General features: G+C 67.0%; 56 protein-coding genes. 24 read left to right on the top strand and 32 right to left on the bottom strand.

The features are described from left to right. The first annotated feature begins 240 nt into the window (after positions 1-240). The gene (locus tag Pmi06nite_RS39770; protein WP_203958424.1) at positions 241-522 is read left to right on the top strand and encodes a DUF8825 domain-containing protein; all 282 of its coding nucleotides are present in this window, start codon (positions 241-243) and stop codon (positions 520-522) included. On the opposite strand, the gene Pmi06nite_RS39765 is transcribed toward Pmi06nite_RS39770, so the two are convergent. The 5 genes from Pmi06nite_RS39765 to Pmi06nite_RS39745 form a co-directional block, all read right to left on the bottom strand. Further along, positions 512-688, bottom strand: coding sequence for a transposase (locus Pmi06nite_RS39765; protein ID WP_203958423.1), 177 nt, complete (start codon positions 686-688; stop codon positions 512-514). The genes Pmi06nite_RS39770 and Pmi06nite_RS39765 overlap by 11 nt on opposite strands. A gap of 55 nt (positions 689-743) precedes the next feature. Next, on the bottom strand, positions 744-938 hold the full coding sequence (locus Pmi06nite_RS39760) for a helix-turn-helix domain-containing protein (RefSeq protein WP_373317365.1): 195 nt from the start codon (positions 936-938) through the stop codon (positions 744-746). A gap of 186 nt (positions 939-1,124) precedes the next feature. Then, on the bottom strand, positions 1,125-1,775 hold the full coding sequence (locus tag Pmi06nite_RS39755; RefSeq protein WP_203958421.1) for a hypothetical protein: 651 nt from the start codon (positions 1,773-1,775) through the stop codon (positions 1,125-1,127). Continuing rightward, on the bottom strand, positions 1,744-2,805 hold the full coding sequence (locus Pmi06nite_RS39750; protein WP_203958420.1) for a toprim domain-containing protein: 1,062 nt from the start codon (positions 2,803-2,805) through the stop codon (positions 1,744-1,746). Before Pmi06nite_RS39750 ends, Pmi06nite_RS39755 begins: the two co-directional genes overlap by 32 nt. Before the next feature lie 12 nt (positions 2,806-2,817). After that, positions 2,818-3,663 (bottom strand): DUF2637 domain-containing protein, encoded by an 846-nt coding sequence (locus Pmi06nite_RS39745; protein ID WP_203958419.1) that lies wholly within the window; start codon positions 3,661-3,663, stop codon positions 2,818-2,820. A gap of 415 nt (positions 3,664-4,078) precedes the next feature. On the opposite strand from Pmi06nite_RS39745, the gene Pmi06nite_RS39740 reads away from it, so the two are divergent. The 3 genes from Pmi06nite_RS39740 to Pmi06nite_RS39730 all read left to right on the top strand — a co-directional run bounded on the left by Pmi06nite_RS39740 (position 4,079) and on the right by Pmi06nite_RS39730 (position 12,819). Next, positions 4,079-4,519, top strand: coding sequence for a hypothetical protein (locus tag Pmi06nite_RS39740; protein ID WP_203958418.1), 441 nt, complete (start codon positions 4,079-4,081; stop codon positions 4,517-4,519). A gap of 537 nt (positions 4,520-5,056) precedes the next feature. Continuing rightward, positions 5,057-12,250: a DNRLRE domain-containing protein gene (locus tag Pmi06nite_RS42830; protein WP_203958417.1), complete on the top strand. Its 7,194-nt coding sequence runs from the start codon at positions 5,057-5,059 to the stop codon at positions 12,248-12,250. Continuing rightward, a complete protein-coding gene (locus Pmi06nite_RS39730) occupies positions 12,250-12,819 on the top strand; it encodes a hypothetical protein (RefSeq protein WP_203958416.1) in 570 nt (189 codons plus the stop codon). Before Pmi06nite_RS42830 ends, Pmi06nite_RS39730 begins: the two co-directional genes overlap by 1 nt. Positions 12,820-13,918: 1,099 nt before the next feature. Here the strand turns inward: Pmi06nite_RS39730 and Pmi06nite_RS39725 are convergent. From Pmi06nite_RS39725 to Pmi06nite_RS39680, 10 genes are all read right to left on the bottom strand, one after another. Further along, positions 13,919-14,920: an NAD-dependent epimerase/dehydratase family protein gene (locus Pmi06nite_RS39725; RefSeq protein WP_203958415.1), complete on the bottom strand. Its 1,002-nt coding sequence runs from the start codon at positions 14,918-14,920 to the stop codon at positions 13,919-13,921. 299 nt (positions 14,921-15,219) lie between these two features. Further along, positions 15,220-15,672 carry a hypothetical protein gene (locus Pmi06nite_RS39720; RefSeq protein ID WP_203958414.1) on the bottom strand — a complete coding sequence of 151 codons (453 nt, stop codon included), beginning with the start codon at positions 15,670-15,672 and terminating at the stop codon, positions 15,220-15,222. Continuing rightward, a complete protein-coding gene (locus Pmi06nite_RS39715) occupies positions 15,672-16,319 on the bottom strand; it encodes a histidine phosphatase family protein (protein WP_203958413.1) in 648 nt (215 codons plus the stop codon). Before Pmi06nite_RS39715 ends, Pmi06nite_RS39720 begins: the two co-directional genes overlap by 1 nt. Then, on the bottom strand, positions 16,316-17,101 hold the full coding sequence (locus Pmi06nite_RS39710) for a phosphotransferase (protein ID WP_203958412.1): 786 nt from the start codon (positions 17,099-17,101) through the stop codon (positions 16,316-16,318). The genes Pmi06nite_RS39715 and Pmi06nite_RS39710 overlap by 4 nt, the downstream gene beginning before the upstream one ends. Then, positions 17,098-17,943, bottom strand: coding sequence for a class I SAM-dependent methyltransferase (locus Pmi06nite_RS39705; RefSeq protein ID WP_203958411.1), 846 nt, complete (start codon positions 17,941-17,943; stop codon positions 17,098-17,100). The genes Pmi06nite_RS39710 and Pmi06nite_RS39705 overlap by 4 nt, the downstream gene beginning before the upstream one ends. Positions 17,944-17,977: 34 nt before the next feature. Next, entirely contained in the window at positions 17,978-18,496 is a 519-nt protein-coding gene (locus tag Pmi06nite_RS39700; RefSeq protein ID WP_203958410.1) for a P-loop NTPase family protein, read from the bottom strand. 63 nt (positions 18,497-18,559) lie between these two features. After that, positions 18,560-19,627, bottom strand: coding sequence for a hypothetical protein (locus Pmi06nite_RS39695; protein ID WP_239114527.1), 1,068 nt, complete (start codon positions 19,625-19,627; stop codon positions 18,560-18,562). Next, positions 19,612-21,351: a carbamoyltransferase family protein gene (locus Pmi06nite_RS39690; RefSeq protein WP_203958409.1), complete on the bottom strand. Its 1,740-nt coding sequence runs from the start codon at positions 21,349-21,351 to the stop codon at positions 19,612-19,614. Before Pmi06nite_RS39690 ends, Pmi06nite_RS39695 begins: the two co-directional genes overlap by 16 nt. Continuing rightward, positions 21,348-22,289, bottom strand: a complete 942-nt coding sequence (locus Pmi06nite_RS39685; protein ID WP_203958408.1) for a thymidylate synthase — start codon at positions 22,287-22,289, stop codon at positions 21,348-21,350. The genes Pmi06nite_RS39690 and Pmi06nite_RS39685 overlap by 4 nt, the downstream gene beginning before the upstream one ends. A gap of 597 nt (positions 22,290-22,886) precedes the next feature. After that, the gene (locus Pmi06nite_RS39680) at positions 22,887-23,225 is read right to left on the bottom strand and encodes a hypothetical protein (RefSeq protein ID WP_203958407.1); all 339 of its coding nucleotides are present in this window, start codon (positions 23,223-23,225) and stop codon (positions 22,887-22,889) included. Between the two features lie 282 nt (positions 23,226-23,507). Between Pmi06nite_RS39680 and Pmi06nite_RS39675 the strand changes: the two genes are divergently transcribed. Together Pmi06nite_RS39675 and Pmi06nite_RS39670 are read left to right on the top strand one after the other, a co-directional pair. After that, complete coding sequence (locus Pmi06nite_RS39675) at positions 23,508-24,944, top strand: helix-turn-helix domain-containing protein (protein WP_203958406.1); 1,437 nt, start codon at positions 23,508-23,510, stop codon at positions 24,942-24,944. 17 nt (positions 24,945-24,961) lie between these two features. Next, positions 24,962-25,522: a GNAT family N-acetyltransferase gene (locus Pmi06nite_RS39670; protein ID WP_203958405.1), complete on the top strand. Its 561-nt coding sequence runs from the start codon at positions 24,962-24,964 to the stop codon at positions 25,520-25,522. Between the two features lie 258 nt (positions 25,523-25,780). On the opposite strand, the gene Pmi06nite_RS39665 is transcribed toward Pmi06nite_RS39670, so the two are convergent. The 10 genes from Pmi06nite_RS39665 to Pmi06nite_RS39625 all read right to left on the bottom strand — a co-directional run bounded on the left by Pmi06nite_RS39665 (position 25,781) and on the right by Pmi06nite_RS39625 (position 34,476). Next, positions 25,781-27,280 carry a hypothetical protein gene (locus Pmi06nite_RS39665; protein WP_203958404.1) on the bottom strand — a complete coding sequence of 500 codons (1,500 nt, stop codon included), beginning with the start codon at positions 27,278-27,280 and terminating at the stop codon, positions 25,781-25,783. Further along, on the bottom strand, positions 27,277-27,666 hold the full coding sequence (locus Pmi06nite_RS39660; RefSeq protein ID WP_203958403.1) for a hypothetical protein: 390 nt from the start codon (positions 27,664-27,666) through the stop codon (positions 27,277-27,279). The genes Pmi06nite_RS39665 and Pmi06nite_RS39660 overlap by 4 nt, the downstream gene beginning before the upstream one ends. Further along, positions 27,663-28,070 carry a DUF4913 domain-containing protein gene (locus tag Pmi06nite_RS39655; RefSeq protein ID WP_203958402.1) on the bottom strand — a complete coding sequence of 136 codons (408 nt, stop codon included), beginning with the start codon at positions 28,068-28,070 and terminating at the stop codon, positions 27,663-27,665. Before Pmi06nite_RS39655 ends, Pmi06nite_RS39660 begins: the two co-directional genes overlap by 4 nt. Beyond that, a complete protein-coding gene (locus Pmi06nite_RS39650) occupies positions 28,067-29,806 on the bottom strand; it encodes a type IV secretory system conjugative DNA transfer family protein (protein ID WP_203958401.1) in 1,740 nt (579 codons plus the stop codon). The genes Pmi06nite_RS39655 and Pmi06nite_RS39650 overlap by 4 nt, the downstream gene beginning before the upstream one ends. Continuing rightward, positions 29,803-31,191 carry a putative type IV secretion/conjugal transfer ATPase gene (locus tag Pmi06nite_RS39645; RefSeq protein ID WP_239114526.1) on the bottom strand — a complete coding sequence of 463 codons (1,389 nt, stop codon included), beginning with the start codon at positions 31,189-31,191 and terminating at the stop codon, positions 29,803-29,805. The genes Pmi06nite_RS39650 and Pmi06nite_RS39645 overlap by 4 nt, the downstream gene beginning before the upstream one ends. Then, positions 31,188-31,772, bottom strand: coding sequence for an SCO6880 family protein (locus Pmi06nite_RS42395; RefSeq protein WP_373317364.1), 585 nt, complete (start codon positions 31,770-31,772; stop codon positions 31,188-31,190). The genes Pmi06nite_RS39645 and Pmi06nite_RS42395 overlap by 4 nt, the downstream gene beginning before the upstream one ends. After that, entirely contained in the window at positions 31,672-32,400 is a 729-nt protein-coding gene (locus Pmi06nite_RS42390; protein ID WP_239114524.1) for an SCO6880 family protein, read from the bottom strand. Before Pmi06nite_RS42390 ends, Pmi06nite_RS42395 begins: the two co-directional genes overlap by 101 nt. Beyond that, the gene (locus Pmi06nite_RS39635) at positions 32,397-33,518 is read right to left on the bottom strand and encodes a TrbL/VirB6 family protein (RefSeq protein ID WP_505882957.1); all 1,122 of its coding nucleotides are present in this window, start codon (positions 33,516-33,518) and stop codon (positions 32,397-32,399) included. The genes Pmi06nite_RS42390 and Pmi06nite_RS39635 overlap by 4 nt, the downstream gene beginning before the upstream one ends. A gap of 65 nt (positions 33,519-33,583) precedes the next feature. After that, positions 33,584-34,189: a DUF8175 domain-containg protein gene (locus Pmi06nite_RS39630; protein WP_203958399.1), complete on the bottom strand. Its 606-nt coding sequence runs from the start codon at positions 34,187-34,189 to the stop codon at positions 33,584-33,586. Then, a complete protein-coding gene (locus tag Pmi06nite_RS39625) occupies positions 34,186-34,476 on the bottom strand; it encodes a hypothetical protein (protein ID WP_203958398.1) in 291 nt (96 codons plus the stop codon). Before Pmi06nite_RS39625 ends, Pmi06nite_RS39630 begins: the two co-directional genes overlap by 4 nt. Positions 34,477-34,669: 193 nt before the next feature. Here Pmi06nite_RS39625 and Pmi06nite_RS39620 point away from each other — a divergent pair, with 193 nt between their 5' ends. The 6 genes from Pmi06nite_RS39620 (at position 34,670) to Pmi06nite_RS39595 (ending at position 39,371) form a co-directional block, all read left to right on the top strand. Next, a complete protein-coding gene (locus Pmi06nite_RS39620) occupies positions 34,670-34,945 on the top strand; it encodes a helix-turn-helix domain-containing protein (protein WP_203958397.1) in 276 nt (91 codons plus the stop codon). Between the two features lie 15 nt (positions 34,946-34,960). Further along, complete coding sequence (locus tag Pmi06nite_RS39615) at positions 34,961-35,878, top strand: C40 family peptidase (protein WP_203958396.1); 918 nt, start codon at positions 34,961-34,963, stop codon at positions 35,876-35,878. After that, the gene (locus Pmi06nite_RS39610; protein WP_203958395.1) at positions 35,875-36,096 is read left to right on the top strand and encodes a helix-turn-helix domain-containing protein; all 222 of its coding nucleotides are present in this window, start codon (positions 35,875-35,877) and stop codon (positions 36,094-36,096) included. Before Pmi06nite_RS39615 ends, Pmi06nite_RS39610 begins: the two co-directional genes overlap by 4 nt. 556 nt (positions 36,097-36,652) lie before the next feature. Further along, positions 36,653-37,864, top strand: a complete 1,212-nt coding sequence (locus tag Pmi06nite_RS39605) for a restriction endonuclease (protein WP_203958394.1) — start codon at positions 36,653-36,655, stop codon at positions 37,862-37,864. A gap of 418 nt (positions 37,865-38,282) precedes the next feature. Beyond that, on the top strand, positions 38,283-38,543 hold the full coding sequence (locus Pmi06nite_RS39600; protein ID WP_203958393.1) for a hypothetical protein: 261 nt from the start codon (positions 38,283-38,285) through the stop codon (positions 38,541-38,543). 183 nt (positions 38,544-38,726) lie between these two features. After that, positions 38,727-39,371 (top strand): recombinase family protein, encoded by a 645-nt coding sequence (locus tag Pmi06nite_RS39595; RefSeq protein ID WP_203958426.1) that lies wholly within the window; start codon positions 38,727-38,729, stop codon positions 39,369-39,371. An 867-nt stretch (positions 39,372-40,238) separates the two neighbouring features. Here the strand turns inward: Pmi06nite_RS39595 and Pmi06nite_RS39590 are convergent. After that, the gene (locus Pmi06nite_RS39590) at positions 40,239-42,029 is read right to left on the bottom strand and encodes a DUF305 domain-containing protein (protein WP_275409655.1); all 1,791 of its coding nucleotides are present in this window, start codon (positions 42,027-42,029) and stop codon (positions 40,239-40,241) included. Between the two features lie 249 nt (positions 42,030-42,278). On the opposite strand from Pmi06nite_RS39590, the gene Pmi06nite_RS39585 reads away from it, so the two are divergent. After that, entirely contained in the window at positions 42,279-42,590 is a 312-nt protein-coding gene (locus Pmi06nite_RS39585) for a tetratricopeptide repeat protein (protein ID WP_275409656.1), read from the top strand. 501 nt (positions 42,591-43,091) lie between these two features. Continuing rightward, the gene (locus Pmi06nite_RS39580) at positions 43,092-43,232 is read left to right on the top strand and encodes a hypothetical protein (RefSeq protein WP_203958390.1); all 141 of its coding nucleotides are present in this window, start codon (positions 43,092-43,094) and stop codon (positions 43,230-43,232) included. A gap of 164 nt (positions 43,233-43,396) precedes the next feature. Here the strand turns inward: Pmi06nite_RS39580 and Pmi06nite_RS39575 are convergent, their stop codons facing one another. After that, complete coding sequence (locus Pmi06nite_RS39575) at positions 43,397-43,666, bottom strand: hypothetical protein (protein ID WP_203958428.1); 270 nt, start codon at positions 43,664-43,666, stop codon at positions 43,397-43,399. Between the two features lie 80 nt (positions 43,667-43,746). On the opposite strand from Pmi06nite_RS39575, the gene Pmi06nite_RS39570 reads away from it, so the two are divergent. The 3 genes from Pmi06nite_RS39570 (at position 43,747) to Pmi06nite_RS39560 (ending at position 48,261) form a co-directional block, all read left to right on the top strand. Beyond that, positions 43,747-44,577 (top strand): helix-turn-helix transcriptional regulator, encoded by an 831-nt coding sequence (locus Pmi06nite_RS39570; RefSeq protein ID WP_239114521.1) that lies wholly within the window; start codon positions 43,747-43,749, stop codon positions 44,575-44,577. Positions 44,578-45,338: 761 nt separating this feature from the next. Then, the gene (locus Pmi06nite_RS39565) at positions 45,339-46,211 is read left to right on the top strand and encodes a helix-turn-helix domain-containing protein (RefSeq protein WP_239114520.1); all 873 of its coding nucleotides are present in this window, start codon (positions 45,339-45,341) and stop codon (positions 46,209-46,211) included. A 109-nt stretch (positions 46,212-46,320) separates the two neighbouring features. Further along, positions 46,321-48,261: a maleylacetate reductase and hydroxyquinol 1,2-dioxygenase domain-containing protein gene (locus Pmi06nite_RS39560; RefSeq protein ID WP_203958388.1), complete on the top strand. Its 1,941-nt coding sequence runs from the start codon at positions 46,321-46,323 to the stop codon at positions 48,259-48,261. A gap of 315 nt (positions 48,262-48,576) precedes the next feature. Here the strand turns inward: Pmi06nite_RS39560 and Pmi06nite_RS39555 are convergent, their stop codons facing one another. Continuing rightward, the gene (locus Pmi06nite_RS39555) at positions 48,577-49,239 is read right to left on the bottom strand and encodes a TetR/AcrR family transcriptional regulator (protein WP_203958387.1); all 663 of its coding nucleotides are present in this window, start codon (positions 49,237-49,239) and stop codon (positions 48,577-48,579) included. A 108-nt stretch (positions 49,240-49,347) separates the two neighbouring features. On the opposite strand from Pmi06nite_RS39555, the gene Pmi06nite_RS39550 reads away from it, so the two are divergent. The 3 genes from Pmi06nite_RS39550 (at position 49,348) to Pmi06nite_RS39540 (ending at position 51,840) form a co-directional block, all read left to right on the top strand. Then, complete coding sequence (locus Pmi06nite_RS39550; RefSeq protein ID WP_203958386.1) at positions 49,348-50,331, top strand: quinone oxidoreductase family protein; 984 nt, start codon at positions 49,348-49,350, stop codon at positions 50,329-50,331. Positions 50,332-50,419: 88 nt separating this feature from the next. Next, positions 50,420-51,028 (top strand): nuclear transport factor 2 family protein, encoded by a 609-nt coding sequence (locus Pmi06nite_RS43170; protein ID WP_203958385.1) that lies wholly within the window; start codon positions 50,420-50,422, stop codon positions 51,026-51,028. 209 nt (positions 51,029-51,237) lie between these two features. Continuing rightward, the gene (locus Pmi06nite_RS39540; RefSeq protein WP_239114528.1) at positions 51,238-51,840 is read left to right on the top strand and encodes a class I SAM-dependent methyltransferase; all 603 of its coding nucleotides are present in this window, start codon (positions 51,238-51,240) and stop codon (positions 51,838-51,840) included. A 430-nt stretch (positions 51,841-52,270) separates the two neighbouring features. Here the strand turns inward: Pmi06nite_RS39540 and Pmi06nite_RS39535 are convergent, their stop codons facing one another. The 3 genes from Pmi06nite_RS39535 to Pmi06nite_RS39525 all read right to left on the bottom strand — a co-directional run bounded on the left by Pmi06nite_RS39535 (position 52,271) and on the right by Pmi06nite_RS39525 (position 53,407). Further along, positions 52,271-52,714 carry a helix-turn-helix domain-containing protein gene (locus tag Pmi06nite_RS39535; protein WP_203958383.1) on the bottom strand — a complete coding sequence of 148 codons (444 nt, stop codon included), beginning with the start codon at positions 52,712-52,714 and terminating at the stop codon, positions 52,271-52,273. 184 nt (positions 52,715-52,898) lie between these two features. Further along, on the bottom strand, positions 52,899-53,192 hold the full coding sequence (locus Pmi06nite_RS39530) for a hypothetical protein (protein ID WP_203958382.1): 294 nt from the start codon (positions 53,190-53,192) through the stop codon (positions 52,899-52,901). Next, positions 53,189-53,407 carry a hypothetical protein gene (locus tag Pmi06nite_RS39525; protein WP_203958381.1) on the bottom strand — a complete coding sequence of 73 codons (219 nt, stop codon included), beginning with the start codon at positions 53,405-53,407 and terminating at the stop codon, positions 53,189-53,191. Before Pmi06nite_RS39525 ends, Pmi06nite_RS39530 begins: the two co-directional genes overlap by 4 nt. Before the next feature lie 96 nt (positions 53,408-53,503). Here Pmi06nite_RS39525 and Pmi06nite_RS39520 point away from each other — a divergent pair, with 96 nt between their 5' ends. Next, entirely contained in the window at positions 53,504-53,746 is a 243-nt protein-coding gene (locus Pmi06nite_RS39520; RefSeq protein WP_203958380.1) for a GntR family transcriptional regulator, read from the top strand. Between the two features lie 17 nt (positions 53,747-53,763). Continuing rightward, complete coding sequence (locus Pmi06nite_RS39515; RefSeq protein WP_203958379.1) at positions 53,764-54,210, top strand: SUKH-3 domain-containing protein; 447 nt, start codon at positions 53,764-53,766, stop codon at positions 54,208-54,210. 589 nt (positions 54,211-54,799) lie between these two features. Here Pmi06nite_RS39515 and Pmi06nite_RS39510 read toward each other — a convergent pair. Beyond that, positions 54,800-55,336: an Hsp20/alpha crystallin family protein gene (locus Pmi06nite_RS39510; RefSeq protein WP_203958378.1), complete on the bottom strand. Its 537-nt coding sequence runs from the start codon at positions 55,334-55,336 to the stop codon at positions 54,800-54,802. Positions 55,337-55,816: 480 nt separating this feature from the next. Between Pmi06nite_RS39510 and Pmi06nite_RS39505 the strand changes: the two genes are divergently transcribed. Continuing rightward, on the top strand, positions 55,817-56,287 hold the full coding sequence (locus tag Pmi06nite_RS39505) for a YflT domain-containing protein (protein WP_203958377.1): 471 nt from the start codon (positions 55,817-55,819) through the stop codon (positions 56,285-56,287). A 118-nt stretch (positions 56,288-56,405) separates the two neighbouring features. Continuing rightward, positions 56,406-56,693 (top strand): Hsp70 family protein (locus Pmi06nite_RS39500; protein ID WP_203958376.1); only part of this gene is annotated, 288 nt, incomplete at its 3' end.

Here is a 56,693-nt window from a genome sequence, read left to right as displayed (position 1 = left end):
GAATGTCCAACCTGTGGAGGCCCAGCAGGTCGGGCTCGTCGTTGAAGGCCATTTCCAAGTCGAGCTGCCACAGTTCGGGCTGCCAGTAGGGATCATCTCTGTCGCCGATGTCAGCCACGGAAAGTTGCCGAGTGAACGACAGGGTAAGGCGGCCGTCGCTCCAGGAGCGGCGACCCCACTGGACGATGAAGCCGTCAGCGTCGGAATCTGGAGTCGGGTCGATGCCTTCGCCGCCGCTACGTGGCTGACTACGACATCCCGGCCGATCTGCTCGACGCCCGCCGGGCCTTCGACGAGGCGCAGGCCGGCGTCGAGGCCGCCCTGGTAGGTCTGCCGTCGCCGGTGGATATCGCCAATCAAGAGGCGGAGATCAGCGACGAGCAGCAGGCCGAGATCGATGAGGCGCGGGCCGCACACCTGGAGCTGACCATGTTGTTGCGCGGGCACCCGTGGTGGAAGACCGTGGACAACGCCCACGAGGCGCAGATGGCCCTGCAGAAAGCCGCGAAGACTACGGACTGAGCTCGACTACCTCGACGAGGTCGGCCAGGTCCACATGCCGGGCGACCTCGGCCACGCTCATGCAGTAGGCAACCAGGTACCCGTACAGGCGGACGCGCAGGCGCTGCCGGCCGTTGAGGACGATCGCCTCGATCTCGTAGCCGTGCACGCCGACCCACTTGGTCATGCATGGATGCTAGGAAACCCCAGGTCAAGACCGCAAAGAGGCGGGAGCCCTACCGTCACGCACCAGTCGGGCGCCGCCCTGTCACCGCGAGCGACTTGCAGCCGGTGGACGTCTGCGCCTCGATGTAGGCCTGCAGGGCGTCGGCCCGGACTCGCGCTTTCGGCTTCAGCGATCCGCGGGGCGCGACATCAACCGCGCGGAGTTCACCGCCGCCGATCAGCCGGTACACGGTCCTGGGGGAAAGCTTCAGGCCTCACCGACTTCCGCGATAGTCAGCAGAGACACGGGCGTCATCTCGCCTCCTCGGCGTCTGACGGGAGCGAGGACTAGTCGGTGTTCTCCGGGCGGGCCACGAACGACCCCATGCCCTTCTCCGTGCGGGTGAGCCCCTCGTCGCGGAGCGCCGGCGTAGCTGCTGGCCAGTGCTTCCACGGCGTCAATCCTCCCGTAGTCGATGGTCACGCTTTGGGTTTAGTGCAGCTCGATGCGTCGGCCGTGCCGACTGAACGGCTGGAGTTGCGACGGGTTTCGCGCCCAGGACGGCGGCCATCGGCATCGGGAAGTCTTGCTGGGCCAGTTCCACGGGGGAGAGCTCGCGCCGTCTTGGCGCAGCGTGGCCGGTGCGCGGATTGGGTTCCCGAGAGAAGAAGGGTGCGGCTTTGCGCATGGCCTGCTCCGGCGCAGAGCCCTCGCTCATGAGCCGGTCGTATTGGTGCATGCCGTAGGGGTGGAGTTGGCGGAGCCGTTCCTCGCATTTGAGACGGGTACGCTCGGCGGCCTTGTCTTCAGCGATGTACGGAATCGTTGCGGCCCATGCCTGGGCAACGTGGTTGAGGTTCGCGCGTTTCAGCCAGGCCGGGTCGTTGGCGGGTAGCCATTGCAGGCGTGCCGCATGCCGTGCCGCTCGGTGTGCGGTTCGGAGCTGGCGGGCGAGTTGCTGTTGCTGTTCGGCCTGTTCCCGTGCGCGTTCTGCCTTCATCTGCACGCGGAACTGTGCTGCGGCGCCGGCGACGGAGGTCAGTTGGACAGCCCGCTCAAGGCCTTGTGCTGCTGCTTCACGGAGTGGGTCCTCGTGGTGGTCGTTCATTCGGCTTCCTTCCCGAGTGGCGTGCAGTGGTGTTGCCGGCGGTGGGTGGCAGGGGGAAGTCGCCGATGGCCAGGTGGGCGCTCACGGCGTCGACGGTGGTTTCGGTGACCATGGCGTGGTCGAAGTTGAGTCGGGCGGCCACGCGGGCGACTTGCCGGGGAACGTCGTGAGGTGCCATCGCGGCGATTGCTTTTCCGGCTGAGCGGAGGGCGCCAAGGCGTCCTTCGGCGTACTGGAGCGAGTGTTGCCAGGGGGCGATGGCGGCGTCGGTCACCAGATCGGCCAGTGGGAGGACTTTCTCGCGTAGGAGTAGGGAGAGGGTCGCGGGTCCGGCGTCGCGGAGGACCGTCGCCGGGTCGCAGCCGCGGGGGAGTGCGATGGCGTCAGTGGTACACCTGTCTTTGAAGAGGGCGTAGGAGCGAACCGCGGCTTCCTGTCCGGCGCGGTCGTTGTCGAGGGCGATCAGGACGCCGCTGTTGCTGAGGTCTGTGGCCGCAGCGAGGGCTTTGACCTGGTCGGGTGTCAATGCGGTGCCGCACAGAGCGAGTCCGGTCATACGGCCTTGGCCGGCGAGTGTCACCGCCATCGCGTCGAGGGGGCCTTCGGTGATGACGGGTGTGGAGTGTGTGGTGATCGCGTGGAGGCCGAGCAGGGTCTGGCCTTTGGCATAGATGGGTGTGTGCGGGCTGTTCAGGTATTTGGGGTCGCTGTGGCGGCTTCGTCCGATGAAGGCGATCGTCGTGCCGTCGGGGTCCTTGATGGGGAACACCGCGCGGTCGCGGAAGAAGTCGACGAGTGTCTTCCGCGTTGTTCTGCGTGCGAGGCCGGAGGCTTCGATCGCGGTGTCGCCGAAGCCGAGGTTGCGTAGGTGGTGGGTGAGTGCGCGCCATTCGTTGGGGGCGTAGCCGGCTCCCCACTGTCGCTGTGTGACGGTGTCGAAGCCCCGCTCAACCAGGTAATCGGGCACCCAACTGCCGCGGTGATGGGCCTGGAAGAAGCGTTCAGCGTGCTGGTGAATGGCGATAAGCATGGGCGTATTTCCTTAGACGGATTCGCGGCGGAGCCCGATGGTTGTGGCCAGCCAGCGCAGCCGTTCGTTGGCGATGCGGTGGCCCTGGGCGCGGAGTTGAGCGGCGAGATCCATTTGGCTGAGCCGGACGCCCTGTTGCTCGGCCTGGGAGACGATGGTTTGGGCGGCCTGGATGAGTTGGTCGTCGCCGTCTTGCTGGCAGAGCGGACTGGTGGGGAGTGCCGCGCCGGCGAGTTGCAGCCGGATGGCGATCCGCTCGGACAGGGGGGCGCGCCATCGCCACATCCAACGGCCGTGCTCTTGGTGGAGCGGCGAGATCGCGTGCAGGTGCAGGTACTCGAGTTGGAGGCCGCGGGGGTAGCTGGTGATGTTCCACAGGACCATGCGGCGCCAGAGTAGGAAGCTTGAGACGGGGGACAGGAGCCAGCGGGTCAGGGGGACGCGTTCGCGGCGTGATCCGGTGGCGAGGCCGACCCAGCGGCGGATGAGGTGGCGGATGCCTTCGATGACGGTGATGAACAGGACGGGCATCGCCGCGTGCATGACTCCGACGACAGGGTCGCCGTGGGCGGCGGCGACGTTGAGGACGACGGTTGCCGCGATGAATGCCCAGGCGACCCAGCGCAGGATCGGCCAGGACAGGTCGGCGAACTCCATGAGGAGATCCCAGGCCAGGAGTGCGAGGACGCCGACGTCGACACCGAGCGGCACGATCCATGCGTGAGTGCCGAACCACGGCTCTGCGAGGTCGCGGATCGTGGCGAAGGATCCGATGCCACCGAGTACGGCCAGAGCCAGCACGAGCGGTGCCACGATGCAGGCCGCCAGGGTGATGGCGACGGTGAGGCGGCGCGTCACTTCATGCCACGTTCTGTCAGGCGAGACGCCGCTGCGGCGATTCCGTTCTGGTCGGCGGGGGACAGGAGGAGGCCTTGCCGAGTGACGTAGGCGTACACGCCGTCGGCTCCGGCGCAGTACACGGTGTGGCGACCTACCTTGAGGGCCCATCTGGTACGGCGCCGGCGGACCAGTCGGCTGTGGAAGTGGCGGAGGCTGAGCTCATGGTGGAGTTGCAGGAGGCGTGCGCGACGTGCCCTGGTCTCGTCAGGTGCTCGCGTGAGCGTTGCTGGCATCGGTAACCTTCGAGCGTGGAGAGGCTGAGCCCATCAACTAAAGTTGATGGACGACAGCAGGATAGACACGGAGCGTTACCAACTGTCAATCAAAGTGAATGAAGTGACGGACTTGTTGCTTAAAGTTGATGTGATGGGCCGTGCCTGACGACGCGAGCGTCACGAGTTCGCTCGCGGCCAAGATTGAGTGGTTGATCCAGAACCGCTGGCCGGCGGGTAGCCGGTTGCCGAAGAACAACGTCGAGGCCGCTGCGGCGATCTCGGAGGCGACGGGGGAGGACCTGTCGTCCACGACGATCTGGAAGCTGAGGACGGGGAGATCCGACAACCCGCAGCTCAAGACCCTTAAAGGTCTGTCGACGTTCTTCGGCGTGCCGATCGGCTATTTCGGCGATGACGACGAGGCGGAAGAGACCGCCGATCGAGTAGCCGCTTCGTCCTTAGTCGGCGAATCTGGCCTCAACAGGGAGGCATTGCGAGCGCTGGTCGAGCTGTCTGATGGCGGCCGCCAACTCGTAGCCGACTTCATCATCAGCGCCGCACGCCTCGAACAAGGTCGGGAAAAGGCGGGCGAGGCCTAACAGGCGGTAGTCGACCTGGTGGCGAAACGCCATCGCGACTGCGCAGTCGTCGGCTCCCGTCGGCTGCCAGTCGGGAGAGCTGCGCTCATCTGCTGGAGATCATCCCATGGGCCAAAAGCACCCCGACGGCCTTCTGTGGTCATTGCCGCGCGCTATCTGACCCCGTCCTCCTGACGTTTGAGCCGCAGACGGGAGAGTGGTGAGGTTTGCTCCTACACCCGCCCGTGGTTTCTGCATCGCTCACCTGCGCCCTTCTGCTACCCGGCCGTCCTCGACTCCGAGTAGATCTGCAGGCGCTCCGCGGCATTGACTTGCTGGCTGGAAGGGCATGCAGATCCCCAATATGAGCCGGACGACCGCATTCAGCGTGATTCATGTCTCAGTGGACGCGTACGTTGACCGGACGCCTGCGGTGTTGATCGCCTAGAGGGCCCCGCGTGAAAGTGCTCCTGACGTGGTGGTTAACCGCCCGTTTGCCTACGTATTGGTGTGCCTATCGCCTGGATGTGCTCAAGCGTTACACCTGTGCCGACGAGGTTGCCGAGCGTCACATTTACGTGGTTGATCACAGTTCTTACGATCAGTGCGTTTGTCTTACTCGAAATTCTTGCGAGGTTTGACGTGCGCCTGTCCCGGCTGCAGTCACGATCCACTGAAGTGCGTTCTCACCCCCAGCGTCGCCGGGCGCGACGCATGCTGCCGACTTCGATGCCACGCCGGTTATCTGCGGCGGTGGTGGCATGCGCAGTGGCCTTCTGCCAGGCAGTGGTCGTGATGACACCGGCCGCGTCGAGGGTTTTGACGGCGGCGGAGGCAGCATCGACACCGTTGGTGACTGAGCGTCCGGACCAGGTATCGGCGATGATGGCGGCTCAGATGCAGCACAGCCGGGTGGAGGTGCTGTCGGAGCGAACAGATGATTCCACGACGTATGCGAATCCCGACGGGTCGCTAACCACGGAGACATACGCCGGACAGGTACGGGTCAAACAGGACGACGGCACCTGGAAGAACATCGACACCGACCTTTCCGACACGGGACCTTCGCTGCAACCGAAGGTGACGCCGGCAGACATCAAGGTCTCCGACGGCGGTGACACCAGCCTGGTGTCGGTCACTGCGGGCAAGAAAACTTTTGGTCTGGGGTGGGAGGACAAACTCCCGACCCCGACCATCAGGGGCGACGTCGCTTCTTATGACCTCGGCGACGGCGCGACCCTCACGGTGCAGGCCCTGCCGCAGGGCTTCACCCAGAACGTGGTCCTAGACGCCGCCCCAACGGCGCCGGTGTCCTATCGGATCCCGGTCAATCTCACGGGCCTGTCGATGTCCAAGGACCCGACTGGGCACCTGTTGATGAAGGACTCTGCGGGCAAGCTGGTGGCGGTCGCTCCGGCTCCGCGGATGTGGGACTCCTCGCTGGGCGCCGACTCGGGTGAGCCGCTTCACCAGGCCGAGGTCGCCACCTCGATCGAGAAGGACGCGGACGGCACCACGACGCTGGTCCTGACCCCGGACCCGGGATGGCTGGCCGACCCGGCGTTGACCTATCCGGTGACGGTGGACCCGACCTCAACGCTGGCCCAGACGACCGACACCTGGCTGGAGACGGACTACGCCGGCTCCCAGCGTGGTTCGGACGAACTGCGGACAGGCACCTACGATTCCGGGACGACCAAGGCGCGCTCGTACCTGAAGTTCGACGTCTCGAAGGTCACCGGCAAGCACGTCATTAGCGCGAATTTTCAGCTGTACTCCTGGTGGTCCTTCTCCTGCTCGATCACCGGCTCGGGTGTCACAGTCCGACAGATCACCACGAGCTGGGACCCCGTTGCGGTTACCTGGGACGCCCGCCCTTCCTCCACGGCGACGAACCAAGTCACGTCCAAAGAGGCCCACGGCTACTCCACATCCTGCCCGGATGCCTGGCAGACCTGGTCAATCGGTGGGATCGTCCAGGCCTGGGCCAACGGCGCGGCCAACTACGGTCTGATGCTGTACGGCACGGACGAGACCGACAACAACACATGGCGCAAGTACCGCTCGGCGAACTACTCCGACACCACCAAGGCGCCCAAGCTGACGGTGAACTACAACACCAAGCCTGGCGCCGCCGCCCTTCTCGCCCCCGCCTCGGGGACCGCCACCGCCGATACCACCCCAACGCTGCAGGCCAAGGCCACCGACGCGGACGGCAACGCCGTCAAGCTGACCTTCGAGGTGTGGAACTCTACCGGCACCACCAAGGTGGCCTCGGGCACCACCGCCACCGTCTCCTCCGGCGCCACCGCCTCTTGGACTGCCCCGGCACTCGCTCAGGCCACCTACAAGTGGCGCGCCCAGGCCTCCGATGGGACCGACACCGGTGCCTGGTCCGCCTGGAACACCCTCACTGTCGACATCACCGCTCCCGCGGCACCGACGGTGACCAGCAGCAGTCACCCCAGCTCCAGCAGCTGGTACAGCGCCAAGGACTTCACCGCCGCCCTGTCGGCCACGGATGCCAGCGGCATTGCCGGCTACGCGGTCAAGATCGACCAGTCCGCTGGCACGGATCCGGGCACCACCGTGACCCAGACCGGTACCGCCCTGTCGAGGACCGGCCTCGCTGACGGCACCTGGTACGTCCATGCTGCCGCGAAGAACGGTGCGGGCCTGTGGTCGTCGGCCAAGCACTTCGCTTTCAACGTCGACGCTTTAACCCCCGGCGTCCCCACCTCCCTGGCCTCCTCCACCCACCCGCTGCCCACTAGCGCCTACAACTCCAAGACCGCCTCCTTCACCTGGAAGGCCCCCGCCGACTTGTCCGGCGTGGCCGGCTACGCGGTCAAGGCAGATCAGAGCGCCACCACCCTGCCGACCATCACTGACACATACACCACTGACACCAGCTACAGCACTACCGTGGCCAGAGACGGCACCTGGTACCTCCACGTCCGCGCCAAAGACAAGGCCGGCAACTGGTCAACCAGCGCCGCGCACTTCAAGTTCACCATCGACACCACCCTGCCCCCCACCTCCACCATCACCTCCACCAGCCATCCAGACCAGAACAGTGCCTACAGTTCCGGCGCCTTCCACGCCACCTGGACCCCGCCCACCGGCGCCGCCGCCGGCTACAGCCTGACGGTCGACGATCAGCCCAACACCGTCCCCGACACCACCGTCGACACCACCGACAGCAGTTACAGCGCCACCAAGGGTGACGGTACCTGGTACCTACACCTGCGCGCCGTGGACGCGGCGGGCAACTGGGGCGCCACTGCCCACTATCGATTCACCGTCGACACGACCGCCCCCGCGGCCCCCGGCATCGACTCCGATGACTACCCCTCCGATGCGTGGGCCGGCGCCATTGGCACCCCCGGCGTGTTCACCCTCACCCCACCTGACTCCGACGCCGCCCAGATCCGGTACAGCGTCGACGGTGCGGCAGCCACCACCGTGGACACTGACGGCACATCGGTCGAGATCCAGTACACGCCCACCGCCGACGGCGGCCACACCCTTACCGCCTGGACGGTCGACCTGGCCGGGAACCTCTCAGCGTCACAAGTCTTGACCTTTCACGTCGGCATAGGGCGGATCACCTCCCCGGGGACCGGTGACCGCCCCGCCCGCAACGTCGAACTCCAGGCATCCGGGCCGGCTGACGTCTCTGCGGTCACTTTCGCATACCGCCGCGGTGAGACCGACACCTGGACCCCTGTCCCCGCGGGTGATGTGACCGCGGCCTCCGACGGCTCCTCGGTCACCTGGCCGCTTGCCATGAGTAACGGAACTTCCCTCACGCTCATCTGGCATGTGACCGACACCCTCACCGAGGACGGTTCGATCCAGATCATCGCTCTGTTCGATGGCCACAACTCGCCTCCCGCCTCGGAACCGATCGACGTCACTGTCGACCGCAACGCCGGGGATGCCCCCTCCGCACAGGTGGGCCCGGGCGAGGTGAACCTGCTGACCGGCGACTACACCCAGTCGGTCACCGACGCTTCGGTCTTCGGCTTGTCGGTGACACGCACCGCCTCCTCCCGTCGCCCCGCACAGGGCAGCGCCCAGGACGGGCAGTCGGCGATCTTCGGAGCGCAATGGACAGCCGGCACCGTTGCGGAGATCGCCGACTCCACCTGGTCCTACTTAGAGAAGACCTCGAGCACCTCGGTCTCCCTAGTGGACCTCAACGGCGATTCAATCGGCTTCACCGCCACCAGCACAGGCGGTTGGAAGCCCGAACTGGGCGCCGAGAGCTTGACGCTGACCAGCGCGGACAGCGACGGCAAGGCGACCAACGACGTGGCTGCGGTCCACACCTTCACCGTGACCGACACTGACGGCGCCACTGCCACGTTCACGCAGACCGCCTCCGCGACTACCACCTGGCAGGTGACCACCACGTCCACGTCCACCGCCAACTCCACCACCACCGTGGTTCCTGAGCACGTCACTGTCGCCGGCAGGACCCTGGCCCGCCCGCACTATGTCGTCGCTCCCACCAGTGCGGTCACCACCGGCGAGTGCACCACGGCACCTTCCACCAAGGGCTGCCGCGTGCTCGAATACGTCTACGCGGACGCCACCACCGCCACCGCTGGCATCCTGGGCGACTACGTCGGGCAGGTCACGCAGGTCCGCCTGTGGGCCACCACCCCGGGTGACAGCAGCTCCACCGCCACCCCCGTCGCCGACTACGCCTACGACGGCCAGGGCCGCCTGCGCGAGACCTGGGACCCGCGCATCTCCCCAGCCGTGAAGACCGCCTACGCTTACGACAGCGTTGGCCGCGTGATCACCTTCATCCCGCCCGGCCAGCTGCCGTGGACATTCACCTACGGCAAGGCAGGCAGCGCCGCCACTGCGGGCGACGGCATGCTGCTGTCCGCCTCCCGGCCTACCCTCCGGTCCGGCAGCGAGAACGAGACCGACGGCGGCACCGCGAAGACCAGCGTCGTCTACGATGTTCCGCTGACCGGAGCAGGCGCTCCCGAAGCCATGGGGGCCGGTGACGTCGCAGCATGGGGGCAGGCGGCTGCGCCCACAGATGCCACCGCGGTCTTCCCGCCGGATGTGGCCGATCATGTACCGGCGTCCCACGGCGGCACTGACCTACGGGCTGCCGACTACAACCGCGCCACGATCACCTACATTGACGGCTCCGGGCGCGAAGTCAACACAGCCAACCCCGGCCACCGCATCACCAGCACCGAGTACAACAGCCTTGGAAACGTGAGCCGCCAGCTCACTGCCGGCAATCGGGAACTGGCGGTGGGGGGCAGCTCTCACGCGGACGAACTCGACGCGCTGGGGATCGCTCAGGACAGCTCCGCCCAGCGAGCACAGCTACTGTCCATCACAACGCTGTACAACGGCCCATTCAAGACCGAGGAACTCGGCCCCCTGCACCTCATCACCCTCGACGGCACCCTTAACGCAGCCTCCGGCGGCACCGATGTCCCCGCGGGATCCCAAGTAGCGGCGCGCCAGCACACGGTCTTCCACTATGACGAAGGCCGTCCCACTGACGGCTCCGCCAAGGTCCAGTACCAGGTGACCAGCACCGTGGTCGGCGCCGCGGTAGACGGATACCCCTCCGACGCGGACCCGCGCACCACCCGCACCACCTACGACTGGACCCTGGGCCTGCCCACCCACACGATCGGCGACCCGGACGGACTCGCCATCACCACTACCACCGCCTACGACGGCCAGGGCCGTGTGACCAGAGGATCGCGGCCCAAGTCCGACGGCAAGGACGCTGGCACCACGGTGACGACCTACTGGTCCGCGAACGGCACCGGCCCCTGCGCCGACCGTCCCGAATGGGCCGACCTGATTTGCAGCACCGGCCCGGCAGCCGCCATCACCGGCGGCCCCGGCCCGAGCGAGTTGCCCGGTAAGACCGTCGAATACGACCGCTGGGGCAACCCCTCCACGACCACCGAGACCGCCAACGGCGTCACCCGCACCTCGACGACCACCTACGACGACGCTGGCCGTGTCCACAAGGTCTCCGTGTCCGGAGGATCCGGCACCGCAGTTCCCGACACCACCACAACGTACGAGCCGGCGACCGGCCAGGTGGCGACGGTGAACAACGGCACGACCACGGTCACCCAGACCTACGATGCGCTGGGCCGCCGGATCGCCTACAACGACGGGACGGGCAACACCACCCAGACCAGGTACGACAGCCTCGACCGGCCCGTCCAGATCACCGACTCGGCGCCGTCCACCACCACCTACACCTACGACAGCACCCAGAATCCAACCGGGGCCGCCACCTCGATCAGCGACTCCGTCGCCGGTGTCGTCAACGGCGAGTACGACACGGACAACCGGCTGCGGGTCGAGCACCTGCCGGGCGGGGTCGACCTAACCATCGACGTCGATCCCAGCGGAGCAGAAGCCTCCCGGACCTACCGGCTCCGAGCCGACGGCACGCTGCTGCTGAATGACACTGTCGACAGCAACATCCACGGTCAGGTGGTCACCCGGACCGACAGTGGCGGCGCGCAGCAACTGAACACCTACGATGCCGTGGGCCGGCTGACCCATGTCGACGACACGCAGGTCGGAACCGTCACTCACCGCAGCTACACCTTCGATGGCAACGCCAATCGCACCGCTCTCGCCACCGTCATCGACAACCCCGATGGCAGCGCCGGTACGCCGACCACGGTGAACTACACCTACGACACCGGCGACCGCCTTGTGGCACCAGGCACCGGCTACGACGCCTTCGGCCGCACCGCCCAGACCCCGCAGGCCGCGTACGACTACTACGTCAACGACATGATCCGCCGGCAGACCGCCAACGACCGACGCCAGACCTGGACCCTTGGCCCGGGCAGCCGCCTCGCGGCATGGACCGTCGAGAGTCGCGGCGCGGACGGCAGTTGGATCCCCTCCTCGGAAGGCACCAACCACTACGGCACGGAGGAGGACAGCCCCGACTGGATCCTCGAGAACGGCGCGGCCCGCACCATCTCCCGCAACGTGCGTGACCTCACGGGTGATCTGATGGCGACCACCAGTGACACTGGCGACACCGTGCTTCAGCTGACGAATGTCCACGGAGACGTCGCGGTCCAGTACCCGCTCGATCCGGCCAAGGCCCCGATCGTCCAGTCCTTCGACGAGAACGGCAACCCCTTGGGGGGCACCCTCCCCAACCGGTACGGCTGGCTCGGAGCCAAGCAGCGCTCCAGCGAGACCCTCACCGGAGACGTCCTCATGGGGGCACGGCTCTACCAGCCGGGTACCGCTCGCTTCCTGTCCGTGGACCCGGAGTTCGACGGCACCGCCGCAAGCTACGGCTACTGCAACGCCGACAGTGTGAACTGCACGGACCTGAGCGGCCGCTACGGCGCCAACCCGTGGGGCTGCGGAGCCTTCGTCCCCTATGTGCACAGATCGCACACGAACCCGCATGTGGTCAACGTCCACGCAGACCTCAAGTGCAAAGCCAAGGTGCCGCTGTACTCCATCCGGGTACGTCTTTACCGCTCGCGGTGGTGGGGATGGGAACATATCGGCAGTACGGGCTACGTGAGCGGTACCTACAAGTACAAAGCGCGGGCGGTCGCCAATTGGGCACCCCACGGTACCTGCTACTACTACCTGGCCATGGCGGACTTCATGATCGCTGGCGGAAACCTGAAAATCCAAAACTCCGTCCACAACTGGGACCTTAACTACGTCGAGGGTCGACCGGAAATGTGTGTGCGCTGATGACGACGCCAAACCTCTGCGTCCTGCGCTGGGACCGGCCGGGTCAGATGACTGTCCTCGCTCTGCCGGGCGACCGGATCGCCGAGGGGGAGCGTGTGGCAATCGCCGCGCTCGGTGAGGATCTCCCGGATCCCAGGTGGAACGGTCTGGCCACGGCGGAGCGCCGGACCGTGGTCCGAGCCTGCCGAAGCGTTCCCACGCTGGGGCTGTATGTCCTCTTCGACGAGCGCGACGCAGCGGACGAGGCCGACTCCCTGCACCGGTGCCTTGCCCAAGCCGTGGAGGAGTTCCTGCAGCCCATGCTGAGCGGTGCCCCCTGGGAGGCTTTGCCCAGTGGCGCCGCACGGGAGCTCCGCGACGCGGCCCGGTCAATGCCGTGGCCGGGCTCGGCTCCCGCGCGATGGCGCCCGGAATCGTCCTTGCCGGGTCTGCGTGGACTGGTCACGCTGACCGCCCTGGCCTGCCGGGAGACTCTCACTGAGGTCAACATTCCGCAGGACGAGGACCTGCTCGACATATATGACACCTACTCCGTAGGAGCACTCGACCCAGGCCAATGGCCAATGTAGAAGGCTCGTGAAGCCCTCAGGCTCTGCCCCGCCGGCCACGAGCCGGTGTCGGGTCTGACCCGGCGGTGGTGGCGGGGATACGACTGGTAGGGCGAGCTGCCGGGCTGGTTGCCATGTGGCTGTGCGGGGTCGTGGGGGAAGGGCTGCTGGCTCTCAGTCATATGGACCGCCTGGCTTGGGGGGAACCTCAGCGTGAACTCAAGACGTCTGAGCGTGCGTGCGGGTTGGCAAATGTCCTCCCCACAAGGGCCTGGGATTGTCACCGACAAGGCATATTCCGCAAGCTACTCACTGGGCCTGCGGCACCGTCGGAGACAAGCCGATCCCAAGTACGGGCACCCTTTGTTTAGATTCCTTTAACCAACAAGGAGAACAGGGACTCGTCATGAAACTAACCAGGGGCTTAGTGCGGCCGGCAATCGCAATAGCGCTGGCCGGAGGCCTGCTCGTAGGGACGGTGCCGTCGGCCTAGGCTTCCGCAGAGGTATGGGATACCAGAGCTATCGGGCCCAACGCGATTGGCCGGGGGTACTGGTACTGCAAATCTACTGGCACGCTGGACACGGCCAGTTGGACTGCCGGGCCTAACGTCTTCGCCGGACGCTACAACTTCGAACCCGCCACTGGTGGCCGTGGCGAGGGCTTCGGCATCGACGTCATCAACAACAGCAAGACGGAACCCAGCTGGGTCCAAGTGAGATACGGGTGCGACTACCCCGACACCACCGTGTCGCAGACCGTCGAGATTCCCGGAAGGACAGCTTACGGTCCACCCGGGGCCACAGGGCTACAAGCCGGAGTCTCACCACGTCAACTTCACGAACACCAGCCGCATCGCGTCCCAGTTCAGAGTGAGCGCCACGTGTCGCTCGTAGCGGACACGTCCTGAGAGCCCATCGCTTCCATCAGGCCTGTGCCTCCCCGGGCTTGATCGGCCATGTGGTTGGGCGGCCATCTACCTGGCTCGCTCCCGCCGGCGAGCCAGGTGCCCAAAATTCCACACACCAATAAGCTGATCATGAAGGCGGGCGGGCGGCACCGCTTCCACCCGGTGACCGCCCGCAACACCATCACAAAGACACGCCCGGCGACACGGCTCTCACAATGTGGCGTTGTGGTGCGCCGCGGTCAGTGTTGCCAGTTGTGCCGCCATCCCGGTGACCAGATCCACGGAGGGAACCCAGCCGAGTAGACGCCGTGCGGCGGCCGAATCGGCGCAGGTAGCTGGGACGTCACCGTGGCGCCTGGGGGAGTGCTCGGTCACCACGGGTCGCCCGGTGAGATAGCGCGCGTGCTTTATGACGTCCAGCAAGGAGAAGGTGGTGCCAGCGCCGACATTGATCACGGCACTGCCGATAGGCGCTGTCGCGGCAGAGATCGTCGCGGCGACCGCGTCCTGGACGTAGGTGAAGTCCCGTCGTTGGCTGCCGTCCCCGTAGATGGGAAAGGGCCGGCCTTCGACAGCGGCGGCCAGGATGCGGTGGACGACCATGTCCTCGCGCTGGCGCGGTCCGAAGACAGTGAAGTACCGCAGGGCCACGACGGTGGTCGCGCAGTCCGGCCGGGTGGCATGGGCCAGGCACAGCTGTTCTTCGGCGAGCTTGGTGACCGCGTAGGGCGATGCAGGTCGGACGGGGTCACTCTCGGTGCTGGGCCTGCCGTCGGTGTGCCCGTAGACGCTGGAGGAAGAGGCGACCACCAGTCGGGGGACCCGTAGCAGGGTGGCGGCGTCCATGATCCGCTGGGCAGCGAGAATGTTGCAGGCGACGTAGTCGTGGAACCGTGGCCCCCAGGAGGGTCGGACGCCGGGGATGCCGGCCAGGTGGAAGACGACGTCGGCGTCGAGGAGGAGCGGTTCGATAGCGCAGGTGCTCAGATCCGCCGTGATCGGGATGAAGCCGGGATGCTGGTGCAAGGCCGCCAGGTTGGCAGCTGCACTAGGGTCAGTCTCCGCGCTGCGGCGGTCGACGCCGATCACGGTGACTCCGTGTCCCAACAGTGCCTGGGCCAGGTGGGAGCCGATGAAACCGGCGGCGCCGGTCACCACCGCCCGGCGGGGCAATGGGAAGCAGGGCTCGGCGAGGGACGATGCCTCGTTCATGCGATCTCCAGGAGTTACAGGATGCGGGTGAGCAAGGCGCGGCCGTGGGTGGTGAGCTGGGCGTCACCGCGCTCGTGGCCTCGGACCAGAGCAGTGAGGGCTTCGATGGCGGCGAACCGGTCCAGCAGTTAGGCGGGCGTCGAGCCTCATGTGTTCGAAGTCGAGGATTCGCGCCCTGCCGTCGTCGCCGAGGAGCCAGTTGCGGGGCTGGTAGTCCAGGTGGCAGATGGCGGTCTCCATGGCGGTGGCATCCAGCGCGGCAGCGCACATCTCCAGCTCGTTTCGCTGCCGCGAGCTGATCAGGTTTGCGGTGTGGGCGCGGTCGGCCCACGCGCGCAGCCGCCGTCCCAGGTAGACGGCGCCGGCTGTGCCGTTGTCCGTCGTCGGGATCTGATGGAGCACAGGCGCAACGTCAGGCCGGCGGCGCGGTGGGCGTGCTGTTCCGCGGCTGAGCCGGGCGGCAGGATAGCGGCGCTGCGTCCGGGCAGCAGAGTCAGTAGCAGCAAGCTGGCGGCCGGATCGATGACGATCAGCTGCGGGGCGCGGTCGCCCAGCTGCGGGATCCAGGCGGTGTAGGCGTGGGCCTCCTGTGCGAACCGGTCGGGATCGCGGTGTTGTTTGACCACGTAGCCGGTGCCGCTGGTGTCGGTGAGCAGCAGCAGGTGCGGCGGCAGACTCGGATAACGCTGGATGGTGACGGGGCCGAGGTGCCGGACGGCGAGTTCCAGACGTGGGTCCTGTTGCGCGGCCATCACGACCCCGCTGCCGGGGTGAGGTGGGCGGTGTCATTGTGGCGCTCCAGCAGCCAGCGGTGCCGGCCGAAGCGGTTACGGTGCCGTTGCCAGCGGCTCAAGGACCCGTGGTCCACGGTGAACCCGGCATCCGTCCCCGGGCCGAGGCTGAGCAGCAAGGCGTGGGCGGACAGGACGGTCTCGCCATGCGCGGCGAACAGGACCCGCTCGCCGTCATGCCGGTCGATCAGGGCAGCTAAGAACGCCCCTGCCCGCTGTAGGTAGCCGTTCCAGGTATCGGATCCCGCCGCCCAGGGCCGGTCGGGGTGGACGTGCACGCCGCCGCCGAAGGCGGTCTTGACCTCCGTCCACGGTCGGCCGTCGGCCTGGCCGTGGACGGGGCCGTCCAGCCCCGGTTCGGTGCGCAGTGGCAAACCCACCGCGGCTGCCAGGAGCTGCCCGGTCTGCTGCAGGCGCAGCCGGGGCCCGGCATACACCGCGGCGAACGGGGAGTCGGCGTGCTCAGCGGCCAGGTGGCGGGCCGACCGGTGGACCTGCTGGCGGCCGAGGTCGGTCAGGCCGGTGCAGGTGCGTGGGCCGCCCACGACACCGGCGGCGTTGCAGACAGCCTGGCCGTGTCGGACGAACACCAGCTCCGTGACGATCACGAGGAGACCTCCGGGGTTGGGAGGGGGAGATCGGGACGGACCTGCGGCCAGGGATAGCGGTAGCCGCCGCGACCGAGGTAAGGGACGGTGAACACGTGGTGCAGGTCGGCGTAGGCCAGCAGCTGGACCAGCGGGACGCCGGCCAGTTGGTGGCTGTGGGAGCGAAGGGTGTCGTTGTAGGCGGCCAGTGCCGAGGTGACCGCGCTGGTCGGAAGCAGCCCGTACGTCATGGCGAGGGTGACGATGAGCTTGGCCAGGTCGTAGCCGAAGGGGGCCAGCGTGACGTCGTCGACGTCGACCACGACCGGCCGCCCGCTCGCAGTGATGAGGATGTTGCGCGGGTTGGTGTCCTTGTAGAAGGCGGCAGAGCCGGTGGCCGCCGACCGCAGGAGGCGTTCAGCGGCTGTGGCGGTGGCTTGGGGGAGGTGCCCGGTGCGGCGGCGGCCCTGAAGGGCGGCCAGGCGGGGGCTGAGGAAGTCCGCCAGGGCGTGCGGGCCGCTGCCGTCCAGCGGGTGCGGGGTGTCCAGGCGGGCGCGGTGCAGGTCGCTCACCCAGGCGGCGGCATGCGACTGAGCGAGCATGGCAGCCAGCACAGGCAGGTCCTCCGCGGTGGCGTGGCGGCCTTCGATGAAGTCGAAGTCGATCAGGTGCTGCCGGACGGCCCTGATGGCGGGCTGGCGCAGCGGACCCGCGTGACGAGTCAGCCAGGCGTGGTGGGCGGCGGCACGGGCAGACGCCAGCGCGGAGGGGTAGGTCTTGGTGAACGCCCGTGGGCCAGTCACTGTGCTCCTTCCCGGCGGGCGGCGACCAGATAAGTGACGGTCGAAGTGGTGTGCACGGGCTCGTCGGGCAGTTGGGTCCGCAACGCCGCAGCGATCGCCGCCGCATCCCCTCGCACTCCGGTCGGCAGGCGGTACTTCGGGTTGGTGGCCGCGTATTCGGCGACATGGTCCAGGCCGCTGAAGGAAAAGCGGTGCTCCTCGTGCTCCAGGTGGACGGGCCGCAGCACCGGCGCGGTCAGCTCGGCCAGGTTGCCGCTGTGCGCGGCCGTGTACAGGCTGGATCGCTCGGGCGCCTGCGGGTCGAGCCCGGCGGCGGCCACCAGAAGATCGAGGGCTCGGTAGCTGTCGATGGACTTGGTGACCAGCACGGCAACGCCACCCGGCACCAGGGTGCGGGCGATCTCCTTCAGGACGATCCGGGGGTTCTGCGCGTGGTACAGGCAGAACGCGGCTACGACCGCTGTGCACGATCCGTCCGGCAGCGGCAGTTGGTGGAAGTCGGCCTGGACGAACACCACCCGGGTGCTCGTCTCGAGGCGGGAACGCGCGGCGGTGAGCATCGCCGCGGAGGCGTCGATGGCGATGAGCCGCTGTGGTCGCACCCGCTCGGCCAGCACGCGGCTGCTGGTGCCGCGTCCGCAGCCGAGGTCGACCACCAGGGCCTGGCGCGGTGAGGGCAGGAATGTGATCGCCAGGTCGGCGATTACGTCGGCGACCGGCCGACCATGGGTCTTGGCCTTATGCAGCGCTGAGGTCCGGGCTGCCAGGCGGGCCCCATCGCCGTACAGGTGCGCCTGCGCGGCCGGGTCGAGAAACGGGTTGCTGGCGGTCACCGATCCCACCGCCGGATGCTCGCCGACGGGACGGCCGGGCGGGTCAGCCGTGCTCGGCGGTGACCTGCTGCAGCCAGCGGCGGGTACGGCGGCGACTGGTCAAGCGCACCACGGTCAAGTGCCCACCGTACTGGTGGATCTTGGCGAGGACCTGCGGGCGCATTCGGCGCCGATAGGTTGCCACGTACCGCAGCACACCCCAGTTGATGCGGTTGTAGACCCCGGCGGAGTGCTGGCCCGCGCCATGCCGGATCTGCCGGGAGACGATGCCCCAGACGGCCGCCCAGGTGGGCACGTCCATGAAGACCACGGTGTCGCAGGCGTCGAGCCGGACATGGAGGGTGGAGTTGTAGTTGCCGTCGATCACCCAGCACGGCGCGGCCACAAGGTCGCGTTGCGCCGCCTCGAACTTCTCCGGCGGCAGCGAGTTCCACTCGTCGTCGAAGAAGACGCTGTCCAGATGGCTGACGGGGGCACCGAGCAGCCGACCGAGTTCGCGGGCAACGTACGACTTGCCGCTGCCGCCTGAACCGACGACGGCCACCCGGTTCATCTGCTGCATGACGCTCCACGATAGTTGACGAGACGTTTCGGGAGGACGGATTGCATCGGCTGCCCGGTGAGGTCATCCGCGCCTCCCGGCTCGCATTGTCGTGGCCCTCGACAGGCCGGCGAGAACCGTCCGCAGCACCTCAAGCTGGCTGCTGAGCCGGAACAACTCCAGGCGGGCCAGACACTCCGCGAGCAGGTCCGCATGCCGCTGGGTGCCCCTGATGCTGCGCAGCCAGTGGATGATGCGGATCGTGTCGGCCGCGTCGTTGGCGATCAGCTGCGGGGGGACGAACCGGTCGACCTGCCGGATCGTCGCCGGGGCTACCGGGACACACCCACCCAGGACCGCCTCGAAGACGCGCTGGGTCATCTGCCCAGCCGCCGCGTACCGCTCAGGCAGCAGCAGCACGGTGGCCAGCGCGCCGCCGTACAGTTCGCTCACCCGGGGAAACGGAATGCGGCCGGTGAAGGTGAGGTCAGGCCAGCGGCGGGTGTCGGTCCATTTGCCCGCGACAACGTGAGGGAACCGTGCGGCCGCCGGGGCGAAGAACTGGTCGAACTCCTCATCGCGGCCGTACTGGTTGCCGACGTAGACCAGCGGTATGGGCCGTGGTCGGACGGCGAGCGCGGCCGGGTCGGCGCGGTCCAAGACGGCGTCGTCGAGGGGAAACAGCAGGCGGTGCGCGCCCGGCGTCAGGGCAAGGGCGGCTTCGCATACGGCGACCCCAGGCCGGAGCCGCCACACGCTGCCAGGAGGCAGCTGCCGGTCCTTGTCCCAGATCACCGTGGGCGTATCCCGCACGATCGTGTAGACATCGAGGAGTTCGGCCTGACGGTGCAGATCACAGGTGTGCAGCGGCGTCCCGCATGGAGTGGTGTTACGGCCGGGAATTGGCCACCGCCATTCCAGGAACAGCACATCGATGTCGGGGAGCCCGCTGTCGAAGGCGTACCGGCCGCCGATATTGTCACCGGCTTCCAGCCGATCGCGGTTCGCCTGCAGGAAGACCACGTGGTGCCCATCGGCGATCAACGCGTCGATCAGGGGACGCCGGTGGCTGCGTCCCCCGTCGGGAGTGTCAGTTATGCCCGGCCCGAGGAAGCCCCAGAAGCTGTATCCGATGATCACTTGCTCACCCACCTGCCTTCCAGCAGCAGTCCGTCCAGCCCCGAGGAGGCCAGGCAGTCCAGCGCCATTGCGGGGGTGCCGCATATCGGTTTGCCTTTGACGTTGAGCGAAGTGTTGATCAGCACAGGGACGCCGGTACGGCGGGCGAAAGCCTCCAGAACCGCGTGCATGAACGGGTTGCCCTCCTTGCTGACGGTCTGCAGGCGCGCAGTTCCATTCGCGTGGACGATCGAGGGGATCTGCTGCCATGCGAGTTCGGTCACCCCGGAGGCCATCGACATGAACGGCGCCTCCTGGCCGAGGGTGAAGTAATCGGCCGCCCGTTCTACCGAGACCATCGGGGCGAACGGCCGGAACGGCTCGCGAAACTTGACCGTGGCGTTCAGCCGATCGACCACGCCCGCTTCCAGCGGTGAGGCCAGGATGGAGCGGGCGCCCAAGGCCCGGGGACCGGCTTCGACCCGGCCGCGAAACAGTCCGACGATGCGCCCGCTCGCCAATTGCTCGGCGAGGAACTCAGCCTCATCGCCATGGACGGGCCGTGAGGTGAGGCCTGGCCATGCAGACAGATCGCGCTCGATGTCGGGGAAAGAAGGCCCCAGGTAGCAGGTCCCGGCGACGCCTGACAGCGGGCCGGCACCCAAGTCCAGATACGTGGCCGCCGCGGCGCCGATGGCGGTCCCGGCGTCACCCGGTGCCGGCGGAACGCTCACCTCATCGAAGATCTGCGCGTCGATGATGCGGCCGATGCTGACGCAGTTGGTTGCCACGCCTCCGCCCACGCACAACCGCCGGGCCCGAGTCCGGGCACGAGCCAAGCGGGCAAGGTGCAGCATGACTGTGTCGGTGCGCTCTTGCAGGGCAGCGGCCAGGTCACGATGGACCTGCTCGATCGGCGCATGCGAGTCGCGAGGCGGGCAGGTGGCGGCCGCGAAACGCGGTGATAACCGTGGGTACCCCGAGGACAGGACCCGGACCAGGAACAGGGAGGGGTTCAAGGCGAAGCCATCGCGCGTGAGTGGTATGGCGACTTCGAACAGGTTCCGGAAGCGCGCCGGGTCGCCCAGAGCGGCCAGGGCCATCACGGTGCCTTCCTCGTCCCCGCGCCGCCAACCGAGATGTTCGGTGACCGCGCCGTAGGCGTAGCCGAGGGAGGCCGGGTCATGCAGAGCGTGCACGGGGCGGACCTGTGGTCGCCCGGGAGCACGCTGCCGGGCGGCGGCGATGGTAGTTGTCTGGGTCTCACCGAGGCTGTCGACGATCAGGACGGCGGCGTCCTCCCAGCCTGAGGCGGCGAACGCGTACAGCTGATGGGCTCGGTGATGCGCGATCGCGTCAATCCGCGCGCCGGGAAACATCCGCTGCAGGGTAACCGCACGGCGTACGGCGCGGGCAGCGATTTTGGTGAAGGAGCCCGCGCGCGGCAGCGCTCGCCCGCGGGTAGTGGCCGAGAACAGCATGCTGACCGAGCCCGGCACGGCGGCCAGGTAGCGCAGGCCGTGAAAGTTGTAGCCGACGACCTTGACATCGTCAGCCGTCATGCCGGCTTGGCCGAGCAGCCAGTTCACTGCCTTGGCCGGATAGGTGCGGGTGTGCTTGACCTGCGACAGACGTTCCTCTTCGACGAACCCGACAAGTTCGCCATCAACCAGCAGGGCAGCTGCCGAATCGTGCGTGTAGGAGCACAGGCCCAGTACCACCGCGGGTGCCAGCCGGCGAGGCGTCGGCGCGTTCATTGGGCCGCCCTCAGCCAGCTGCGCACTCGCAGCTCCCGATACCACTCGCGAAGCCCTTGCCCGAGCGGCCCGCGGACTCGATCAGCGATGTCCTGAGCAGTGTCGCGTTCCCCGGTCTTCCACAGGCGGTAGCTGCTCAGCACTTCGGCCATGGCGTCCCAGCCCGGGTACCCGGTCGTCGTGCCTGCCCGGACGGCCGCGAGCAGTGCGTCGAACCCCTCCCACGGCACCGTCAGCTCCGGCAGTTCTTCGCCCGGCTCTGTCGCCGTCACCGACTCAGCACGCTCGAAATCGCGCTCATACAGGTGCAGGGAGTCGACATGGTGACGGTAATCGCCGAGCTCGACGCCCAACCACCCGGCCATCAGCTCATGCAAGGTGGTCGTGAAGAACAGGTCGTACGGCATGCCGGTCCACAGGTCCTGGCTGCGCATCGTCGTGGACATGTGCAGACGGCCCTGCCGCAGGTGGAAACGGAAGCCGAGTGTGCATGGCACGTCGCGGTGACCTGCGGCGTCACGAGCCGGGTCGTACAGCTGGATCAGCGCCCGGCGTGAGTCCGGATCGGCCTTCAGGAGGGCGAGGACTTGCGCCAGCTGATCAACCTGGCCGTCGCCCCATCGGCGCATGCGGGGGCCGTAGGCGCCACGCAGCACACCGTCGTCTGCATACTGGCGCAATTGTCCGTTGAAGCCGTAGATCCATTGATCGTCGGAGCCGGACAGGATCCACACCGTCTCGGCGACGGCGAACGCGGTGTTGAGCACCCGGGCCGGTGGCGCAAGCAGTAGCCGGGCCCGCGGCCGGGTCAACACCATGTGGACGTCGAGGACCTCGCGGGTGGCCATGCCGCGCGGGCTTACTTGCTGGCCGCGCATGGTCAGGGTGACCGCGCTCGCGAACAGCTCGGTGACGCTGTCACCGGTCAAGATCGTCACGATGTCGTTCCCTTCGTGGCCCGCCAGGCGGCGGGCATTGGGTCGGGCGGAGTGCGGGAAACAAGCGACCCGGAGCAGATGCACCAGGGAGATGGCTGGTGCTCCGCTCCAATCAGTGAAATCTGGGGTCACCGCACCTCGAGCTTCCGCGCCGTGGTAGTGCTGGAAGCCGGTGCATGCTCGACGGTGCGGGAGGCACAGCGCCCGCCTTAACCCCGAATTTGGGGCGGATAAGCTGCGCCGCCGAGCGGCTGGCGGGTAGGTCGTCGGCCGCTACCTGCGACCGGTTGGGGTGACACCGTCATGTCGATCCCCACGCTGACCACACGCCACCCGGCGTCATGTAGCTCCTGAGAGCGGGTCATGAACCACTCCGCCAGGGAGGAGCCGCCCAGGGCAGGGCCCGCGTCGTGGTGGACTGCCCCGTTGGCGGTCCACGTCTCCTGAATCCGAGTGCCTGTGAAGCTCACTTGCCACTCCTGCACCTGGCCGTCGGCGCCCAGCCGCCGCCATCGCCACACGTTGGTGGCGCCGGGGCGGGGGGGCCAGAGGCCCTTGAAGCACAGCACGAGCATCATCAGCGACGACGGCACGGCCTCAGCCGATCCGCACGGAGTAGTCGCCGGCGAGCCCCCGCACCTGCCAGTAGCGGGTGACGATCCGGTCAGCCGCCAGTACGGACTGGCCCATCGGCACGCTGGCGGTCAGCGTGCGGCCGTGCTCGTCGCGCTCCCCGGTCGACCAGGTGATCTCGCCGGACGCGGAGTCGACCCAGACGCACAAGTCGTCGAGCCGGAGCACCGCCGTACGCTGGGCAGCGGTGATCCTCCCGCTGATCCCGTAGGTGGCCGCCAGGTGAGCGTCCAACTGCCGCGCCACCAACGCGGCTGTCGGGATTGGTGGTGACGTCTGGGTGCCGGCGACGAGTACGTCCATGAGGGGTCTCCTGGGCAGCGATTCTGATGGAATGCGCCGCCACGTCGTGGTGACCGTGAGCGACGGAGAGTGTGCGCAAAAGAGGTACCGCTGCGAGCGTGACGAATGCCGGCCTGATAGCCAACGCGCTTGTGTCCTGACCTGGCCGTGGTCGGGTAGGCCATATTGGCTTACGGGGACGTTGACCTGAGGCTACGGTGAAACTGGTTTCGGCCTGAGTCTGCGGTAGATCCGGACAATATCGCTGACGACGCACATCCCTGGCTGGTGGAGGAACGCCGCATGGACCAGAGTGCGAACGATCGGGTATGTCCGGCGTGCCGCTTCGCCAGACTCAGCCGGTACAACCCCGAGCCGCTCTGCGGGGCGTGCCTGACGGCGGCCCGAGAATTAACGGGGCTCACCCCGACGTGGATCTGGGACTCACTTCCGTTGCGTCAGGCGCTCGCTCGCACTGACATGGGCGCGGTGCTGGCGATTTTGCGGGGAGCATCCGGGCTGAGCCAGCTCGACTTCGGCAGCTTGGTCGGCTGGTCGCAATCGGTGGTCACCAAGATCGAACGGCGTCAGCGGTGGACGTTTCACGACGTGCGCGAGATCTTGCGGGTCTGCGACGAACTGGGCATGCCGCGAGCGGCGTTGCTGCCGCTCATCCTGGGCCATGAGAGTGCCACCCTGGAAAGCGACGATGAGGTCGGTTTTTGGGGGGTTGACGCTGTGGATCTCGATCGCCGGGAGTTCGGAGCGATGGCATCAGGTCTGGCTATGGCAGCGCTGCTGCCTCCTCCCGAGCGTGCCGACCGGGCCCATGTTCGCTACCTGCAATCGGCTCTCGGGCGTCTGCGCAGTCAGGACCATACGGTAGGTGGAGCCGGTCTCCTCGATCAGGCGCAGAAGGTCTTCACCAGGGCGCGAGCCATGCTGGACGAGTCCGACTACACCGCTCAGGTCGGGCGCGACCTGGTCGTGGTGACCGCCGACCTGGGGATCGTGTCCGCGTGGCTGGCCTACGACTCCGGCAACCAGCGGCTCGCTCGTTCCCTGTACGGCGAGGCAGCGCTGTTGGCAGGCAGCTCTGGCGACAGCGAGCTGTTGGTGCACGTTTACGTGAACATGGCGCAACAGGCAACGCACCTGGCTCGCGTAACGGGCCGCCGCGGCTTCGCCCGTGAGGCTCTGCGATTTGCTGACCGCGCGGCGGACGTCGCCCGCCACACCCGCTCCGCGACTCTCCACACCCTGATCACGCTTCGTCAGGCGCTCGCCTATGCCCAGCTTGAGGACGAGGTAGCCTTCCGGGCGGCGATCTCGCGGGCACGCAGTGAGCTCGACCGCAACTCCCACGATGCTGACCACCCGTGGACCGCCTTCATCAGCCAGTCCGAGATCACTGGGTATGAGGCGATGGGCAGGAGTCAGCTCGGCCATCCTGACCGTGCCGCTCGGCTGTATCGAGCGGTCCTAGACGACCCCTCCCGCTCTTCCCGAGACCGCGCGTACTATCGGGCCCGGCTTGCCGCAGCGGCGGTGGCGGACGGCGACCGGCAGACCGCGATCGAGGAGGGACTGGCGATCTTGCCCGACCTCGGGGAGAGGCTGACGTCCGTGCGGGTGCTGAACGAGTTGCGGCCGGTACGGCAGGTGGCGGAATCGATCGACGAAGCGTTCTGCGAGCGCTTCGACAAGGCTGCTCGGACGCTGGCTCCAGCGACCACGTGAACATGAGAGACGCAGACATGAGCGGACGACATGAGTTGACCTTCAAACGATTCGACGCCGTCGGTGCCCACCAGCAACGCGAGGTGGTCTCGCAGATCCACCGGGACGCCTATGCCGAGCGGATCGCGACCGGCGAGGCCTTCGCTAGCGACGAGGCATTCATGACGCGCTTTGACGCCTATACGCAGCGGGAAGGCTTCGACCTGGTGATGGCCTACGACGGTGACGAGCCGGTCGGCCAGGCGTGGGGTTGGCCCCTCACCTCAGGCACTCGGTGGTGGGACGGGTTAGAGGCCGAGCCGGAGCCGGGCTTCACCGTCGAGGACGGCACGCGCACCTTCGCATTCTCAGAGATCATGGTGCGGCGGGTGTGGACAGGGCAAGGCATCGCGCACGCTCTGCACGACGACCTCCTTGCCAACCGCCAGGAGCAGCGGGCCACACTGCTGGTACGGCCGGACAACACCGCGGCCTACACCTCCTACACCCGGTGGGGATGGCGACCGGTCGCCCGCCTCCGCCCGGGCTGGCCCGATGCGCCGAAGATGGACGTGATGTTGCTCGATCTGACCAGGTAATAGTGCCCTGGCCAGAATGGCTCGCCACGGCATGCGACGGCTCGACCGCGACGCTGGCTGGGCTGAGGGAAAAGCTTGCCGTGCACCGCAAAGTGCCAATCGTCGGGGATTTCCTCGAGCTCACCGCGTGAACCACCCGGTCCTCGGTGACGTAGCCGCGTACGCGGGCCCGACTGGATCGTTCGCGGGATATAGCGCGCTGACCGCGGGAGATTACGCGAGCTCGTGGCCGAATCGCCGTTGTGGTTGCGGATCAGCTCAGGTGGCTCGGCCGCTTCGCCGTACTGGCTCTCCGCGAGAGGGTGACCCTCCAGTAGCGGAAGAAGTGCGAGTCGTGGAGGCGGACAGGTCGAGCGGGGTATCGGATGCGACGGCTCGGGTTGCGAGCCACTCGAGATGCTCGCGGGTTCCTGGACGCTGTTGAGTAGTCCGTCGTGTGAATGCCGCAGGGTCCCGGCGCAACTCCAGCAGATTGATGTCCTGCCAGAGCGCTGGCCTCAGGTCAGGGTCGGCAGCTAGTAGCGCTGCCTCGCTGAGGGCCCACGATGTGCGAGTCTTCGGCCGGTTGAGTTCCTTGTAGTCCGACAGCGCCCCTCCGACTTCTGCTGCCAGCGAGCGACTGCGCCTGAGCGCGTGACTGACGTCTCGTCGGTCTCGCCGGGCGATGACCATCAGCGCTTCGAAGGCGTCGAGTATTGCCTGGACGAGGGGCGCCATGTCGCCCACGGTCGGGGCGATCGCGTTGAGTGTCTTGAATGGTGCAGCGTCCTGAGGAGTCGGCGTCCAGAGTGGGTTGGCGTAGAGCAGTCGGCCCAGGCCTACGGTCACGAGTGTGAGGTGTTGCTGACGCACCGAGGGGTTGGCGGGCTTTAGCGCGAGGTTCCCTTGCCAGGTCCGGCGTAGCGCTTTCCACTCGGCGTGTGCCTGTTCCATGCCGTCGGTCGAGCGTCGCAGGGCCTTGCTCAGGTCGGATTTGAGGTCAGTCAGGTCGCAGGCCCGGCGAGTGAGCTGGGTGAGGATCCTGGCGGAGACGTGCGTGATGATCGAGCAAGCGAGAGCCGTACGTTGCCACTCCCATGGGCCGGACTCGCTCTCTCGGTGGCACAGGGTCCGTAGGGCCTCGGCGCTGGTGGAGATCCCCGCGCGTAGCTCGGTTGGAGGCTTCGGTTCCTGCCAGCTCGGCGGTGGCGCGACGGTGTGGTTCAACGGGAGGGTTCGTATCACCGGCGGCCCGCTCCGTACCGGAACGTCACGTTGTGGAAGCGAGTCCAGCAGATGGCCTGCTGCTTGAATGTCGAGCGCGCGGGCGAGGGCAGTGCGTTTCAGGATCGCCGAGACCGCCTGTGCGTGATCGGTGACCGCGGCGAGGAGTTGGTCCTGGGCCTGGCGGTCGGCTAGGACGGCCACCCAGTCAGAACGAGGGCCGCTGTCGAGAAGTGGGAGATGGGTGGCGAGGAGATCTCCGGCGGCACCCCAGGCAGTCGCGGCCGCTGCTAGGTGCAGCGGAACCGGGTGAGGCCCTGCGGCTGGAGACGGTTCCCAGCGGCCTAGCAGGTCGGAAGCGCGACGGAGTTGAGCAGCAACGTCGTCCGCATCGGCGAAGTCCTGGGCGCAGCGGGCCAAGGTCAGGGTCAACCGCCGGCCGGCCTGGAAGGTCTCCGCCGAGATAGCGTGGTCGAGGTCGGCTTGAGCATGCCGGGTTGCGATGTCCAGATGCTTTCGGGCGCCGTCGATGAAGTCGCCGAAGGTGGCGGTCATGGTGCGAGCAGGTCCCTGATCTGGGCGGCGCGCGCCGCCGCGTTGAGCAGGGCAAGACGCTGGTCCACATCGGTGTGACGCTCGGCGGCGGTCAGTAGCACCTCGCAGAGCAGGCCTCCGAGACTGCTGATCTGCTCGAGCTCGGGTACGCCGCCAGCTCTGTTGGCCGTAGGAATCGACGCGTTCGCACGAGGGCTGAGCTCGGCCAAGCCGTCGAGCGCTTCCTGATGAAGGAGCGCGTACGAAGCGTGCAACTCGGGAGGTCCCGTCTCCTCCGCCAGCTCCATCGATGCGGCGATGACGATGAACGCGTTTTGCGCGGCCTCGAGTGCGGCACCCCCAGAGCCTTGGTGCTCTTTGAGGTTTGCGTAGGTATCGCCGATCATTGCTGGTCCTCCTCAGGAAGGGTTCGCGCAAGCGTGTCGTCGGGCGTGTCCGCGGCATGCAGGTCTGCTGGTGTCATCCACCACTGCAGAGGGGCGGGTTCAATGTCCACCTCGCGAGATTCGATGTGTTCTTCCTCAGTGCATTGGTAGAAGGGGCCGCGTGCCCCTAGGAGGACGGGCAGTTGGTGATCGAGGTGGTCGCGGTACCAGACGCCCATCCCGGTGCCGGCTTCCAGCCGCAATGCTTCCCACGAGTGCCAGAGTGCGGTCAGGCGGGAGATTGCCTCGGCGTGCTTCCACCATTGGGCGCACCAGCGGAATTCGCCGCCGAGCGGACGCCGGTAGATCAGGATGAAGCGCTCGGTCACCCAGTCTTCGACGCATGAGTACACCGGTTCGGTCATCCTGCTGCTCCTTCAGTGATCAGGCGTTCGAGCCTTTCGCGGCATGCTTGGATCCGGTCGGCGTCGCGGCTGCGATACCAGGGGAGTAGCGAGATCAAGGCGGGCCGACCGCCGGTAGCCAGGAGTAGTGCGCTGCCTGGCGATAGGGCACGGATCGCCGCCGGTTCGAGGATGTCCTGTCTGCGGAGCGAGATCTGCTCGGAGGCACGTCCGTCGGCGTACGACACGGAACGCACGGGGACATCGTGCTGGCCGACCAAAGTGGCGAGGTCGCGAGCCAGGCGAGGGGAGTCGACGCCCGCGCCGATCACCTTGCGAGTCGCCGCGCCCCAGATGGCGGCCATTCCGGCCTCGCCCCACACCGTCACGCCTTGTTCGTAGGACTGGAGGATGGTCACCGGCACGATGCCGCGCGAGCCGAGATGGCTGTAGAGCTCGGGCAGGTCGGCGATGCGGCAGATGTTGGCCGCCTCGTCCAGGGAGACGACCATCGGTGGGTCGAGCCGCCCGCCCATCCGCTCGGCTCGCCGCTCCGCGGCCCGCATCGTGCAGTCGGTGAGCGCAGCAATGAGCGGCGACGCCGCGGAGCGTGACTTGGACAGCAGATACAGAGTGTCGCTTCCGCAGGCGAAGTCGTCCGGGTCGAAGACCGGTAGAGACGATGGCGTCACCCAGGCGATGATCGCCTCATCGCGTAGCGCCTTGGTCGCGGTTCGGGCCGTCTGGTAGATGCCGTCCCGCGTTTCGACCGCGCCGTTCTGCGCGCCGCGCAGCGACGACGCAAGCAGCGTGAACCCGGCTGCTTCCAGCAGGTCGACAGGAGTCGGGACGGACGGCGTGTCCAGCCACTTGGCGACGTCACGCAATGTGCGACCAGATGAAGCGGCCGCGAGGAACAGCGCGCACAGCAGGTCCTGAGCGGCCGGACCCCAGAGATCCCGTTTCTGGCCGTCGGCGACGGTGAGGACGAAATGACCTGCCAGGCGGTGGGCGTCTTCCACGGTGGTCAGATCGCGGAGCGGGTCCCACCACCAGGCCTGCTCCTGGTAGGTGACGTGTTGCGGGTCGAACAGCCATACGGCGCCGTTCGCGGCTCGCAATGCGGCGGTCGCCGCCCATAGGTCGGCTTTGTTCGACGTCGCGATGACCGGCCCGGGGGCTGCGAGCACGTAGGGAATGCTCAGGCAGGTGGTCTTCCCCGAGCGGGGCGCCATGAAGGCGAGGATCGTGTCCTCCCACGATGCGTACAAGGTCGGTCCGTCGTGCATGAGGTCTCCAAGTGGCAGCCCGATGTCGCAGGACGCCACTGGTTCCCCCAACGTGGGACGCAGCTCGCGGGCCTTCTTCGCAGCAGCATCCGGCTTCAACGGAGCAAGCCCGGGATTGTCGGCGAGAGCCGCAACCGGATCCAGGGGATCAGGCGTCCTGCGGGTGATCAGCCACCACACGGCCACGACAACGGCCAGCATCATGCTGATGAGCAGCACGGCCACCGTGACAACCGCCGGTGTCGGCGTCCCCGGCCAGGCGGCAGCCGTACGGCCCTCGGCGACGTCGAAAACGAAGTCAGTACCGAAGTCGCTCACCCGGCCGCCGAACACGCGACTTGCCACCCAGGCGGCGATCCAGATGAGGCCGAAGACGGCGACCGCACCCCATCCGACCAGCAGCAGCGCCCATCCGCCGATCGAGCCATGCGGCGTGAAGCCGGCTCGCGGTCCCACGGCCCGGGTCATCGGATCGCCTGGTCGGTGTCGTAGAGCTCGTGCTCGATTCCCACGAGGGAGAGCTCAACCGGGATGCCGAGCCGGTCTCCGGTCTTGATGAGGTACTTGCCTCTGCCCGGGTGGCGTGCTCCCGGCTGCCATGAATCGGGCGCCGACCAGGAGGCCACCAGCTCTTGCTCGGGCTTGGTCAGTCGCGTGATCTCGCTGACGCGGGCAAGCTCGCGCGGGGGTAGCCCTGCGAGCACGGTGATGGCGCTGCGGTCGATGAAGCCGCGCGCTTTGGCCCGGTCCTCCTCGGTCGGGAGTGCCTCGAGGTCTGCGAGTGAGTGGGTGATCATGATGGAGGCCATGCCTTTGGCGCGGTTGAGCCGGGTGAGGCTGTCGGCGTACTCGACCAGGCCGGGCGCTCCGCGTAGTGCTCGCCACAGCTCGTCCATCACGCCGAGGTAGGAGCGTCGCTCGCCTGCGGTGCTGTCGACCATCGCGAAGCCGTACGCCCAGGTGCAGAGCATCGCGGCGGTGAGGAGTTTGTCGCTCCCTGCTCCCACGCTGGAGATGTCGACGGACACTGCTGGCGCGGTCAGGTCGATGGGCCGGGTGGTCGGCCCGTCGAAGACGCCCGCGAGCGAGCCCGTGCACAGCAGTTCGAGCGTGAAGACCAGGTCGCTGACACGCTCGCGATATCGCTCGGGCCGGTCCGTACGCGCGGCCGACCGCAGGGCTTCCGGTCCTTCTTCCAGTACGGCGAGCACGTCGGGAACGGTGGGCGTCGCCAGGCGCTCGTCGAGCAGGTCGATCGCTCGGCCGAGGATCACCTCTTCGGCGTTGGAGATCGGCGCCTCGCGGACCAGCGTGCAGAGCGCCATCAGCAGGGAGAGTCGTCGGCCTCGCATCTCCCAGCGCATCCGTTCCGCCTCGGCTCCGCGGAGGTTTCGTACGGCGCCGCCGAGCGGGCCGGCGTCCAGGGGGTTGATGCGGTCGAGGCCTCTGCCGACGCGGATCACCTGCCCACCGACGTGTTCGACGAGCATGGTGTAGTCGGGTTTGGTGTCGCCGAGGATGAGCGCGGTCGAGCCAGTTGCGATGGCCCCGATGATGAGGCGCTTGACCAGGGTGGATTTGCCGGTGCCCGGCTGGCCGAGGACGAAGACCCCGGGATTGGTGACGAGACCGGCCCGGAGCCAGGCCAGCGGGTCGAGACAGACGACCTCGCCGAATAGCTGATGGCGGCCGATCGGTGTGCCGATGGCGGGGGAGCCCGAGCCGGCGACGAACGGGAACAGGCCGCATGCCTGCGTGGTGGTCGCCTGGAACTCGGCTCCGGCCTCGACGTGTACGGCCCGCCCGCCGTGCGGCTCCCGCCAACCCCAGGCCGGTGCGAGGGACGCTTTCACCAGGACCTCCTTGCCAGCTCGGCAGGGCATACGCCGCAAGGCAGGGTGGTGGCGAATCCGGCGGACTGGCTGCCCCACAGGCGGCGCAGGCGGATACGCGAGGCCTCGGCCGCGGCTTCTGTAGCCGCGACTGCGCGCGGCAGGTCGCTGGAGTCAGTCACCGTGGTGGTGACGTACATCGTCACGAGCGTCACTCCGGCGCCGGTGGCCTCCTCTGCTGCGGCCTGGCGGGCGCGCGCCTGGTCGTAGGCGTCGCGGGCGGTTTCGTCTCGGCCGGTGCGGCGGCGGTAGTGCTCACGGAACGCGGCGGCGTTCACTTCTTCCTCGAGCACGCGGTTCGCTTCGGTCGCCGGGAGCGGCCGGTATTGCACGCTCACCCGTTTGGGGAAGGGGCCCGGTGCGACCAGGCGGCTCAGCACATCAGCGGGGACGTTCTGGCGTGGCGCTTCATGCCAGGCCCAGCTGACGCTGGTGCCACTGTCATGTTCGTAGTGGTCGGCGTGTTCCTGCGCGCCTACCGGGCCTGCGTCTGCCCAGCTGAGGTCGTCGGATCTGGCGGCGTCGCCGTTGGTTGATGAGATGCACCGCCGCCTCGGGTGCCGCTGGAGACAGTACCTGGCCGATGGTGTCGGACAGCGCGGAGCCGGACTCGGGGGCGGTGTCGATGGTGACGGTGACCCAGCGGATCGTCGGCATGTGCCCGAGCGAGGCCAGCCAGCCACCCCAGTTGGCGACCCAGGCGTCGGCATCGGTTCGCTCGGCGAGCCAGGTCGACGCTGGTGACACGGTGAGCGTCGCCGTGAACAGTCCGGCCCGACGGTCCCAGACGATGCCGTACTGCCGGCCGAAGCCATCCTCCCCTGACAACAATCGTGTGGAGGCCAGCACGCCAGGCAAATGGAAGGCGCGCGAGTGAGCGACGATCACCCCCGCGCGGTAGTCCGTGTGACCATGCGCTTTGCCGTACGACCAACGGACTCGGCGGACCATGATGTGCGCGATTGGCACGCCACTCACCCGAATCAGAACCAGTGCCCCGGCCAGTACGGCAGGCGGCCCGGTGTAGAGCGCCGCGTGCGGATCGATCGAGACCGCTAGGACCAGAGCGGTGATCGAGCCCAGCGCGACGAAGGTGCCTGTCGTTCCCAGGCCGATCAGGCCGAGACCACGTCGCCGTCGCCAGCCGCCGTAGGTGCGCACGTCCGTCATCGCTGGCGGTCCTCTCGTATGGAGCCCGCCGCGGTATTCGCTCCGCTGGCCAGGCCGCTGACCACGGTCGCTGCCGCGGCTCCCGCCGGCCCCGCGACTGAGCCGGCCTTCGCGGCGCCGGCCATGGCTGAGCCTGACGCGTTCGTCGTAGTCGGAGCTGTGGGGGAGGAGGCACCCGGAGGAGCAGGCGACGAAGCACTGGCTCCTTTCCCTCCACCCAGTTGTCCGGACAGGAAGCTGGCATGGCTGCTCGCGCCGGCCGACCCCGATCCAGAGGTACGGAAAGCGCCCACCGCCATCGCGCCTGTGACGCTCGCGCCGAGGATGCCGCCACCGCTGCCAGCCGCCGCGAGCGAGCCCGTCGTCCAGGTGAAGAACTTCATCAGAACCGGCAGTGCGATCAGCGAAAGGAGCATCATCGCGAAACCCATAAGCGTCGTCCGCGGATCCTTGCCCTCGCCGATCATCGTGAACGTTGTCGCGTACACGGCCGCAGCAGCCGGTTTGTAGAAAATGAGGGCGAGCATCCAGCCGGTCAGCTTGCGGAACCAGGGCTTGGTGAGCGCGGTCATCGTGCCGGCAGCGGCGAGGGGGAGTAGCCCGGCGAGGACGACGAGCGCCGCCTCGCGGAAGAGCATGAGCACGGCCTGGATGGCGCCGACCAGGATCGCGATGATGCCGAGCACGATCACGACGCCGGGGGCGGCGGCGTTCAAGCTGAGGATCTCGGTCAGGCGCTTACCGAAGCCGCCCTGTGCGGACATGTCGAGCACCCAGTTGGACCACGCATCGCCGGCTTTGACGAGCATCGAGGCGGTGAGCACCCCGATTGTCGAGGTGACCGCCATGATGACCAGGCCTGAGCCGACATCGACGAGCGGGCTTGCCTTGCGGGTCAGCGCCATCTTGCCGCCCGCGCTGATCAGGCCGAGTACGGCTACCGCTGCTGCGATCGGCAAGGTCCATTGGTGAAGGCGATCGACGGCGGACTCACCTGCGATGTCGGGGGAGGGCACCCTCACCCACCAGGAGACGGTGTTGCCGACCACCCAGGCGACGCCGTCCTGGATGGCCTTGGCGATCTCACCGAGCACCCCGCTGGCGGCGCCCTCGACCATCTTGCCCACGACATATTCGCTGACCGAGCAGGATGGAGAGATCAAGCTGTCGCATGACATGGGGATCACCCTTCGAAGCGGGTGTAGCCGTCGAGAGACTTGAGCTCGGTGGCCGCATTGCCCCAGTCACCGCCGAGCGGCGCCACCACGCGCCAGTCGCCGTCCTGCCAGACGACCTGCACTCGAGTCGTGGCACGGACAGTGGTTCCTCGCGGGTCGGGCCCGGCACTGACGATGTCCACGGTGGCCGCATCAGGGGTGTAGGTTTGCCAGCGGTAGGCCTCCTCTTCCACGAAAGCTTTGCCGAGCGGGCTGCCCGGAGGAAGTCCGGCCTCCTGCCTGCTTTCCTCGTATTGGGTGCGCGATTTTTCGAGAAGCTGGTCGGCGTCGGGGCCGGTCACCTGCTCGGTGATGGTCGGCTCGAACACCGCTGGGCCCCAGTGCGAGCTTGCCCGCACGGCGATGTGCAGCGCGGCGAGGAGAGCACCCTGTTGTGTGTGGGCGAAGCCTTCGGCTCGGTCATTGTCGAGTGTCCGCGGGCCATCGGTGCTCGACAGCGGTAGCCGTATGCCGTGGAAATCCTGCCACGTCAGCCGTGGTTGCGGTGCCGGGGGTGGGGTCTGGGTCGCGCATCCGGCCACCAGAGCGAGCGCGAGAAGAATGACCCTCACCGCAGGAACATCCCGACGATGCCGGACGCGGTCGCGGCCAGGCTCAGCCCGCCGAGCACCCACGGGATGCCGGACGCTCCATCGGCCGCGAATGAGGAGCGGTTCTTCCGGCCGATGGCCATCTGTGCGCCGCAGATGAACAGGCCGGCAACGCCGGCGACGATCACTCCCCACTTGGCCCAGGCGAGGATCGTATTGATCGGCTTGTCGAGGCCTGGCGGTGCGAGCGGTCGGGGATTCGGGACCGGAACCGCTTGAGCCATGTCGAGAACTGCGCTGATCAGCATTAGGTGCGCTCCCCGCTGTCGTCCCGTCTCGGACAGTTGCATTACGTAGCGTGATCGTCACGCTACGTGGGTACGTTCCAGAGCGCAAGCAGTCTCAAACGGCTGCATCCAACTTCAAGCATTCACAAGGCGCGCTATCGCAGTCGCGTGGGGGAGACTTATCCAGGGGACCGCTGACTACAAGGAGTGACCGATGACCGAGCCGCTCGGCCGTGATCCGGACGTGCTGACCACCAAGGAGCTCGCTTCCAAGCTAGGACTGTCTGCTCAGACTGTCCGGCGGATGGCGAACGCCGGTCAGATTCCGGCGCTGCGGACCGGCAAGGACTATCGGTACTCCTGGAGCGCGGTGCTCGACGTGCTGCGACAGCCCCATCCGATCGCGGGGGGCACGGAACATGAACAGACCAATCCAGGTGCCGGACGACTTGCAACACAGCACGCCCGGGAGCGGGCGCAGGAGCTCTGAGCCTGGCCGTTCCCGGTGACCACGCGGCTGATCGTGGCAGCCGTGTGCGTTGCGATCGGATTGCCCCTCGGGCTGATCCTCGGGTTCACGGCAATGGGGGGCTCGTCGGGCTGCGGTCGTGGCCGGCCGGAGGGCATCCCACCTGACTACCTGCATCTGTATCGGCAGGCCGGGGATGCTTACGGCATCCCGTGGGCGGTGCTGGCAGGGGTAGGGAAGGCCGAGAGCGACCACGGGCGTGGTGCCGCTGTGGGGATCCGCGCTGGTGCCAACGCCGCGGGCGCGATGGGGCCGATGCAGTTCCTCGGCTCGACCTGGCTGTCTTACGGCGTAGACGGTAATGGCGACGGCCAAGTCGATGTCTACGATCCGGCTGACGCGATTCCCTCGGCGGCGCGGTACCTGAAGGCGAGCGGTGCACCAGCCGATCTGTATCGCGCGATCTGGCGTTACAACCATGCGGACTGGTACGTGCGTCGTGTGCTCGGGTTCGCCCGCGAGTATTCATCCGAGCCTGTGGGGGAGGAGTTCTGCTCGTTCCCTGTCATGCCTGGTGCCGTCGCGGGGCGGGTCATGGCGTATGCGCGGATGCAACTCGGCAAGCCGTACGCGTGGGGTGCTGAGGGGCCAGGCTCATTCGACTGCTCCGGCCTGACGATGCGTGCTTATCAGTACGCCGGGATCGCCATTCCGCGCGTGGCCGCTGATCAGTGGCGTCGTGGTCCGTCGATTGCTCGTGGTCAGGAGCAGGCAGGCGACCTGGTCTTCATGCATCCGCAGTCCGCAGGGCCCGGGCATGTCGGTGTGGTCGTCGGGGCCGGTCAGATGATTCACGCGCCGCGTACCGGCGACGTGGTGCGGTACGCGTCTTACGCCTCTCGTTCTGACGTGGTCGGATTCACTCGGCCGGCTAGCTACTTGGAGAAGAGATGAAGGTCCTAACGCTGGCGGAGTTGCAGCATCTACCGGCCACCATCGACCTGCTCACGGCCGCTCGAGCTCTTGGCATCGGCCGGACCAAGGCGTATGAGCTGGCTAAGAAGGGCGACTTCCCGTGCCGAATCATCCGCGTAGGCGTGGCCTACCTGGTCCCAACGGCAGAGTTGCTGAAGCTACTCGGGATTGACCTGCCGATGTCGACCTCGTTGTAGCGCGTAAAGAGAACAACTTCCCTGGTGGAACCGGCGAGAACGGCGAGACAGGCGGTGTCGACCTCGACCGGCACGGTCGCGAGGGAAGTCGGCTGGAAACGCTGCTATTTCGTTGCGTTGTCTGCGGTCACCGTCCGGGTTACGTTCACATCGGTGCCCCGTAGGTTCGACGAGTTCAGCGAGGTGCGGAGTGGCACGAGGTTCTGGTTCGTCGGGGTCCTACCGTGACCGGGAAGCCGAACAGCGCAGGCAACAACGCGCGGACGAGCAGGACCGGCAGAGGCGAGAACGGATACGCAAGGCGCGCGAGCGGGAGCGCCTCCAGGTGGAGGCGACAGCGCGGGACACCGAGGCGGCTGACCGAACTCGCCAGGTCGAAGCGCGCATCGACGAACTCGAGGGCATCTTGCGCTCCTCCCTCCACCGGGATCCGAGCGTCCGCATCGACTCGCTACGTCGCCGACCAGAAGTCCCGCCTCTCGCTCTGGGCCGATTAGCGACTTCTGAACCGTCACCCTCATGGGAGACGTTCGCGCCGGCTCCTCCAGGGCCGCTGATGAAACGACTGGGAGGTGCTCAGCGGTATGAGGCCGCCCTACGGCAAGCCGAGGCCGACTTCGCCCGGGCACAAGCCGATCACCAGCGCCGCGAAACCCAGCGGCAGAAGCAGGTAATCGACGCCCGCCGCTCTCACCAGCAAACGGTTGACGAAGCTGAGCGATCGGCCGCGACGTACAACGCCCACCTCGATGCGGTGGAGACGGGGCTGCAGTCCGGAGATCGCCACGCGGTCAGCAAGTACATGGACTTGGTCTTGCGTGCCTCCCCATATCCGCACGATTTCCCTGTCGAGCGGAAGTCGGGCTACGTCCCAGAGTCATCACTGCTCGCCGTTGAGTGGTACCTGCCTCCACCGGACGTCGTTCCTGAGACGCGGCTCTACAAGCACATCAAGACGCGCAAGGTTGTCGAGCCGGTGCCGCGCCAGACGCAGGAGATCGGTCAGATCTACCAACGCGTCATAGCGCAGATCGCCCTCCGCACCCTCCGTGAGGTGTTTGACGCCGATCCCGGTCGGCTGATCACCACGATTGTGTTCAACGGCCGTGTCCACGCTGTCGATCCCGTAACAGGCCAGCGCATAGAGCCACACCTGATCACCATGCGGGCGACCAGAGATCAGTTCGCCGCACTGGTACTCGACGAGCCAAAATTCAAGCCTGTCGAATGTATCCGTCGGCACTTTTTCGCAGACGTATCTCCACACCCCGACGAGCTCATCCCCGTCGAGCCGGTCATGCCTTTCAGCATGGCCGACCCCCGGATCGTCGACCCAGTCGACATCATCTCCGGCATCGATAAACGCCCCAACCTGCTCGACCTCACCCCCAAGGAATTCGAAGCGTTCATCCAGAACCTATTCACCAAAATGGGCTTCGACACCAAGCTCTATCAGGCCCGCGGCGATGGCGGCGTCGACTGCGTGGCCTACGATCCGCATCCGATCAAGGGCGGGAAGTTCATCGTGCAAGCGAAGCTCTACACGAAAACCGTGGAACCCACGCACGTTCGTGACCTGTGGGGCACCGTCCAGCACGAGGGTGCGACCAAGGGGATCATGATCACGACGTCCGGGTATGGGCCTGATAGCTACAAGTTCGCCAATGGGAAACCCCTCAACCTCATCGACGGTGCCGGACTGCTTTCCCTATGTCACCAACACGACATCCCCGCACGGATCGTTCCCCGCGGAAAGAAGAAGCCTTGAGACAGCATTAGGCGCAATGTGGCGCCTACATGGGCGACCTGGCGCGAAAAATGGGGTTCAGGTGACCGCACCCCGTAACTCGTCACGACACGAGAGCTGCTTTGCCGTACTGCACGGCGCACCCCATGTTCGCCCCGAGGCTCGCGCTTGTCCGGCCAAGCGATCAGAGCATCGGGATGATGATCGGGCGTCGCATGCTGATGCCCGGATTGTGGGGTGACTGGGGTGGGGTGCCCATCCCGCCCGCCATCGACCCAGGCGAGCCCAGCAGCCCGTCTCCGCCGCCGCAAGCCCGGCTGTGACCGTTGGCGTCCAATGATCACCTGCGGACCGGCCCGGCCTCGAAGAGCGCGTCCATGCCGCGGCCGACCGCCGCCAAGCCGAACACATGCCCCACCGCGGCGCCGACTGGGGCCCGATGCTGACCGCCGCCGGCTTCACCATAGAGGGCGAACGCACTATCGCCGTCAACATCGAAGGTGACCGCAGCGAGGCAATCGGCTGCTACGCCGTCGGCGTCGTGCAGCGCATCCGCAGCGTCATCGCCGACAGGCTCACCCCCGAAGACCTCGCTGCGCTCGACCAACTCCTCGACACCAGCAGCCCGCACAGCATCCTGCGCCGCGATGACCTGACGGTACGCACCGAACGCCCTGTCAGGGCCGCCCGGCGCGCCTGACACCGAGCACGGGGGTGCCACGTCCGGCGCGGTCACGCGGAACCAGGCCGTCGCATCCGCGTGACGCAAGGGCGCTCTCACAAATGGACGGCCCGCCCGTCGAGGCACTGCCGGCCGCCGCGGCTGGAGAAGGCGCTGAAGCTGGCGTACGACATCTAGGAGGCCGCCACCGACCAGGAGGTCATCCTCACCGTCCACGAACTCAAGCGCCTCGCCCGCAACGCCGCCGAGCTGATGACCCTCTCCGGCCAGCTCCAGGACGCCGGCGTCCAGCTCGAACTCCTCACCGGCCCGCTCACCGGCATCTACGACCCCAACGGCATGGGCGCGATGTTCTTCGCCGTGCTCGCCGTCGCCGCGCAGTTCGACCGCAACTACATCCGCGAGAAAACCCTGGAGGGCCAGCAGACCGCCGCCGCCAAGGGTAACCACGGCGGACGCCCCAAGGTCATCGGCGACGACATGCTCACCTTCGCCGTCGCCCTGAAGAACAAGGGCGTCCCCGTCCCCGACATCGCGAAGAAGCTCACCATCAAGACGGGCAAGAACGCGGGGCGCCACCCCTCGGTTGCTTCGCTGTACCGGGCGCTCGCCGAAGCCGAGGAAGCCGCCGCGTCCGAAGGTGCACACGTCGGCCCCCGCCGCCCGGTCCGTGCCCACATCACCGGTCCCGGCAGCGGCACTGACCCGGAACGGATGGAACGGCTCACCACACAGGTCCTCGACGGCGACAGCGTGCTGGACAATCTGGCCCGCCAGTCCGAGGACGGTTCCCATGACGTGGTCGCCCAGCTGCTCGCACAGGCCCGGAACGGAGACACCCAGTGATCCCATGCCGCCCACCGCTGGAAGGGCCCCGGTGCTGCCACCGAACTCGCCGATGACGACGCGATCGACAGTGCCGAGTAGCCGGGAGGCTCAGGACTTCAAGATCAACTCGTCGCCCCTTTGACGGGCATCTCGGCGATACCCCTACAGCAGGGTGCGTTCAGCGGCTGCTGACGATCGCTCCAGAGCCAAGAGGATCTCACCAAGCCCGTCACGGGCGCATGCCAAGAAGCCGACTCACGTCACGAACGTGTTCGCGACGTGAAGGCCCAGGTCAGCACGATCCACACATAAAGATCGTTTGGCAAACTCGACGACTACTCCGACCATCCGTGGACCGCAGAAGAGGTCGCTAACGACACAGCGGTGGACGGTCTGCGCTTCTTCGACTTCAGGACCCACCACGAACGGACCACGCTCCCTCAGTAGTGAAGGCACACAAAGGAGATCACCGGAGCCTGCGCCGTGCCCGTTGCGTGCCCGTACGGTCGGCCAGCAGCGGGGAATCACGGGGACCCACGGTCACTCGACCCACCTATGCCCAGGTCAGCGTTTTTGCAGCTCAGCATGCATGCTGTTGGAAGACTTCCCAAGCTGACAGCGCGGGTTCGATTCCCGTCACCCGCTCCACGAGCGAGGGCCCAGGTCAGGGAACATTTCCCAACCCGGGCTTTGATTGTTGTTGGGGCTGTTTCTCACTCGCGTGCCAGATCAGTTGATCTTGGCTTCGGCGAGGGGCGGATCATCCCGGTCGCCATGCTTCGCACCGAGTCCTTGTCTGACGATCTCGCCCCTTGCGTCAGCGATCGCACGATCCCTGTCCTTGGCAGCCTGCAGTGGTTCAGTCCTGGAGGGACTGTATGGACGTCAATGGACAGACCCGTCCTGGATGAGTACCGGTGTGTCGGAGTCGGCTGGGGTTACGAGGAGGTACCTCTGCTGGTCTCGGCTTGCGTTGGAGGGCGTGAGGGCTTCTCGCAGGGGGCCGATCGCTTGTGCGATTTGGGCACCGGCGATGTTGGTTGTGAAGGTGGCCAGTTGCTGCTTGTGCCCGAAGGGCGGGGTGCGCGAGGTCACCAGCCAGAGTGTGTAGGTCTTGCCGGGCGACAGGCCGGAGGCGGCGATCTCCAGGGTGTCCAGCGCTCCCATGGCGTTGACCGAGACGGTCGCGTGCGCCTGTTGCCCGCCCGGCGGGGCGATCATGGTCAGGTGGTCGGCTTTGGCTGCTGAGCCCAAGGGCTGGAGGTTGTCCGTACCCTCGCCCGGGGGCACGGCGCGGGGAACGTAGGTCAGCGCCATTGGTTGCTGCCCGACCGGAATGGTAGAGATGATCTTGTTGGTCAGCGTGTCGATCGCCGTCACCGCGTCCTGGTTCTCCAGGCCAACGTAGACGCGCGTTCCGTCACCCGACCCCCATACGCCGTGCGGCAGGTTGCCGACCGGGATCGTGGCGATCTGCTTGGGGTTCGCGCCGTTCCGTTGATAGACCTTGACGTTGTTCTCCCCGCCGACGCTCACGTAGGCGAATTTGCCGTTGACGTTGTCCACGAGCGTCACGTGGTTGGTGATGGGGCCGGTGTTGACGGTGGTGAGGATGCGGAAGGGCGGCTCCGCGCTCATCACCTGGGTTTTGCCGGAGTCCTTGAGGGTGAACCACACTTCTTTGCCGTCGCGGCTCACCGACAGGTTGGGCGAGAACGGGCTGGCTTGTGGGACCCGGGCGATGACCTGGTAGGTCCGGGTGTCCACGACGTTCACCTGCGGTGTGAAGCTGGAGGGCACGTAGGCGTACGGCGCGGAGGGGTGGAACAGCACCATGCCGGGGCCGTTGGCCGTGGTCACGCGGCGCTTTTCCCTCATCTGCACTGGGTCGATCACCGAGACGTAGTTCTGGCCGCGCACGGTCGCCCAGACCTCCTTGCCATCAGGAGTAAAGAACGCCTCGTGCGGCGACCGCCCGATGTAGACCACGCCCTTGACCTTGTTGGTGGCCGTGTCGATCAAGGTGACCGAATTGGAGGCAATGGAGACCACCGCCAGAGTGCGCAGATCGCGGGAGAACCCCATCCCGTGGACGAGCAACTGGCCCTTGTAGAGCGGGCTCAGGGCCCCGGGAACGGTGTCACCGAGACGGATGACGCCGAGCAGCTTGTTCGTGGCGGGGTTGATCACGGAGACAGTGTTGGAGGTCTGGTCGGAGGTATACACCCGGTCTTCCCCGGAGACCGCGGCCGTCGGGCCCGTCGCGGTCCCGCCCGGCCCGGAATCCTGCGGGGACGTGGGAGCGCCGGGCCGCGGCGCGCTGGTCGCAGGTGGAAGTGTGGCGATATGTCGCCGCATGACCTCGATCTCTTGCTGCTGGGTCACGGCAATTTCCTGGGCCAGGCGACGCAGGACGGGGTCTTTGCCGTAGGTCAGCTCGGCTCTGGCCATATCGACGGCACCCTGATGGTGCGGGATCATCATGGCTGCGAAATCTCGATCAGGGTCACCGGTCATCCGCGCACCCATCATGCCCTTGTTCATTTTTTCCATACTTTTCGCCATATCTTCGGCAAATGGCGAATCTTTTCGGTGAGAGGAGTGACTATTCTCGCCGCATGCGACCGCGCCTAAGAGGCAGGATACGGTCGCCCCGAAAACACAGAACCGCTTCATTATGCTCGTCATACCAAACTCACCCGAGTCGGATTGACGTACCAATAATCGAATGCCAGCGTATTTGTTCAGGCGAGCGCTTGGTGCAAAAAATTGCCTAGTATTCCGGCAATCGGTGTCCACGATCTGGAGCGGTGTGGAGGAGCGGTTCGAACGGCTGGTTAAGCGCCGGGACGAGCAGCGGTTCAAGGTCGCCGATGGGCCGCGCGCCAGAGCGGGTCTGCGAGGGCCGATACCTCGCCCGCTTGCCTGACATCGTGCCCGTTACGTGCTCCGTACGGGTTCGAGGAGGCCGAGACCGAGCACCGGGCCGTACTGGAGGCACGCCGCCGGGTGCTGGGCGAGGAACACCCCGCCACGCTGACCAGCCGCAGCAACCGGGCGAACTCACTGCGGGCTCTGGGCCGGTTACAGGAGGCCAAGACCGAGCACCAGGGCGCACTGGAGGCACGCCGTCGGGTGCTGGGCGAGGAACACGCTCACACGCTGACAAGCCGCAACGACCTGGCGACCGTGCTGCGGGATCTGGGGCGTTTGAAAGAGATCCAACCTCTGGAATGAAGGGGTCAGGAACCAACGGTTCCAAACCGCTACGGAGATCGTTTAAGCTCCACGGGTTTTGAAGCGAGTTGCAGTCCCCGTTGCAGTTCAAGGCGTCCGGAACCGTTCAGAATGGACCGCAGATTACGCCCTAACCTGCGTTGAACAATACGGAACAGGCCAAGGTCGATCTTCTGATCCGCAGGCTACAGACTGCGGCCCGAACTGGCGGCGAGAGAAAGTTGCCTCCGGCGGGGCCTCGGCTCCGGGATGATCGCCACGAGCAAGAGCGAGGTCGGTAGGTGGCTGATATGGAAGCCTGATCGTCCCGCCCGCCACGACCCAGGCATAGCCCAGCAGGCCAGTTCCTCCGGCTCAAGCCCGTCTGTGACTGTTGGTATCCAATGATCGAGGAACGCCGACCGGCTGACGTACACGCGACGACGGGTTTGCCCCTCCGTCGCCGGCCCGCTGCCGCTTCGCGGTGGGCCGAGGCACACGGGAGGATCAGGAAGGCGAAGGGTGCGCGAGTGCGCGCATTTCAAGCGCCGGCAACTCGGCATCGCCGAAGGTGTCCCCATCCTTGTGATCACAGAGCCGGACGGCGAGACCCGCAAGCTTCCCGCCGACCGGACCATCATCGAGGCCACCAAAGAGCAGTAGCCGTAAGCATTGGCCGGTCGGACGGTGTCGAGGCCGGGAAGATTCTTGGGCTTGTCGCCCTGGTCAGCCGGGGCGATGAGACGCACCCCCCCGTTTATGAGAATCCCAGGAGGCGCCGACATATAACGTCCAGTTCCCCGGCTCCCGCCGAAAGCCGCGAGAGATCATGACTGGTGCCCGGCGTTCCCGTCGGTCTGGCTCTGCTGCCACTGCTCCATGACCTGCCCGAGGCTCGCGCTCACGAGGTGCAGGAACTCAGCAGCGACGCCGAAGCGGGCGCCCGCCGGGGTCGCGGCCCCGAGGATTTCCGCCGCGTGCTGTGATGCGGCGACCAGGGTGTCGTTCATGTGCAGAGCCGCAAGGGTGGACCGGCCCCAGAGCTCGTCGTCGACGACATAGCGTTCGCGGCGCGATCCCCAAGCGTTGGTCGCCACTGCGATACCCGCAGGTAAGGGAGCGCCGATCAGGTCCACCTCTGCGAAGGTTTGTCCTGTTATTCCATACACTGTCCGACATGTGGAGCCCTCTTGGTGAGTTCCTTCGCGCTCGGCGCCAGCTCACGACCCCTGATCAGGTGGGGCTTGCGCGCTTTGGTGACCGTCGCCGGACGCCGGGATTGCGTCGTGATGAGGTGGCCATGCTGGCCGGGGTCAGCATCGACTACTACACGCGGCTCGAGCAGGGGCGTGAGCGCCGCCCGTCAGACCAGGTGCTTGACGCCCTAGCGAAAGTCCTGCACCTCGACCCTGAGGCCAGCGAGCACCTCCACGAACTCGCGCGGCCCCGGACGTCCGGGGCGGTTGGCCGGGGCAACTGCGTCTCCCCGAACCTGCTGCGATTCATGGAAGGCTGCGACCACGCGGTCGCTTTCGTGGTCAATCGCCGGTTGGACTTCTTGGCCAAGAATCCACTGGCAAGAGCTCACTACGAAGGGTTGGAGGGCAACGACAACGTGCTGCGGATGGTCTTCCTTCACCCGGCGGCACGCGAGTTTTACGTGGACTGGGAACAGGAGGCCTCGCACTTTGTAGCCCACCTGCGCGCCGTGGCAGGGACCGGCCGCGACGACCCGCTCGTGCTCGAGCTGGTCGAGGAGCTCTCGCGTAGAAGCGAGGACTTTCGCCGGATGTGGGCTCGCCACGATGTACAGGCCAGGGCTCAAATGTTCATCCGTTATCGCCACCGTCAAGTCGGCGAAATGGCCCTTCTCTTTGAGACGCTCCGGCTTACCAGTGCCCCCGGCCAATTTCTCGTCATCGGTCAGGCGGAACCCGGCAGTCCATCCGCGCATGCCCTGGCCAAGCTGGGTCGGCTCGCCGCTACGATGGATGATTCCAGCGGCTGATCCTTTGCCGCCGGACAGGCCTGCGCGGATGAGGGACATGTCGGGCGCGGTAAACCTCCGAGCAGGCCGGGCACAAGCCGGAGTTCTGCCGACTCGGCGAGGCTTCCTGGGGCTACGACCCGATCGCGAAACGGTCTGCCCGCAGGCCCGGCATGCGGTCGATTGGGGCGACATTGGAGCTTGTCCACCACACCGTCCAGCGCCGCCAGCCGTTCCGGCACCAACGCCGCCGCATACCCCGGGCGAAGAACGTGGCCACACCATTCTCCGCACCTGCCCTTTTGCTCTTGCTCTTTCAGCTTCCACGCGAGCCCTGGCCAGGTCCGTGTCCTTGTCGCGGTGCCGTGCACCGAGCGTAGCTCCGAAGCCGCTCATGTCCGGTCTGCTCTACGCGTTCTATCCAAGGGTTCGCTTCGTCCAGCCCGGCAGGCATCCGACACTCGTCACGTCGACGCTGACGCATCGGCCTCACGTGCGATGAAGCTCCGCCGTGATGACACTACGGCCGCGGCGGCTCGCGCAGGACAGACAAAGGCCCTGAAACGGCCAGGCATGCAGACCGCCCCGCACCGAGCGGGTCGTGGCGGATATCGACTTGTGTCGCGGTTTAGCCAGCAACCGGGCGCCTACCGCGGGCGTCGCCGCCCGGGGTTTCGCCACCGTTGTCCTCTTCGACGTCGAGATTTCCGGCGTCACGGTCGACCGTTCTCCGCTGCGACCTATCGTGGGAAGCTCGTGCGATGTGGTTCATAGGAGGTGCGGTGGAACTGGAGCTGACGCAAACCCACGGGATGCTCAGCTTGCCCGGCGTGCGGGCCCAACGGTCCAGCGCCGGGCTGGGCTGGCCCGGCCTCTTCGTCTCCACTCAGGTCGAAGCCCCGTTCGCGGAGAGCTTCGACGGCGCGGCAACCCATCTGCTGATCCTGCACCGCGACGGCCCAGTCGCCGTGGGCCGGAGGGTCGGCGGAGCGAACCTCCGCCGTCAGGTCCCCGCCGGAGGCCTGTTCCTGCATCCCGCGGGGCAGAACCTCACGGTGGAGCTCGGCGGCGAGCTGAACAGCGTCCACGTCTACCTGGCCGACGAGACCCTGCGCGCTGCAGGGGCGACAGAGGTCCGGCTCACCGAGGAGTACGGCGCGGTTGATCCGCTCGTGGAACAGCTGGTGCTGGCGCTGGACGGCCTGGTCAGGGACTGGACGCCGAGTGCCCGTACCTTCCTCGATCATCTGACCGGGTGCCTGGCCGCACACCTGGCCCGCCGGTACGACCATGGCCCGTCCGCACGCTCCGGACCTCCGCCGCGCGTGCGCGGGCTGACCGATCGCCAGTTCGCCGCGGTGCGGGAGCTGATGGATGATCGGCTCGCCGGTCCTCTGCCGCTGGACGAGCTTGCCACCGCCGCGTCGCTGAGCGTCCGGCAGTTCGCCCGCAGCTTCAAGGCCGCCACCGGGCAGACTCCGCACCGCTACCTGATGAAGCTGAGGCTGCAACAGGCGACCCGGCTGCTGCGCACCGGGAGTCTGCCGATCGCCGAGGTCGCCATGCGGTGTGGCTTCGCCCACCAGGAGCACCTGACCAGCGTGATGCGAGCGCAGCTGGGGACCACGCCCGGCGCGCTACGCCGCGCCGGCTGAACGACGTCTCTTTCGTGCAGCCGACCTGACTTCGTGATGCAGGACGCTGACCCGGGACGCGACCCAGACTCGAAGCGCACACCGTAACCTCTGAGGAAGAGTCAGCCACATGGCGAACGTGGTCTACCAGATCGACCCGGCCCGCGTGCTCTTCGGGCCGCAGTCAACGGAACATGTCCGCGACGAGGTGGCCCGGCTGAACCGCTCCCGGGCGCTCCTGATCACCAGCCCGTCCGCGCAGGAGGCCGCGGCTCGCATCGAAGCACAATTCCCCGCGGGAATGATCGCTCGCTTCGACGACGCCCAGATGCACACGCCGGTGAAGATCACCGAGCAGGCGCTGACTGTTCTGCGGGCCCATGCCGCCGACGTTATCGTCGCGATCGGGGGCGGCTCGGCCATCGGGCTGGCCAAGGCGCTCGCGGTACGCACCGGGCTGGACCAGGTGGTACTCCCGACCACGTACGCCGGCTCCGAGGTCACCCCGGTGCTGGGCGAGACCGCCGATGGCGTCAAGACCACCCGTTCGGCCCCGGAGATCCGGCCCGAAACGGTCATCTACGACGTGGACCTGACCCTCTCGATGCCGATCGCGCTGACTGTCACGAGCGCTGTCAACGCGCTCGCCCACGCGGCCGAGGCGCTCTATTCCGCGCAGGCCAACGCCGTCACCGATGCCCTCGCCGTCCGGGCGATCACCGCGATCGGCCACGCGCTGCCGATGGTCGTGCAGGACCCCGAGGACCGTGCCGCCCGGAGCGAGCTGCTGGAGGGGGCGTGGCTGGCAGGGACCTGCCTCGGCACCGTCGACATGGGTCTGCACCACAAGCTCTGTCACGTCCTCGGCGGCTCGTTCGACCTGCCGCACGCCGTGACGCACACCGTCGTCCTGCCGCACGTGTTGGCGTACAACGCCCCGGCGGCTCCCGAGGCGATGCGCCGGATCGCGGAGGCACTCGGCGTCCCCAACGCGCCCAGTGGCCTACACGACTTGATCAGCACACTCGGCGGCCCGACATCGCTGGCCGCGTTGGGGCTCCCGGCGAGCGAACTGGCGCACGCGGCGGCACTGGCCGCCGGAACCTCGTTCCCGAATCCCCGCCCGGTGAGCGAGGAAGGGATTCGGGCGCTGTTGACCGACGCCTGGCACGGTGGGCAGCCCGGGGGCGGGCGGCGCTACCCGGGCGCCGAACTGCGTCAGCTGCTCGCCGAGGTCGAGCGCAGCTTGGGCAACGCGCCGGAGCCGCGGCTGCGTACCCTGCTCACCAGCCTCGTCCGGCATCTGCACGGGTACGTCGCGGAGAACGACCTGACGAATGCCGAGTGGATGTCTGCGATCGACTTCCTCACCCGTACCGGCCAGGTAAGTTCCGCCACCCGGCAGGAGTTCATCCTGCTCTCGGACAGCCTCGGAGTCTCCAGTGCGGTGGACATCCTCGGCAACTCGCGGAGCACGGGGACCACGCCCTCCGCGGTGCTGGGTCCGTTCTATCTCGAGGGGCCGCCGGAAACCCCGCAGGGCACAGACATCGGGGCCGGGCTTGACGGGGTGCCGCTCTTCACCGAGGTGCGGGTCGTCTCGCAGACGGGGGAGCCGCTCGCTGACGCGGTCGTCGACGTCTGGCAGTCCAACAAGGACGGACTCTACGACGTGCAATTGCCGGAGGTGGCGGGCCCGGTGCTGCGTGCCCGGTTCCGTACCGACGAGGACGGGTTGCTGCGCTACTGGTCGATCCTCCCCTCCGACTACACCATCCCAAGCGACGGGCCGGTCGGCGAAATGTTGGCGGCAGCGAACCGGCACGCGTACCGCGCCGCGCACGTGCATTTCCTGATCAACGCCGTCGGACACCAGCAGCTGATCACCCAGCTCTTTCCCACCAGTGGCAAGTACCTCGACTCCGACGCAGTCTTCGGCGTCAAGCAGCCGCTGATCGTTGAGTTCACCAACCCGGGCGGCCCAACGCCTGACGGTCGTAAGGTGGTCGGTGAGTGGCATCGTCTGGACTACACCTTCACCTTGGCACGTATCCCCGCAGCGGCGGAATGAGTCATCACCGCACCTGGATGCTGTCGCCGCCTTCCGAAGATTCTGCTCCGGAGGATGCGAGCCGGTGCCGTGGTCACCGTGGCCGACCCGATCGGGCCGGAGCGCATGGGCGCTGCGTATCTCGCCGACATCGCCGCTGATGGGATCGAGGCGGTCGACCCCGAGGTGCTCTACCCGGCGCTCTTCGAAGCCCTGGCGCCGCTCGGCCTGGCCTTCCTCGACGCCCCGGAGCGGCCCGGGCACCGCCCGCTGATCCAGAAGCTCCGCCCGCTGTGGCCGGGCAAGGTGGTGCTCCTGGTCGATTCGCGGAATTGCTCATTTGCGGGAGGCGGCCATGCCGTCGACCAGGGCGGTGAGCAGGCGGGTGAGGGTGGGCGCGAAGTCGACGCCGACGTGGGCCATGGCGGGTTCTTCCGCATAGAGGCGGGTGAGGGTTTCGGCTGGGTGGGCGGCCTGCCACAGCGGTGCGGTCATCGCGATGACGGCTGTGATGAGGTCCCATGCCTGGGCCGTGTCCAGGACGGTGGCGGCGACGATGGAGCTCACGAGGTCGGTCAAGGCGCCGACAACGGCGATTTTGAAGGCGCGGACGCGGTCGTAGGTGACCTCGCGTTCGAGGTTGAGGGTGACATGGGTCAGCAGGTCGCAGAACAGCGGGCGCTCGGCGAGGGTGTCGGCCAGGCTGTGAGCCAGTTCCGCGGAGACGATGGCGCCGGTATCGCCCAGCAGCGTGGTGACGGCGTGCGACCAGTCGCGGTAGCCCTCCTCGGCGAGGATGAGCAGGATCTCCTCGCGTGATGCGTAGTACCGGCGCACGGCCGAGGCATGGACGCCGGCCTGCGTGGCTATGGCGGTCAAGGTCACGGCGCGTACCCCGCCCCGGGAGGCGAGGGTGCGCGCCGCCTCCATGAGATCGGCGGCCCGCTGCTCCTTGTGCTGCGGGGAGTAGGCGCGCTGGAACGTGCTCGCTTCTGGCATGCCCCAACCGTATCGCAACGCAATGCCCGCGCGTTGTACAACGCAATGGCATTGCGTTAGTGTCGGCCGTGTTGTCAGTCGCCGATCGGCAGAGGAGCTGAGAGTCACATGCATGCCGCAGTGGTCACACGTTTCGGGGACCCCGGGGTCTTCGAGCTCACCGAGCTGCCGGACCCGGTCCCGGGGCCTGGCCAGGTGGCGATCGATGTCAGCCACGCCGCCGTCGGCCTGATCGACGTCTACATCCGTCAAGGCCTGTACAAGGACCGGCAGGGCCTGCCGCAGCCGCCGTACGTGCCCGGCCTGGAGGTGGCCGGCACCATCCGCGCGCTGGGCGAAGGCGTGGAGGGCTTCCGGGTCGGGGAGCCGGTGGTGACGCTGTCGGGCACCGGGGCCGAGGGCGGCTACGCCTCGGTCAGCGTCGTGGACGCGGCGATGACCGCCAGCCTGGAGGGCACCGGGGTGGACCCGGCGCTGGCGGCGGCTGCGGTGCCCAACGCCGCCACCGCATACCTGGCACTCACCGGCGTGGCGCATCTCCAGCCGGGTGAGCGGGTGCTGGTGCACGGGGCCCTGGGCGGGCTGGCCTCCGCCTTCCCCGGCGTGGCCCGCACCCTGGGCGCCGCCGGCGTGGTCGGCACCGTGCTCCGCGCCTCGCTGGCCAACGCCCAAGCCTCCGCCCTGCCCTACGACGACGTCGTAGCCAGCGAGGACCTGGCCGAGTCCGTCGGCGGTCAGCGCTTCGACGTGGTGGTCGACCCGGTCGGCGGCCAGCTGCGCACGGACACCTTGCAGGTGATGGCGCCGATGGGCCGGATGCTGCTAGTGGGCAACGCCAGCGGCGACTGGCAGCACACCGTGCAGACCAACGCCCTGTGGCGCGACAACCTCGCCATGGTCGGCTTCGCGGTCGGCTCCTACCTGCCCGCCCACCCCGAGCAGGCCCGCCCCGCCGCCCAGGCCGCCCTGAAGGCCGTCAGCCAGGGCCTGGTCGGCATCCGCACCCAGACCCTGCCGCTGGCCGAGGCCGCCGAAGCGCACCGCCGCATCGAGAACGGAACGGTGGGCGGCCGGATTCTGCTGACCCCCTGACCGCCGCGGCGGGCAGGGCACAGCGCCCGCGCCCGGCTGGGCGCCGCCGTACAGCACCTGCGCCCGGGTCGACGAAAGAGGAACCGTTATGAATGCGGAGCGTGATTTGCAGTACGTCCTGGACCGTTTCGCCATCCAGGACCTGATCGCCGCCTACGGGCTGGGCCAGGATCTGCACCAGTCCGGCCAGGACAACGACGTCTCGCCCAGTGGGAGGAGATCTTCGCCCCGGACGCAGTCATCGACGCCAGTGCGGTCGGCGGGCCGAGCGCAATCGGCCTGCGGGAGTATGCGCAGCTGCTGCGCGGGCCGGGGCTGGACGGTACCCGGGGGATGCCCGTGCCTTTCGACGCCCTGGCAGCACCGGGAGGGCTACGCCAGCGTCGGCATCGACGGCGACACCGCCACGGCCGTCAGTCCTTTCCTGCACCTGCACCAGACGCGCGACGGCGCCGCGAACCTCCTGCACGCGGGCATGTGGCACGACCGTCTCGCGCGCCTGCCCCAGGGCTGGCGGATCACCCACCGGTGCGATCCTGTCCGTGATCGGCATGTCCCCCCTGGCCTGGACGAGCCCACGGCATCGCCTGGACGACACCGGCCCCGCTCCGCTCTCGACGAGGGGAGCGGGGCCCTACCGTGGGTGGGTGCGGTGCGGGCCGCTGCTCACGCGGGATCGGCTAGATCGGCGACATGAAGGCGATCATGGCCTCGCAACTGCCGGGCCAATGGCGGCATGCGCCGATGCACGGACATCGGCAGATCAGGATGTGTGACCCTGGCGCCTCGGCTGGCAAGTGCGGCGGCGTCGGGTGGCGGTGCGGGCACCGCAAAAATCCACGTGCTTCCGGCGCTGGTACCGGGCCTGCTCTGCCCAATCCGGGCTCATATAGTCGTGCAGTGCACATGGAACAGGTCCGGCAGGCATACGCGTCCGTCGCCGAGCTCTACATCGGGCTGTTCGGTACACCCGAGCAGGTACACGCCGACGACCTCGCCTTCATCGGGCGACATCTGGCGGGCCGACCTGGCACGGTGCTCGATCTCGGCTGCGGGCCTGGCCATATCACCGGTTACCTTTGCTCGCTGGGCGTCGACGCAACGGGAATCGACATGGTCCCCGAGTTCATCGCCCATGCGCAGGCGGCCCATCCGAGCGGTAGCTACGAACTCGGGTCGATGGAAAATCTCGACGTTGCCGACCACTCCGTCGCCGGCGTCCTGGCCTGGGGCTCGTTGATCCATCTGCCGCCGCAAGATCTCGACGGCGTACTCGCTGAGTTCCGGCGAGTAATGGCTTCGGCCGGGACGCTAGTGCTTGGTCTCTTCGTAGGTGACGAGGTCGCCGCCTTCGACCACAAAGTCGTGACCGCGTATCGCTGGCCCGTCGACGAGTTCTCCGAGCGATTGGCGCGAGCCGGCTTCACGGAGGTTGAGCGCCTGCAGCGGCCCAGCGAAGGCACTCACCGACCGCACGCCGCCATCGCGGCAATCGCGACCGAAAGGTGAACTAGGTCGGCGGGCCTCCATGCTCGCTCATCGGCACGACCGGACTGCGGCAGATCAGTGCACCTGGCCTTCATGAAGGGGCGGCCGACAGGTGATCCGTTGCGCGGCGGGAGGGAGTGATTTTTGAGAGTCGCTCGGCGAGCGTGTCGGGTGTTCGTTGGGGGTACGAACGGATCGGTCCGTTGGATGGTGCCGTCCCACGGCCGCTCGACGGTGTCCCACGCGTCCCGGTAGCCGGCTGCTCGCCTGCACCGGCATGTCCATGAGCACCTACAGCCGCCAGCACATCTACTCCGTGTTGTGCACGACCGCGGGCAAGACCGTCGCAACACTCCAGCGGATCTGTACCGCGCTACAGCGGGTGGGTGGCTGACGAAGCATCGCTTGCGTTCCTGCGGTTCGACCACGAACTTTGGGACGGGCTGCGCACCTACACGGCACGGGCCGATTCGACGCTCGTACGGAGCCACAAGACCTCGCGGCCCCGCAGGACGTAACGGCCGCGGGTCATTGGCTGAGCATCCAGCGCCATCGGGGTAGCTGCAGGAGACAGGCCACGAGTGACGCCACGACCACCACCGACGCCACCACCGTGGGCCAGGCCGCGATGGCCCGTCAGTTCGGAGATCTCCACACCGAGAACTTCGGCGACCTGGCCGACCACGCTCATCCGGTCAAGCGGGAGGCGGCCGTTCTCGACCTTGGACAGCCACGACACCGACCGACCGATCTTCTCCGCCAGCGTCGCCTGATCCCAACCCTTGCGATGACGAGCACGCGCGATCCGCTGGCCCGTGGTCATGTGCTCGGTTGCCACGTCTACACCCTCCCTCTCATCGTCTGCTTCGACGATAAGCGGGGTGAAATCAATCACTGGCAGAAAAACTGCCAGTCAATGCGCACACCGAAGCGCAGGCCATTAGTGACCTGCGCAAACACGCGATGTGGTTGTACGGATTGAGGCACACGTGAATTGCCGCTTCGACTAGTCGGCTACGCGGATCGCGTGGGCGGTTGCACCTCCTTGGTTGAAATGTTCAATTAGTCCGATCGACGGGTCATCGCGCCTGACCGAGCAGGATTTTGGACCAGAGCTGTTCAGCCAGGACCGTGCGCAGCCATTCGCTTTCCACCGTCACGATTCCGTCCGTCTGGTAGATGCGGCGGATAAAGCTGAGGCCGCCGGCCTGGCACAGCTCATAGGCGAGGGGCCGACAGTCGCAGGTGTGCTGACGCACCCGCACGCGGGTGGCCCGGGGGAGTGGCTCACGCCAGTCCACGCGCTCGTAGCCTGCCTGCGTCGGCGCGGGGTGAATGCCGTGGTAGCCAGCGGGCAGGGGGAGGGCGGTCACGTCGCTGCCCGCCTGGCCTCCTGCTCGCGGAGCAGGCTGAGGAACTCCTGAAGGTCATCAGCGCAGACGGTCTGCTGAAGGCCGGTGCCGATCTCCTCGAAGCTCAGTCGTTCGCCGCGCCGTGTGGCGTAGAACGAGCCGGCATCGCTGCGGAAGACAGCCCAGGAGGGGAAGGTGTCTTGGACCTGGTCGATGCTCTCGTTCGCTGCGGCCATGACCTGAGCGTAAGTCAACCTGTCCTATGCTGTCTATAGAGTTCCTAGGAATTGCTGTTCTATGTTCGCAGGTAGGGGCATACCTAGAGTCGTCTTGTGATCGAGTGGGACCCCAGGCTCTACAAGTGGGAGCAGATAGCGAACGTGGTGGCCGAGCGCATCGCGAACGGCACCTACCCGTCTCTCACCGTGATCTCTGAGGTGCAGCTACAAGAAGAGTTCGACGTCGCCCGAGTCACGGTCCGCAAGGCGATGGAGCAGCTCCGCGCTCAGGGCCTCATCACAACCAAGCCCGGCAAGGGGTCCATCGTCAGTCCTCCAAACGGTGCCGACGACTAGGGTACGGGCGCAGCATCATGAGTTCCTTATCTGCGGATACCCAAGAGACGCTTGTCGCGGCCGGCTGGTTCCCTGGACGCCGAGTGGACACTGAGCGATGGCGTGCACGCTTTTCTGAGACCGGAATGAGCATGCACGCCGCCGCCGAGGCCTTCCTCGCTGAATTCGGTGGGCTGGCCGTATGGAACGGAGGGCCTGGGATCTCCAGTGCCCGTGAATCGTTCGAGCTTGACCCGATGCTGGTCTGGAACAGCGAGGAAGACCGCTTCCTCGCCTGGAGCGAGACGATGAGCCGCAACATCTTCCCGATCGGGGAGCTCGATCACGGGCGGTTCTTCCTCGGTCTAGACGAGCACGCCGAGCTGTATCTCGTCGAGACATGGCTCGCCAGCTTCGGCAGGATGCCCATCGCACTCGACAACCTTGTCCTTGGAGTCATGCCCGAGACCGTCGCCGATAGCTGATCTGAGCGGCAGATGGCCACTCCAACGACATACCCAAGCGACGCAAGTCCGGGTGCGGATCACCAGGCGTGCACCATCCGAGCGCATTAGGGCTGAAACCAAGACCATTTCGTCTGGCGATCTCTGTCCTACCTCGGCTGACGCGCTTCGGCCGCGCCTGATGCTTTACATGATCACGACGAGGCTGACCAACCAAGCTTTGCGCGGACAGGCCGTCATGTCGCCCGGCGGCACTTCCGCTCATGCCGAGAAGCGGACCCCCTCCAAGCGTGCGATTGCAGGTAGAGGGCTGGGTCGTCGGCGTTACGGTCGGGGGGTCGTTTGCCAGCTACTATTCGCTTAAATGATCTCTTCCGGTACGGAGGTCTCCGCAAAGCACAGGCGTAGTTGCACTACGCAAGGTGTCCTATCCGATACTTATCGCTACAAGGAGCGACCCGGTGCAGGGGGATGGATGAGGAGCAAGCTCCCGGTAAGGGGTGGGCCGCTCATCAACCAAGCTGAGCGGCCCACGGCCTCGAACCCGGATCCAACCGTCGCCGCAACAACGCCGCTGACGCTTGCGAGGATTCTGCCTCGGTCGGGCTGGTCAGCGTTTTTCGTCGGACGAGTTCGAGGCGCCCGTGCCCTGACGAGAACGGCGTTGGCCCTTGGACCGCGCCTCAGTGACCTCGACGCGGCGGGTCCTGCCCTGCGCCGCTTTGGGGACCCGTACGGTCAGCACCCCCTCCTCCATGGACGCCTGCACGTTCTTCTCGTCCACGTCGGAGGGAAGCGAGGTGTGATAGTGGAACCGCCCCATCCGGACCCGCAGTGCGGTTGAGCCTTCCTCCTCTTCGCGGATCTCACCGTTGATGCACAGTTCGCGGTCCGTGATTCCGAGTTCGATCTCCTCAGGTGCGACGCCGGGGAGTTCAAGCTTGATCATGTACGCGTCATCGGACTCGTCGATTTCGGCGACCGGCACCCATGGGCGATCCATCTCGGTCTCGCCCGACGGCGGGATCAGCCACCCGATCCGGCTGAGGAGTTCCTGAACGTCCGCGAACGGGTCTCGCCGCAGCATCGCGGACGGCTCGACGCCGTGCATTTGGTGTGCCCGGCCACGTCTCATTGGCAGTGTCATGACATCTCCCTGTCGTCCCCGAGCGACTGGCTGAAGGCGTCCTCCTCTCGCGAGGAGCCACGCCCGCGGACCGGCCGGCACGCCTGCATGCCGGCCGGCGCACTGGGCTACGCCTGCGGTGACAGATACCCCTGGAACAAATCCGCCACGCCGTGACGAAATGCCCTAAATGTGCATTTGGAGAACGCTGCACCTGTGCGCTTTCCCGGCTGAGGCGCGCCCATGCCTACGGACTCGCGGACCGAAGCCGAAGGTCCATTCCGTGGACTGCCCGGGACCATGCGCGGGCGCCCGATCGCCGACCGTCTTTTGTTGTTTGATCCAAAAATGGATATCCGGTGGTTTCGGGGGTGGCGTTCACACCCTTTGGCTGGACCTGTAGAGGTTCGAAAACCGGGGCGCCGGTCTTTGGCCTGGCTGGTGCCGCGGTGACCCAGGCTTCTCGGTAGTCGGAACAACCAACCCGAGGGAGGTTGATCCATGAGAACCCAAGACCTACGTCAGCCGCACAAGACGGTGCTGGGGACCTACAGCACCTACGATGCGGCCCAGCATGCGGTGGACACGCTCGCTCGGCATCGCTTCCCCGTAGAACATGTCTCCATCGTGGGGACGTCCCTGCGGTGGGAGGAGAAGGTACTGGGCCGCTGGACTCTCGGCCGAGCGCTGGTCACCGGAGCGGGCACCGGTGTCTGGATCGGTTTGCTGATCGGGCTGGTGTTCCTGATCGTCAGCCCCTGGCAGGTGTGGGCAATGGCCTCCGCGATCGTGCTCGGCCTGATCTTCGGCCTGATCGCGGGCGTGATCAGCTACGCACTGCAGCGCCGGGCGTTCGCCTCACTGCCCACGGTCGTGGCCGACAGTTACGACATCCTGGTCGACCCCGAGTTCGCCGATGAGGCCCGGCGGGTGCTCAACACCGCCCATGTGGCCACGGGAACCTTCAAATAGGCCGACGCGGACGGATGCACGTCCGGACTCGGAGCGTTCGGCGGCATTCCGAGATCAGGGGAATCAGGCTGCGCCGTGGGTCCGGAAGGACGCTCGGGATTCATGAAGGGATGGGCAGATGGCGAAGGCCGTGGGCATCGATCTGGGCACGACGAACTCCGTGATCGCGACGACCGAGGATGGTCATCCGACGGTCATCCCGAATGCGGAGGGGTCGCGGACCACGCCGTCGGTGGTGGCTTTCACCGAGCAGGGTGAGGTCCTGGTCGGCCAGATGGCCCGCCGTCAGGCGATCCTGAATCCTAAGGGCACGATCTATTCGGCCAAGCGGTTCATGGGCCGCCGGTTCGAGGAGGTGCACGACGAGATCAGGGCGGTCTCGTTCGACGTTGTGGCGGGTCCCGAC

Source organism: Planotetraspora mira (assembly GCF_016863275.1).
Taxonomy (GTDB): Bacteria; Actinomycetota; Actinomycetes; order Streptosporangiales; family Streptosporangiaceae; genus Planotetraspora; species Planotetraspora mira.
This window is presented reverse-complemented; position numbering and strand designations above follow the sequence as displayed.

Bases quoted from the DNA above. Each gene is read 5' to 3' on its own strand.
- Pmi06nite_RS39675 (WP_203958406.1), top strand. From the start codon at position 23,508: ATGGACCAGAGTGCGAACGATCGGGTATGTCCGGCGTGCCGCTTCGCC.
- Pmi06nite_RS39680 (WP_203958407.1), bottom strand. From the start codon at position 23,225: ATGGACGTACTCGTCGCCGGCACCCAGACGTCACCACCAATCCCGACA.
- Pmi06nite_RS39655 (WP_203958402.1), bottom strand. From the start codon at position 28,070: ATGACCGAACCGGTGTACTCATGCGTCGAAGACTGGGTGACCGAGCGC.
- Pmi06nite_RS39730 (WP_203958416.1), top strand. From the start codon at position 12,250: ATGACGACGCCAAACCTCTGCGTCCTGCGCTGGGACCGGCCGGGTCAG.
- Pmi06nite_RS39560 (WP_203958388.1), top strand. From the start codon at position 46,321: ATGGCGAACGTGGTCTACCAGATCGACCCGGCCCGCGTGCTCTTCGGG.
- Pmi06nite_RS39620 (WP_203958397.1), top strand. From the start codon at position 34,670: ATGACCGAGCCGCTCGGCCGTGATCCGGACGTGCTGACCACCAAGGAG.
- Pmi06nite_RS39635 (WP_505882957.1), bottom strand. From the start codon at position 33,518: ATGGTCGAGGGCGCCGCCAGCGGGGTGCTCGGTGAGATCGCCAAGGCC.
- Pmi06nite_RS39665 (WP_203958404.1), bottom strand. From the start codon at position 27,280: ATGACCGCCACCTTCGGCGACTTCATCGACGGCGCCCGAAAGCATCTG.
- Pmi06nite_RS42390 (WP_239114524.1), bottom strand. From the start codon at position 32,400: ATGACGGACGTGCGCACCTACGGCGGCTGGCGACGGCGACGTGGTCTC.
- Pmi06nite_RS39555 (WP_203958387.1), bottom strand. From the start codon at position 49,239: ATGCCAGAAGCGAGCACGTTCCAGCGCGCCTACTCCCCGCAGCACAAG.
- Pmi06nite_RS39720 (WP_203958414.1), bottom strand. From the start codon at position 15,672: ATGGCCGCGCAACAGGACCCACGTCTGGAACTCGCCGTCCGGCACCTC.
- Pmi06nite_RS39515 (WP_203958379.1), top strand. From the start codon at position 53,764: ATGAGTTCCTTATCTGCGGATACCCAAGAGACGCTTGTCGCGGCCGGC.
- Pmi06nite_RS39550 (WP_203958386.1), top strand. From the start codon at position 49,348: ATGCATGCCGCAGTGGTCACACGTTTCGGGGACCCCGGGGTCTTCGAG.
- Pmi06nite_RS39625 (WP_203958398.1), bottom strand. From the start codon at position 34,476: ATGCTGATCAGCGCAGTTCTCGACATGGCTCAAGCGGTTCCGGTCCCG.
- Pmi06nite_RS39590 (WP_275409655.1), bottom strand. From the start codon at position 42,029: ATGAAGCGGTTCTGTGTTTTCGGGGCGACCGTATCCTGCCTCTTAGGC.
- Pmi06nite_RS39750 (WP_203958420.1), bottom strand. From the start codon at position 2,805: ATGCTTATCGCCATTCACCAGCACGCTGAACGCTTCTTCCAGGCCCAT.
- Pmi06nite_RS39660 (WP_203958403.1), bottom strand. From the start codon at position 27,666: ATGATCGGCGATACCTACGCAAACCTCAAAGAGCACCAAGGCTCTGGG.
- Pmi06nite_RS39570 (WP_239114521.1), top strand. From the start codon at position 43,747: ATGTGGAGCCCTCTTGGTGAGTTCCTTCGCGCTCGGCGCCAGCTCACG.
- Pmi06nite_RS39540 (WP_239114528.1), top strand. From the start codon at position 51,238: ATGGAACAGGTCCGGCAGGCATACGCGTCCGTCGCCGAGCTCTACATC.
- Pmi06nite_RS39505 (WP_203958377.1), top strand. From the start codon at position 55,817: ATGAGAACCCAAGACCTACGTCAGCCGCACAAGACGGTGCTGGGGACC.
- Pmi06nite_RS39605 (WP_203958394.1), top strand. From the start codon at position 36,653: ATGAAACGACTGGGAGGTGCTCAGCGGTATGAGGCCGCCCTACGGCAA.
- Pmi06nite_RS39650 (WP_203958401.1), bottom strand. From the start codon at position 29,806: ATGACCCGGGCCGTGGGACCGCGAGCCGGCTTCACGCCGCATGGCTCG.
- Pmi06nite_RS39525 (WP_203958381.1), bottom strand. From the start codon at position 53,407: ATGGCCGCAGCGAACGAGAGCATCGACCAGGTCCAAGACACCTTCCCC.
- Pmi06nite_RS39690 (WP_203958409.1), bottom strand. From the start codon at position 21,351: ATGAACGCGCCGACGCCTCGCCGGCTGGCACCCGCGGTGGTACTGGGC.
- Pmi06nite_RS39670 (WP_203958405.1), top strand. From the start codon at position 24,962: ATGAGCGGACGACATGAGTTGACCTTCAAACGATTCGACGCCGTCGGT.
- Pmi06nite_RS39755 (WP_203958421.1), bottom strand. From the start codon at position 1,775: ATGAACGACCACCACGAGGACCCACTCCGTGAAGCAGCAGCACAAGGC.
- Pmi06nite_RS43170 (WP_203958385.1), top strand. From the start codon at position 50,420: ATGAATGCGGAGCGTGATTTGCAGTACGTCCTGGACCGTTTCGCCATC.
- Pmi06nite_RS39700 (WP_203958410.1), bottom strand. From the start codon at position 18,496: ATGCAGCAGATGAACCGGGTGGCCGTCGTCGGTTCAGGCGGCAGCGGC.
- Pmi06nite_RS39610 (WP_203958395.1), top strand. From the start codon at position 35,875: ATGAAGGTCCTAACGCTGGCGGAGTTGCAGCATCTACCGGCCACCATC.
- Pmi06nite_RS39510 (WP_203958378.1), bottom strand. From the start codon at position 55,336: ATGACACTGCCAATGAGACGTGGCCGGGCACACCAAATGCACGGCGTC.
- Pmi06nite_RS39600 (WP_203958393.1), top strand. From the start codon at position 38,283: ATGCTGACCGCCGCCGGCTTCACCATAGAGGGCGAACGCACTATCGCC.
- Pmi06nite_RS39765 (WP_203958423.1), bottom strand. From the start codon at position 688: ATGACCAAGTGGGTCGGCGTGCACGGCTACGAGATCGAGGCGATCGTC.
- Pmi06nite_RS39725 (WP_203958415.1), bottom strand. From the start codon at position 14,920: ATGAACGAGGCATCGTCCCTCGCCGAGCCCTGCTTCCCATTGCCCCGC.